Below are 53,131 nucleotides of genomic sequence, written 5' to 3' on the forward strand. Positions count from 1 at the left end.
TCGGGCGGGGATAAACCCCGCCCCTACAATCAAATTTAATTACGTTTTTACAAGAGTAAATATTACAAACTATTTTCCACAATCACTTCCGCCACACGTTTTGCGGCTAATGGTGTGGCTTTCGCTCTTGCTTTTATTGCCATTTCCGTCAGTTTTTGACGGTCGGCAATTAACGGCTCTAATGCTTTTAATAAACTTTCAGGGGTAAAATCCTGCTGTTCAATAATCACTGCTGCACCTGCTTGTGCAAGGTACTCTGCATTTAAAAATTGTTGGCGATCTTTATGTTGAAACGGCACAAAAATCGCAGGTAATCCTGCCGCAGCAATTTCACATACAGTTAAAGCACCAGAACGGCAAATCACCAAATCCGCCCATTCATAAGCGGCTTTCATATCGTCAATAAATTCGCTCGCCGTGCCATTGCCTGTGGCTTGATAAACTTCTTCCACGCCGGCTAATTTGCCTTTGCCAACTTGATGACTAATAAATACGTTTTGTCCTAAAACCTTCGCTACTTCCGGCACGGTTTTATTGATCACCAATGCTCCCTGACTTCCGCCCATCACTAAGATGTTGATCGGATAGCCTTTTTCGGCAAAACGTTGTTCAGGCGGTGCAATTTCAAACAGATCTTGGCGAACAGGATTTCCCACTACTTCCGCATTTGGAAACGCTGTTGGAAAGGCTTGTAAAGTACGGCGAGCAATTTTAGAAAGCCATACATTAGTTAAACCTGCCACCGCATTTTGTTCGTGCAAAATCACAGGCACACCACATAATTTTGCCGCAATACCGCCAGGCCCTGATACATAACCACCCATTCCAAGCACGGCATCAGGCTTATACGCTTTAATAATTTTTTTCGCTTGAAGCACTGCTCTTAAGATCGCAAAAGGGGCAGTAAGTAACGCTTTAATCCCCTTGCCCTTTAATCCTGAAATTTGAATAAACTCAATCGGAATGCCGTGCTTTGGCACAAGATCCGCTTCCATTCGATCTTTTGTTCCTAACCAACGGATCTCCCAACCTTGTTGTTGTAATTCTCTTGCTACAGCAATCGCAGGAAAAACGTGCCCACCCGTTCCGCCAGCCATTACCAATAATTTTTTTGCCATCTTCTTATAGATCCTTTGAGATAGAATACTTATGCACTTTTTATAAAGTAAAATTCTTTTTATTGTACAAGAAATTTACGCCTTTCGGGAAGCTAGAATGTATTTTTACGCAATTTTTCTGTATTTAATCTCAATTTAGGTGTTAATAAAACTTGACCACTTAAAGTTTTATTCTTCTTACATTCAACACTTGAATAAAGATTTAAATACGAGTATAATCAGCGACCTTTAATATAGTCTTTGGTCGGGTTTATACCTGACGAGGTAGTGAGTAAGCTGTGTTGAGTCAGTACTAGTACTCATCGCCCGAACCATATAAAACTTACTTAAGTAATTGGAGAATTAAAATGTCAAGAGTTTGCCAAGTAACCGGCAAGCGTCCAGCAGTTGGTAACAACCGCTCACACGCATTAAACGCGACTCGTCGTCGTTTTTTACCTAACCTTCACACTCACCGTTTCTGGGTAGAAAGTGAAAATCGTTTCGTAACTTTACGCTTAACAGCGAAAGGTATGCGTATTATTGATAAAAAAGGCATCGATGCAGTATTAGCTGAAATCCGTGCTCGTGGCGAAAAAATCTAAGGAGCTAACCAATGGCAGCTAAAGGTAATCGTGAGAAAATCAAATTAGTTTCAACTGCTGAAACTGGTCACTTCTACACAACAACAAAAAACAAACGTAATATGCCAGAAAAAATGGAAATCAAAAAATTTGATCCAGTTGTGCGTAAACACGTTGTTTATAAAGAAGCTAAAATCAAATAATTTTAGTTTAAAATTTGAAACCCGAGCATTGCTCGGGTTTTTTTGTTCATTATGCCTTTATGTTTACCTGAAAAATTTTTTAGGTTTAAATAAAAACGGCTCAAATGAGCCATCTATTTTAATGTTTTTCTAGCAACTGAATAATTTTACGTAACCCTTCTAACTCTTTTTCTTTCTGCGTTAATAATTCATCTTTATGGGTAAGTTGTAATTTTAGTTTTTCAATTTCAAATTGTAGGCTTTCATTATTGCCGTTGTAACTGGTATAAATATAGTCACTATTATCATTCATACAGAAAACTACACCTTTATCAGATTCAATTAAATCTGCAACACTAAGGTTAAAAATCTGAGCAATTTGCACCAATTTATCATATTGCAATTTGGTTTCACCACGTTCAATTTTCGCATAGCCACTTGGCGACATTGCCATTTTCTCTGCCATTTCTTCTTGAGACCATTGATGTAATTCTCTCATTATACGAATTTTGTCGTGCATTCCCATTTTTGCTTTCTTCCATTTAGCCTAATTGAGCAGAGTTTGCCGAAATTCGGTGGCAAATTGCTCAATCTGTTGCTGTTTTCAATTTGTAAATTTACCTAAAATTCTTACCGCTTACGCAAGCGTTTGCGTAATGTAACTGATGTTATTTTCACATATTTAGAGGTCTTAGGCTATGAAAAAATTAGGAAAATTATCTGCTTTAGTCGCAACAGCAGTGATGGCAACAGGTTGTGCTACTATTGTGAGCGATAGTAAATATAATGTAAGCATTCAGTCAAATCCAAGTGGTGCATCTTTTGTTATTAAAAATCGTGCAGGTAATATTGTTCAGACAGGTACTACACCGCAAAATGTGATTTTAGAAGCCGGAGCAGGTTATTTTAAAGGCGAAAAATATCAAATCACATTCACACCAAAAGGAAAAAATACTAAACCTCAGACTTTTGAATTAGATACAAAACTTGATGGCTGGTATTTAGGCGGAAATTTATTATTTGGTGGTTTAGTTGGATATTTAATCGTTGATCCATTATCAGGTGCAATGTATAAACTGCCTGAGTACTTCCTAGCCGATCTTGGTGGCGAAAAAACGGGGTTACATATTATTTCAACAGAGATGCTTACCGCTGAACAACGTTCAAAATTAGTACCAGTTAATCTGTAAAATTACTTTTTCTAAATTGAGGGAGATATATTCTCCCTCAATTTCTATATAGGATAAATTTATGAAACGAATTTCAATGATGGCTGCAGCAACATCCCTATTTTTAGCAACAACTTCATTTGCTAATACATTTACGGGTGGATATTTAGGTGGAACTATTACATCAGTAAAACAAGAATTTTCTGTACCTTATTCTGAATTGGGGTACCAAACCTATGAAGGCAAATATATCGCAGATGGCTCTCGTGGTACTCGCGTTGGTGTTACCGCAGGTTATGGCTTTGATATTGGATCTAATTTTGTTGGGCAATTGGAAGGAGAGCTTGCATTCTCTAATACGAAAACTACAAATAAATTAGGCGAAATTATTACAAAAGAACGGTTTGCAACAAATGCTTCTGCAATACTGGGATATAGAGTATTGGGGAATTTTCTACCGTACGTTAAAGCAAGTGTAAATGCAAGTTCATTTGATTTTAATGAAAGTGCTACAGGTTTTGAGCGAGTAGATTTTGAAAATTCTGCTGCCTTTGGATTTGGGTTTGGCGCTGGATTAAAATATGCTGTAACCGAAAAATTGGATTTAGGTGTTGAATACCAAAAAGTTACTTTAAAAGGAAATAATGATATTAAAATTAAGAGTAAACAAATTGGATTAAATATGGTTTATCACTTTTAATAATATTATTTAAATCAAGCGGTAAAATTCTCTCAACTTTTTACAAAAATTAGGAGAAATTTTGCCGCTTATTTTTTGTTTTTATTTCCTCGATTGCACGACCATATACTGACTTTGAACCACGTGTTTAAAATTCTCTGTTAGCAACGCCCAATCAACTATATCAACTTTCCAAGGTAAATCTGATTCCGAGAATGCATCGACCAAATCAGCGTGGGTTTGTAATGAAAGAGGTTCTTTAGTTATTACGGCTAAATCTAAATCGGAATAAGGCTTTGCGTTGCCTTTTACTCGAGAGCCAAATGCCCAAACTTCAAGATTTGGGATATGGGTTTGTAAAATCTGTTTAACGATGGCAAGTTCTTCGTTAGTAATGGTTAAAGCTCTCATTTTTCTAGCTGTTTTTGCAAAGATTGAACAAGAAAGGCGGCTTCAGCTAAAAAAGCGGGAATACCTGCTATCACTTGAAGCGCGGTTTCTTCATCATAAGTATGGCTAGTACGTGAACGCATATCCCGATAACGTCGCCAATCAGTCCAGTCGCCAAGTAACAAACCTTTTTCATTACCTGTGCGGATTAAGTCTTGAAACGTCATTGTATCAAATTCTTCAGGATTTGCTGCTGTGGCTTCTAAATAGCGTTTAAGCATTTTGTGGCTGAGTTCGTAAGTAAATTCAAAACGTTGAATTAAACCATCTCGAATTTGCAGATCTGTGATGTAGGATTGATAACGAGTAAGCCCTTCTTCAAGGCGAAAAAAGACGTTCTTGAGTGGGGTAATGTCGAGTTTAGTCATTTTAATTACGATTATACTCAATATTGTCAATAATCTGATTATAATCACAATTTAATTCATAGAATAGCGAAAAAGAATCCGATTACACTCATTTATTTAGCCATCAATAATTTGAATAGTAGCTTAACATCTCACCAATCTCCCACAAGCGGTAAAATTTACTTTAAATTTTGCAAAAAAAATGTACAATATGCCCTCTTCAAATGATCCCTTCATTTGGAGCTGTTTCCAACCTGCTCTTATCTACAAGCAGGGTAAAAACAAAAAAGCTGAAACGCTTTTTTTAATAAGTAGCGAGTCAAATGCCCCATGGCATCTTATCTCTCAGGATAAGAAAGCTTAGGCTTCCCGCAAGGCACCCGACTTATTTTTTTCACCTCATTTAGAAGGTTTTTTAAAATGACAATTAACACTCCTGTAAAAGCAATTCTCGCCTCAAATAAACATTTCTTAGATCGTCAAGATGCAATGGAATCTAACGTGCGTAGTTATCCGCGCAAACTTCCTTTTGCTTATGCAAAAGCACAAGGTTGTTGGGTAACGGACGTAGAAGGAAATGAATATCTCGACTTTTTGGCGGGTGCAGGAACATTAGCATTAGGTCATAACCACCCAGTGTTAATGCAATCAATCAAAGACGTTTTAGATAGTGGCTTACCGTTACATACTCTAGATTTAACCACGCCATTAAAAGACGCTTTTACCGAAGAACTTTTATCATTCTTCCCTAAAGATCAATACATTCTTCAATTTACCGGCCCTTCAGGTGCAGATGCTAACGAAGCGGCAATCAAATTAGCTAAAACCTATACCGGACGTGGCAATGTGATCGCTTTCTCCGGCGGCTTCCACGGAATGACTCACGGTGCGTTATCTTTAACAGGTAACTTAGGTGCGAAAAATCCGGTGCAAGGCTTAATGCCGGGTGTACAATTTATGCCATATCCGCACGAATACCGTTGCCCGTTTGGCATTGGTGGCGAAGCGGGTGCGAAAGCCGTTGAACGCTACTTTGAAAACTTCATTGAAGATGTCGAAAGCGGCGTAGTAAAACCGGCTGCGGTTATCTTAGAAGCAATCCAAGGCGAAGGTGGTGTTGTTCCGGCACCGATTTCATTCTTACAAAAAGTGCGTGAAGTGACCCAAAAACACGGTATTTTAATGATTGTTGATGAAGTTCAAGCAGGCTTCTGCCGTAGCGGTAAGATGTTTGCCTTTGAACATGCGGGTATTCAACCGGATATCGTGGTTATGTCAAAAGCAGTAGGCGGTTCATTACCGTTAGCGGTATTAGCTATTCGCAAAGAATTCGATGCGTGGCAACCGGCAGGACACACGGGGACATTCCGTGGTAACCAATTAGCGATGGCAACAGGTTACGCTTCACTCAAAATTATGCGTGAAGAAAATCTTGCGAAAAATGCGGAAGAACGTGGCGCATACTTAACCACTGCATTACGTGAATTAAGCAAAGAATTCCCTTGTATCGGTAACGTACGTGGTAAAGGCTTAATGATGGGTATCGACATTGTGGATGAACGCAAACCGGCAGATGCAACAGGTGCTTATCCACAAGATGGCGAATTAGCAGTTGCAATCCAAAAAGCCTGCTTTAACAACAAATTATTGTTAGAACGTGGCGGACGTGGCGGCAACGTGGTTCGTGTACTTTGTGCAGTAAATATCAACCAAGCAGAATGCGAAGAGTTCATTAAACGCTTCAAACAATCTGTCGCAGACGCATTAAAAGCGGTGCGTGGTTAATCATCAAAGTGCGGTTGATTTTATAGAAATTTATTATATTTCAATATATTAATCATGTAGGGGCGAAATATTTTTCGCCCTGATATTCCGTGATTGTTTTGGACGAAAAATATTTCGCCCCTACAAATAAATTGGAAAAACAATGTTAGATATTTCAAAACACAAACAATCCCTGTTCTGTAACGATCCACAATCTATTGCAGACTACGAAAACGCGATGCAAAACGCCGTGCAAGCGGTCAGTTCTTGGCTGAAAAATGAAAAAATGTACACCGGTGGTTCAATCAAACAAATGCGTGCCTTGGTTGATGGTTTTAAACCGACTAAAGAGGGCGTAGGTGTACAAAAATCCTTAGATCATTTAGTTGAGATCTTCTTAAATCCAAGTCTTAAAGTTCATCACCCCCACTCTTTAGCGCACTTACATTGTCCGACAATGGTCGCGAGCCAAATTGCGGAAGTGTTAATCAATGCCACTAACCAATCAATGGACTCGTGGGATCAAAGCCCTGCCGGTTCGATTATGGAAGAGCATTTGATTGACTGGCTACGCCAAAAAGCCGGCTACGGTGAAGGCACATCGGGCGTATTTACCTCAGGTGGTACACAATCTAACCTAATGGGTGTGCTACTTGCGCGTGATGCTTGCATTGCGAAGCATTGGAAAAATGCGGACGGTTCAGAATGGTCGGTACAACGTGATGGCATTCCGGCAGATGCAATGCAGAAAGTGAAAGTGATTTGCTCTGAAAATGCGCACTTCTCTGTGCAAAAAAATATGGCAATGATGGGAATGGGCTTCCAATCAGTGGTTACCGTGCCTTGCAACGAAAATGCCCAGATGGATCCGCACGCATTAGAAGCGACTTTAGCCAAACTTTATTTAGAAGGTAAAGTGGTTGCTTGTGTGGTCGCCACCGCAGGAACAACCGATGCAGGTGCCATCGATCCGTTAAAAACCATTCGTGCCATTACCAACAAATTTGGTGTTTGGTTACACGTGGATGCAGCTTGGGGCGGTGCGTTACTGCTTTCAAAAGACTTCCGCCATCTTTTAGACGGCATTGAATTAACCGACTCAATTACGTTGGATTTCCACAAACATTTCTTCCAAACAATTTCTTGCGGCGCATTTTTATTGAAAGATCCGCAAAATTACCGCTTCATTGATTACAAAGCGGATTATTTAAATTCAGAATACGATGAAGCACACGGCGTACCGAATTTAGTGGCAAAATCACTCCAAACTACACGTCGTTTTGATGCGTTAAAATTGTGGTTTACGGTGGAAGCCTTAGGCGAAGAGCTATACGCTTCAATGATCGACCACGGTGTTTACCTCACCAAACAAGTGGAACAATACATTCACGAAACAGAAGGCTTGGAAATGCTTGTTCCGGCACAATTTGCTTCGGTATTATTCCGTGTTGCACCGGCAGGCTATCCTACTGAATTTATCGATGCCTTAAACCAAAATGTGGCAGATGAACTCTTTGCCCGAGGCGAAGCAAACATTGGTGTCACCAGGGTGGGAGAGAAACAATCGTTGAAAATGACCACGTTAAGCCCAATCGCAACGCTCGAAAACGTTAAAGCGTTATTGGCTCAGGTGCTAAGCGAAGCAGATCGCATTAAAGATGCCATTGCAAATGGCACTTATGTACCACCGATTGATTAATTCGATATGACAAAAACGCCTTTTTACAAAGGCGTTTTTATTATCTCGGAAGCTTTTGACAATGTGGACAAAAATAGGTGTTTCGCTGCCCAATGATTTTAGTTTCAATAAACGAACCGCAATCATTACACGCTTCCCCTTTCCTTCCATAAACTTGTAAGACTTGAGCAAAATAACCTGGTTTACCATCTGGCTGAATAAAGTCTTTCAACGTTGTGCCACCTTGGATAATCGATTTTGTTAAAACCTCTTTAATCACTTTGACCAAGCGTTCACACTGCTTTTCAGTTAAATTTTGCGCCGCTAGTTCTGGGTGAATTCCTGCCATAAAGAGAGACTCACAGGCATAGATATTACCAACTCCAACCACAATTTCATTGTTCATAATGAAATTTTTAACGGCAACGGTTTTTTGGCGACTTTTCTCCCATAAACGACCGCTTGTGAATTCATTTGAAAGCGGTTCAGGGCCTAATTTTGCCAATAACTCGTGCTTTAATGCCTCTTTTGCCCATAACCAAGCACCAAATTTACGAGGATCGTTATAACGTAAAATCGTGCCGGTTTCTGTAATCAAATCAACATGATCATGTTTACCCACAGGTTGGTTATCACTTTCTTTTAAAATCCCCAAAGAGCCGGACATTCCGAGATGCACTAAAATATCGCCTTTCTCTGTATGTAAAATTAAATACTTCGCTCGACGAGATAAATCAATAATTTTCGCCCCTTGCATTTCGGTTAATGCCGTTGGGATGGGCCAACGTAACTTTTCTGTTCGGCAAATAATTTGTTTGATTTTTTCGCCTTTCAAATAAGGCTCAACACCTCGTAAACTCGTCTCAACTTCTGGTAATTCAGGCATACTTATCTCCCTAAAATAAAGCGGTCAAATTTACATATTATTTTGCAAAAATGACCGCTAAAATACTTATCGTTTCATCACTTTATGGACGAGATATCCAATCACTAACCCAATAATAGCAAATGGCAACCACTCCATTGAATAGGATTTCAACGGGAGCTGTTGGGTAAAATCAAATTTCGCAACCGATAAAATCGAGATAATGGTAACAAGCGCTAACGCTAAACGTTTTGCTACTAAGGGTAAACGGAATAACGCATTGATACCCAGTAATAAAATGACCGTCATCGCAATAGGATAAAGCACCAGTAATACAGGAATAGACTTCTGAATTACCGCTTTTAAGCCTAAATTCGCAATCATAAGGCTGATAAGGCAGAATAAAATAGCATAGTGGCGGTAAGAAATTTTCGGGAAGATTTCATTAAAATACTCACTGACTGAAACACATAAACCAACAGCCGTAGTGAGACAAGCTAATGAGACAATTATCCCCAATAGCATACGCCCATATTCACCAAACGCCTGTGCGGTAATACTGTTCAAAATATAAGTGCCGAGATCCTGATTTTTCTCCGCAAGTTGAGCAAGCGTTTCCGGGCTAATCGACATATTGTTACCAATCCAACCTAATGAGAAATAGATAACACCTAACGCTGTCGCTGCAACAATCCCTGCCATTATTGTTTGTTTAATTAATGCGGAAGGCGATACGCCTTTTGACTTAATTGCATTTAAGACGATAACGGAATATGCCAATGAAGCAAGGGCATCCATGGTTAAATAGCCTTCCACAACGCCTTTAAATAACCAAGAATGTTCATCTTCCGGCGGTGCTACCGCAGTGGTTGGTTCTAGAATAAAGAAGGCTCTGATAACCAAAGCAATGATCGTCAAAATCAGTACCGGTGTTAAAATTGCCCCTACACGATCTACCGCTTTAGACGGATTTAAACTTAACCAGAGAGTTAAAGCAAAATAGATCAAGGTAAAAGCAAATTGTGAAATCGGATCGGCTTCTCCTAAAAAAGGCACTAATGAAATTTCATAAGCCGTTGCACCGGTACGAGGTCCGGCAAAAAATGGGCCGATAGCAAGATAGATTGCCATCAAGAAAATCACTGAGAACCAAGGATGAATGCGATTGAGCGCTGCTTTATAACCGCCCTCATAACACGCACTAACAATAATACCTAAGAGCGGTAAGCCTACACCTGTTGTAATAAAGCCTAGAATTGCCGGTAAGAAATTCTCACCACTTTCAAATGCAAGTTTCGGCGGAAAGATCAGGTTGCCCGCCCCAAAGAAAATTGCAAACAGCATAAAGCCGACAATAAACGTATTTTTAGTCATAACACACACAAATAAATAAAAAAATAAAAAAGAATAAAACCGAATTTTGCGTTAAGTCTCGCAAAATTCGGTAAAAAATGAACCGCTTGTAAACGGTTAGTTCATATATAAACCGCCATTCACGTGAATGGTTTCGCCGTTGATATATGCCGCATCATCAGAGGCTAAAAATGCCACCGCTTTTGCAATATCTTGTGCCGAGCCAAGTTTACCTGCCGGGATCTGGCTTAAGATCGCATTTTTTTGATCTTCAGTAAGCTCGTCCGTCATATCCGTTGCGATAAAGCCCGGAGCCACCACGTTTACGGTTACGCCACGAGAAGCGACTTCTTTCGCTAACGATTTAGAGAAACCGACCAAACCTGCTTTCGCCGCACAGTAGTTAGTTTGACCTGGGTTACCCATTGATCCAACCACCGAACCAATAGAGATAATACGACCACCTTTTTTCATCATCGGACGTAAAACCGCTTTAGATAAACGGTAAATTGAGGTTAAGTTGGTTTGAATAATATCGAACCAGTCATCTTCTTTCATACGCATCAATAAACCGTCACGGGTGATCCCTGCGTTATTGACGAGAATATCAATGTCGCCAAACTGTTCTTTAATTTGTGCAAGTACTTGCTCGATAGATTCAGCGTCAGCCACATTTAACACTAAGCCCTTGCCTTTATCACCTAAGTAAGCTGAGATTGCCTCCGCCCCTTTTTCTGACGTTGCCGTGCCAATCACGAATGCACCTTTAAATACTAATTCTTCTGCGATTGCACGCCCAATACCACGAGTTGCTCCCGTGACTAATGCGATTTTATTTTGCATATATTAATCCTATGGAACTTCAATGTAGGGACACACTGCGTGTGTCCGTCTAAATTAAGTAGAAAGACATAGCGGACACACGCAGTGTGTCCCTACGTCTGGGGTTGTAATTAAAACACCACCGCTTCAAACGAAGCCACATCATTCACCGCTTTTGCCGATAACTCTTTCACAATACGGCTCGTTAAACCGGTTAAAACTTTATTTGGACCAATTTCATATAAGGTCGTTACACCCTCTTGAGCCATTTTTTCGACGGTTTCCGTCCAACGCACCGGGCTATAAAGCTGACGCACCAACGCATCACGGATCTTATCCGCATCAGTTTCAACAGCTACGTCCACGTTGTTAATTACCGGAACAAGCGGTGCATTTAACGAAATATTTTGCAATGCAGCCGCTAATTTTTCTGCCGCTGGTTTCATTAATGCACAGTGTGAAGGCACGCTTACCGCTAATGGTAACGCACGTTTTGCTCCTGCTTCTTTACATAATTCACCTGCACGCTCTGCCGCTGCTTTCGTGCCGGCAATCACCACTTGACCTGGTGAGTTAAAGTTTACCGCTGAAACCACTTCGCCCACTTCACTTGCCGCTTGTTCGCACGCTTTGATGATCGCTTCGTTATCTAAACCGATAATCGCAAACATCGCCCCAGTACCAGCTGGCACAGCACTTTGCATTGCTTGACCACGCAATTCGACTAATTTGATTGCATCTTGGAAGTCCAACACGCCAGCACAAACTAATGCTGAATATTCGCCCAAGCTGTGCCCTGCCATTACCGCAGGTTTTTGCTCAGGGAATTTTTCCTGCCAAATACGGTATAACGCAACAGAAGCCGCCAATAACGCAGGCTGGGTGCGTTCAGTTTTACCCAAATCTTCTGCCGTGCCGTTTTGAACTAAATCCCATAAATCATAACCAAGCACATCGCTTGCTTGTTTGAAAGTTTGTTCTACCACAGGGTAAACAGGTGCAAGATCAGCAAGCATACCAACTGCTTGTGAACCTTGTCCCGGAAATACCATTGCAAATTTAGACATTGTTTGTTCCTCTTTTAAATTTGTAAAAATTTATTGAAAATTAACTGCTTGATGATGGACACACGCAGTGTGTCCCTACTTTTTAATCGGGTGAATAATATAATTTCCCGATTTCAATACGTTGTCGCCCTGTTTCTAAACGCCATTTATTCGTGTCACGCAATGAATAAACGCAACCGCAATACTCTTGTTGGTAAAAACGCTCGCGTTTGCTGATTTCGATCATACGTTGTGAACCGCCACCTTTACGCCAGTTGTAATCCCAATAAACCACATCATCATAAGCGGCAGCCGCACGGTGTCCGCAACCATTGATTTGTTTCATATCTTTCCAACGGGAAATCCCTAAACAGCTCGTGAAAACAGGGTAGCCGTTTTCGTGGGCATATTTGGCGGTTTTCTCAAAACGCATATCAAAGCACATCGTGCAACGAATGCCACGCTCTGGCTCCCACTCCATACCTTCTGCTTTCTTAAACCACTCTTTGCGGTCGTTTTCATAATCGTCATCGACATCAATAAACGGAATACCGTGTTTTTCGGCAAAGCGAATATTCTCTTCTTTGCGGAGCAAGTATTCTTTGAGTGGGTGAATGTTTGGATTGTAGAAGTAGATCGCAAATTCGATCCCTGAAGCGTGGATTGCTTCCATCACTTCACCCGAACAAGGCGCACAGCAAGAGTGTAATAAGAGCTTGTTGTGTCCGTTTGGCAGTTCAAGTTTTTCACGCACAAAAGGGGCGTTTGGATCTTTGCCTTTACGGGTTAATTTGCGTTTTTGTTGTAACGCTTCTTTGTGTTCTTGAGGTTGGTGTTCTGTCATTGTTAATATATAAAACGTAGGGACACACTGCGTGTGTCCGTTGTAAAAATGGGATATGGTTTATTTTGCGGACACACTCAGTGTGTCCCTACAAAATTGTTTAATAAGAGCGATCTACCGACAAATACGCCAATGAGATCAACGCTTGTTTATATTCACTTTCTGGCAAAATGGCGAGTGCATCAACAGCTTTTTGTGCTTCTGCTTTCGCTTTTGACATTGTGTAATCCAAAGATTTATGTTCAGCCATAATCGCTAATACTTCATCAATGTTCTCACGATCTCCGCCTTGCTCAATGGCTTGGCGAATCATATTCGCTTGTGCTTCATTACCGTGGCGCATTGCGTGAAGAAGAGGCATTGTTGGTTTACCTTCCACAAAATCATCGCCAACATTTTTGCCTAACGCTTGTGCGTTAGCCGAATAATCCAAAATATCATCAACGAGTTGGAAAGCTGTACCTAAATAACAACCGTAATTTTTTAATGCGATTTCAATTTCTTTACTCGCATTTGCCACAATCGCCACACATTGCGTTGCCGCTTCAAATAAACGTGCGGTTTTGTTATAGATCACACGCATATAATTTTCTTCGGTAGTATTTGGATCATTCACATTCATTAATTGCTGCACTTCGCCTTCTGCCAAAGCATTGGTTGCCGCAGACATCACTTTTAAGACCTCAAGAGAATCTACAGATGTCATCATTTGGAAAGAACGTGTATAAATATAATCCCCAACTAATACGCTTGCCGCATTGCCAAAGGCGGCATTTGCCGTTTCACGTCCACGGCGCATATCCGACTCATCAACGACATCATCGTGTAATAATGTTGCGGTATGAACAAACTCAATAAAGGCTGCGGTGGTAATTTGTTTAGCACCTTGATAACCTAAAGCACGTGCAGCCAATACAGTAATCAAAGGGCGAATACGCTTACCGCCACCACTGATAATGTAAAAACCTAGTTGGTTAATTAAAGGCACTTCCGAATTAAGTTGTGCCAGAATTTCTGCATTTACCGCTTGCATATCTTCTGCGGCAAGGGCTTGAATTTGTTCCAATGTTAATAATTGAGTCATTTTATTTTTACTGTTCTAGAACCAAAATTAGTGGGATTTTACCCTACTTTCGCCAACCGTCAAAATTTTTACAGGAAGTAGGAGCAGTTCTATCATTGCCAAAAACAAATTTTTAGGATTTTCTGCAGAAATCTATCTTTTTTAAAATTTCTTCAATTTCGTTCTTGCTCTTTGTTTTCTTTTTGCGTAGAATTGCAACCCTATTTTATATGAATTTAAAAGTGCCAATCGCACAGCGTAAATGGCACAATTTAGCGGAGTAAATATGTACGCAGTTTTCCAAAGTGGCGGCAAACAACACCGAGTAAGCGAAGGTCAAGTTGTTCGTTTAGAAAAACTTGAAGTTGCAACTGGTGAGAAAGTTGAATTCGACTCAGTGTTAATGGTCGTTAATGGCGAAGATGTTAAAATTGGTACACCTGTAGTAGCAGGTAGCAAAGTAGTGGCTGAAGTTGTAGCACACGGTCGTGGCGAAAAAGTTCGCATCGTTAAATTCCGTCGTCGTAAACACAGCCGTAAACAACAAGGTCATCGTCAGTGGTTCACAGAAGTGAAAATCACTGGGATTCAAGCATAATTTCAGAGGAGATCAAGTAGATGGCAACTAAAAAAGCTGGTGGTTCAACTCGTAACGGTCGTGATTCTGAAGCTAAACGCCTTGGTGTTAAACGTTTCGGTGGCGAATCTGTTTTAGCAGGTAGCATCATTGTTCGTCAACGTGGTACAAAATTCCACGCAGGTACAAACGTAGGTATGGGTAAAGACCACACTTTATTTGCAACTGCAGACGGTAAAGTTAAATTTGAAGTGAAAGGCGAAAAAAATCGCAAATATGTAAGCATCGTTGCTGAGTAATGATCAACATATTCATTTCAAAATGAATAAAAAAGAACCTCACTTTCAGTGAGGTTTTTTTATATTCTAAAATTGGTAATATCCTATGAACAAACAACCTTTTCTTGGTTTTCTTTTTGCGCTTACTGCTGTAATTATGTGGGGAACGCTTCCTATTGCATTACAACCGGTTCTAAAAGAAATGAATGCCCAAACCATCGTTTGGTTTCGATTTGTTGCTGCAATGTGCGGCGTCTTCTTAATGCTACTCTTTGCAAAAAAATTACCAAAATCCACCGCTTTTACTCGCAAATATCGCTGGTTAATCTTACTTGGTGTTTTTGGACTATCTTGTAACTTTTTTCTCTTTAACGTAGCGCTGCGTTACATTCCTGCTATGGCAAGCCAAGTATTAAGCCCGATTTCTTCTTTTGCAATGATTGTATGCGGTGTCATCATTTTTAAAGAAACCATTGGACTTCATCAAAAAATCGGCTTTATAGTCGTCTTAATTGGATTAGGATTGTTCTTTCACAATCGCTTTGATGACTTCGCCCAAATGAATGACTATGCCTTCGGTATTTTATGTGGAATGGTTGCCAGTTTACTTTGGATCGGCTATGGCTTGGCACAAAAAATAATGCTTGAGCGCTTTAATTCAATGCAAATTCTGCTCGTGATGTATATTGGATGCAGCTTGGTTTTTACCCCCTTTGCCACATTCTCACAAACAGAGAATTTAAGCCCAATCGCCCTGATCTGTCTGATTTATTGCTGTTTAAATACGATTATTGCCTATGGCTCTTATGCTGAAGCCCTAAATCGCTGGGATGTATCTAAAGTTAGCATTATGATGCCACTTATTCCTATTCTTACACTGGGCTTTTCAGAGATCGCCTATTATTGGCTGCCTGATTACTTTGCTGAACCAGAACTCTCTGTTCTCAGCGTTATCGGTGCATTGTGTGTAGTGAGTGGTGCATTGTTATCTGCCGTAGGTCACCGCTTCTTAGGTACAAGGAAGAAAAAATGAAAAAGAACCCTATTTTAGGCTTTATTTTGGCTCTTACCGCAACCGCAATGTGGGGAACACTTCCTATTGCCGCTCAACAAGTACTGAGTGTAATGCAAGCACAAACATTGGTTTGGGCTCGTTTTTGGGTTGCCGGTATTGGTTTACTCATCATTTTAGCTTTTGCAAAAAAATTACCAAAATTAACCGCTTCTAACCGTAAACAGTTTGGTTTAATGCTGCTCGGTGTACTCGGTCTTTCGGGAAATTTCTTTCTTGTTGCCGAAGGACTACATTATATATCCCCCACAACAACGCAGGTATTATGGCAATTTGCGCCATTTTTAATGATTTTTCTGGGAGTACTTCTCTTTAAAGAGAGATTTACCTTTGCTCAAAAAATTGGTTTTGCCTTGCTGGTTATAGGGTTACTTGCTTTCTTTAATGATAAGTTCCACGAACTTTTCCAACTAAGTCATTATGCTTTAGGAGTGGTATTAAGCCTATGTGGGAGTTTAATTTGGGTATGTTACGGTACTGCGCAAAAGTTATTACTAAAACACTTTAGCTCACAACAAATTCTAATGATGATTTATTTAAGCTGTGGTGTGGCTTTTACACCTTTTGCTGAAATAGCTCAACTTGGAAAGATAGATAGCCCCTTTTTGTGGGGATGCTTTGTCTATTGCTGTTTAAATACCCTTATTGCCTATGGATCTTATGGCGAAGCGCTGAACCAATGGGAAACCTCAAAAGTGAGTGTAGTAACAACAATGATCCCTATCTTTACGATGATTTTCTCATTACTTGGGCACCACTTTTACCCGACAGTTTTTGCTTCTCCTGATATGAATTGGATCAGTTATCTCGGGGCATTTATCGTTGTAATTGGAGCAATGACAGCGGCTATCGGTGATAAACTCTTTTATCAGATCGGACGATCTCTAAGAAAAAGAGCATAAAAAAACTCCGCTATTCGCGGAGTTTTCAACTTAGAAACCAGCTTGTTTTTCTAACTCTTCTACAAACTGTTCATTTAATCCCAAAGCTTCAGCAAGATTGGCTAAGAAAATAATTTCTTTACGCTCTAAATCTTTACATACCATACGTGCAGCAAGATAGACTTGCGAAGCCAGCGCTTGATTACGACCTACTTGCTGAGCAATTTCAGCAACAGTTGCCGGTTGATTAATTTCTTGTTGTAACCATTGTTGTAATTCAGGATCATTACCCGCTTCCGCTGCAATTGCTTCGGCTTCATCTGAGGTAATAGCCCCATCAGCCGCAGCTGCTGCAATCATTGCTTGTAAAATAACTTTACTCACATCATCACTATTTTCAACTGCAAAAAGATTGGTATTTTCGACCGCTTGATTTTGTCTTGCTTGATAATTCTGATATGCCTGATAAGCAAGGCTACCAAGAGCCGCCAACGAACCTAATTTAGCGAGATTTGCTCCACCTCGTTTTCCTAAAATCATTGATAAAATACCAATTGCAGCAGCACCGCCACCAATTTTGGTTACTTTATCTGTTGTTGAATTACCGTTTGCTGTTTTGGTAAGTTGCTCTTTTGCTACACCAAGAACTTGATTAAGAAGATTGTTGAAATCCATTTTTTACTCCATTTGCTGTTTTTATCAATGATGTCTATTTAGATCCACTATTACTTAAAAAGTTCTACAAAAAACAAAACGATTAGACATAAATCTAATCGTTTTCAACCTACATAATGAACAAAATTTTACGACCATTACAAGGAATAGTCTTTCATATAGACTTACCCTTACGCAAAAAGTTCAAATATTTAAAAATATTTTACTAGAAATTTCGGTTGTGCTTTTTAGCACAACATTTAGGTGGCACAGGATCTTCCCCTCCTTCATTTAAAGGATTACAACGAAGAATACGTTTGAATGCAAGCCAACCGCCTTTAAAAGCGCCGTGTAGTTTAATCGCCTCAACCGCGTAAGTTGAACAAGTAGGATAAAAACGACAACGAGGTCCAATAAGCGGGCTAATCGCATATTGGTAAAAATAAATTGGAAGTAGAAGCAGCTTAGCGATTAAACCCGTTTTTACTTCTGAGCTTTTTACTTCTGAACAGGTGGAGCCGGATTTTTGCTCAGGCGAATGTGTCTTGCCCATAATTTTTCAAGCGTTTCGAAAAGCGTTGCGTTATCTAATTTACCGATACCTGCTTTTACCACAAATACAAAATCTGCACAAGGAAGCTCGTGTTGTTTTAAGCGGAAAGACTCTCGCACAATGCGTTTGATACGATTACGATCGTGAGCGCGTTTTAAATGCTTTTTAGCAACGGTTAAGCCTAAACGGGGAACTTCAGCATCATTTGCTTTAGCAAGTAAAGTCATTTGAGGGGTGCTGGCTCGTTGAGGATTTTCGAACACAGCTTTAAATTGAACGGGAGCTAACAAACGTAGCTCCCGAGAAAAGGTTAGCGTCTTCACTGTTGTGATTCGCCTACTTTAGCTGCAATTATGCAGATAAAGATTTACGACCTTTAGCACGACGACGTGCTAAAACTTGACGACCATTTTTAGTAGCCATACGAGCACGGAAACCGTGAGTACGAGCACGTTTTAATACAGAAGGTTGAAATGTACGTTTCATTGTTATCTACCTAATTTAATAATTTTGGCTTAATGCCAATTGAGGATCATAAAAAGAGGTCGTCATTTTAACGACAAAACAAACAAAAGGCAAGGCAAAAACAACGCTTTACTTTAATTGTTTGTAAATTTTCTTTGAATAAAGCAATCACAAAGCATTCTTTAACGTGATGATATGCAAATTCTATTTGTCATCTTATAAAAATTCAAGCAAACTACTTACCTATTTAAATTCCGAGATAATCAAATGAAAACGCAAAAAATAGGTATTTTACTTGCCAATTTAGGCACACCGGATGCGCCAACAACCTCCGCCGTAAAGCGTTATTTAAGACAGTTTCTAAGCGATCCTCGCGTGATTGATCTGCCGAAAACAAAATGGCAAACGATCCTTAATTTGTTTATTTTACCGAAACGATCTCCTCGTGTCGCAAAGCTCTATCAGTCTATCTGGACGGATCAAGGCTCGCCACTTTTAGCAATCTCTCGTCAACAACAAAAAGCACTACAAAGCTATTTTGATGCCAAAAATCAATCTATCATTGTTGAATTGGGTATGAGCTATGGCAATCCGAGCATAGAAAACGCTCTTGAAAAATTAACAGAACAACAAGTCGATAAGATTATTGTGCTACCGTTGTATCCACAATATAGCAGCACCACAACCGCCTCTGTTTTTGATGCCTTTGCCGATGCCCTAAAAAAACAGCGCCGCATCGTACCATTTGAATTTATCCATAGCTACCACGATGATCCGCTCTATATTCAAGCTCTCGCCAATACGATCCAACTTGCGGAAAATGAATTGCTATTATTTTCTTTTCACGGTATTCCGAAGCGTTATGAAACCGAGGGAGATTTTTATGCCGATCATTGCCGTGAAACGGCGGAACTTGTAGCAAAACAGCTTGGCTTATCCACAGAAAAATGGTGCCTAACCTTTCAATCTCGCTTTGGCGATGAAGAATGGTTACAACCTTATACCGATGAAACGCTTTCAGGCTTTCCTGCAAAAGGTATCAAAAAAGTCGCGGTCATCTGTGCCGGCTTTTCTGCCGACTGCCTAGAAACGCTGGAAGAAATTGCGGAAGAAAATAAAGAAAACTTTATGCATGCAGGTGGAGAAAGTTATCGCTATATTCCGGCACTTAATGCCTGTGGCGATCATATAAAAGCCTTAATTAAGTTAATTGAAGCGCGTATTTGAGAAATAACCTAGCACGAGCCGTGCTAGGTTCATTAAGCCCAGCCCCGCTGGGGCTGAAACAGATCCATTTTTAACGTCCATTTTCATTAAAGAAGAAGTACTACTACCATTTCATACCTAAATAGATGAATAAGGGAGGATTTACGCCTCGCTATTTTTTCAAATAATAAGCCCAATCTTATTTTTTCTTGATTTGGAGTTTATATCCCATGACAACAGCAACCGAATTTAACACTTTATTTGAACAATCGTTAAAAACCTATTGTGAAGAACGTTTTTTAACGGCAGAAAACCTTTCTGATACTCAATGGTATCAATTTATTGCACAAGTGAGCCAACAAGCGATTTTGCAAAATTATCCGAAAAATGCACCGCTTGTAAACACACGCAAAGTGAACTATCTTTCAATGGAATTCCTTATCGGTCGCCTATTAGGTAATAACTTATTAAGCCTTGGCGTTTACGATGAAGTTGCGCAACAATTAGCGAAATACGGCAAAAATTTATTCGATATTTTAGAAGAAGAACGCGATCCGTCTTTAGGTAACGGCGGTTTGGGTCGCTTAGCGGCTTGCTATTTAGACTCAATGGCAAGCCTTGCTCAGCCGGCTGTGGGCTATGGTTTACATTACCAATACGGCTTATTCAAACAAAGTTTTGGTTGGGCAGGTGAACAACGTGAAGAAGGTGATGCATGGAGCCGTGATTTCTATTTACAACAATATCACCGCCCAGACTTCCGTCAAACGGTTGGCTTTGGTGGCCAAGTATGGCACCGTGAAGGCGACAAATACGATTGGCAACCAGAATGGACCGTATATGGCGAAGCTTTCGATTTACCGGTCGTGGGCTACAAAGGCGTGCAACAACCATTACGCTTATGGCAAGGTTACAGCGAAACCGCTTTCGATTTAGCTAAATTTAACGATGGCGAATACCTCACTTCAGAAAGCAAAGTGGTTGATGCCTCTAAATTAACAAAAGTGCTTTACCCGAATGACAATCATCAAGAAGGGAAAGAACTGCGCTTAATGCAACAATACTTCCACTGTGCGTGTTCTGTGGCAGATATTTTGAAAAACCATTTAGCGCAAGGCAGAACCTTAGAGCAATTACCGGAATACGAAGTTATCCAGTTAAACGATACTCACCCTGCAATCGCTATTCCAGAGCTAATGCGTATTTTACTTGACCAATACAATTTAACTTGGGATCAGGCTTGGGCTATCTGTTCAAAAACATTTGCTTACACCAACCACACATTATTACCAGAAGCGTTGGAGCAATGGGATCAAAATCTTGTGGCAAAATTATTACCTCGCCATTTAATCATCATTGATCGCATTAACCACGAGCTTTATCAACAAGTGAAAGCGGAATTCAGCGAAGCAGAATTTGCTCAAGCGTGGGAAGAAACCGCCGTGTTAATGAATCACCGTGTTCGTATGGCGAATTTATCGGTTGTGGGTTCTTTTGCAGTAAACGGTGTGGCACAAATCCACTCTGATTTAGTTGTGAGCGATTTATTCCCGGCTTATGCACGTTTATTCAAAGGTCGTTTCCATAACGTTACAAACGGTATTACGCCACGCCGTTGGATCCGCCAAGCAAATCCACATTTAAGTGCGTTATTAGACAAACACGTAGAAGGCGACTGGACGAAAGATTTAGAGCTATTATCGCAAATCGAAAAATTTGCAAAAGATCCACAATTCCAAACCGCTTACCGTGATATTAAACGCCACAATAAACAGGTATTAGCGAAAGAAATTGAACAAACATTAGGCTTAAAAGTAAATTGCGATGCGATTTTTGATGTTCAAATTAAGCGTTTCCACGAATACAAACGCCAACATTTAAATCTCTTAAACATCATCGCGACTTACCAAGAGCTTAAAGCGAACCCAACGCAAGATTTCGTACCACGTGTCTTTATCTTTGCGGGTAAAGCAGCTCCGGGCTACTTTATGGCAAAACAGATCATTCAAGCGATCAACTCGGTGGCAAAAGTGATTAACAGCGATCCGGATATGCAAGGTAAATTACAAGTAGCATTCTTACCGGACTACCGTGTTAGCCTTGCAGAAAAAATTATCCCGGCAGCGGATGTTTCTGAGCAGATTTCATTAGCGGGAAAAGAAGCATCAGGTACAGGTAATATGAAACTTGCCTTAAACGGTGCAATCACACTCGGGACATTAGACGGTGCGAACGTTGAAATCGCTGAATTTGCAGGCAACGACAACGTAGTAATTTTTGGTCATACTGTTGATTCTGTCCGTGAATTGCGTGAAAAAGGCTATGTATCTCGCACTTACTATGAGCAAGATGCAGTATTAAAACAAGCGATTGACGCCTTAGCAGACGGCACATTCTCCGGCGGTAATAAAGATACCTTTGAGCCGTTAGTGTATGATATGTTAAATAAAGATTACTTCTGCGTATTAGCTGATTTTGCAAGCTATCGTGAAGCGCAAAAAGAAGTGGCAAAACGTTACCAAAATCAGACCGCTTGGTTAGAATCAACCATTCTAAACACCGCTCGTCTTGGTACATTTAGCTCAGACCGTTCAATCCGTGATTACCAAACACGTATTTGGAAAAAATAATCGCAGATTAAAAAGGTGTTTTTGTAGGGGCGAATCACATTCGCCCTGATTTTATACGGTGTAATAGACAAATTTGTTGCTAAAAAGTGGCTTAAAGCCTTATAGGACCAGTATTATGTAGCACTTGCACAAACATTAAATGTTTTCGTAGGGGTGGGTTTATCCCCGCCCCTACATAAATTTTCCTAAAATTGACTTTTGTGTAACTGCTACATAATACTGTATAGGACAAGGCTTTAAGCCCTCTTTTTGAAATATGAACAAAAAACTGCCCATTTTGTCAAAGTCAGAAAATAAAGAAACATGGTATACAAAATAATACTCAACGTTATTTTTGTAACGAATGTCATAAAACATTTTCCTTTAAGAATAAATTAGATCCAATTAAAATTTGGATAGATTGCACATCCGGAAAACAAACCTATCAACAACTTGCCGTTAAATAGATTAAGATAAAGCAAATGAAAAAAGGGTATTTTCCTTTTTAATATAAATAAATGCCACCCACCTAAAATGAAGAGACTTATTGTACTGACACCTGATTATAGAGTGCACTAATTTATCAGTTCTGTTAGAATATTAATATAGATGGTTTTTGTACAGACTTAGCTTTAAAAATAAAAATGGAGTGTAATCAGTGGTTTATTTCTTTGAATCTTTTCTAAAAAATCTCTCTACCGATGGAATAACAAATGCGTTCTTTTTTATTCTTATTATTGTTGCACTATTAGGCATAAGTGCTTTTTTAACATCTCGCTTTAAAAAATCAAAACGATTTACTAGTTTTGCAGAATATACGCCTGTTTTACTTACTTCATTAGGTATTCTCGGGACATTTACCGGAATAGTTTCCGGGTTATTAAACTTCGATATTGAACATATTGATACGAGTATTAGCTCTTTATTAGGCGGAATGAAAACGGCCTTCTTAAGTAGCGTATTTGGTGTTTTTTTATCTATTTTATTAAAAATAATCTATACCATTTTTTCTAAAAATAAAGAAAATAATGCACTAGATGCACAAGCAATTGTAGATAATTTTTACGAGCAAACAGAACAATTAAAAAAACAAAATCAATATACTGAATCATTAATTTCACATATTGAAAATCTTGTTAAAAGTTTAGGGAGTGATTCAGATAGCAGTGTTTTAGGGCAACTTAAATTGTTACGGGGAGATTTATCAGATCGTCAAACACAATTTAGACATTTAATTGAGCCTATGGCTACAAATTTATTATCTATCCAATCCTTAGTACAGGATAATCAACAAGTATTTGAACGTTTTGAAAATAAACTTTGGATTAAATTACAAGACTTTGCTGACATGATGTCTAGATCTGCAACGGAGGCTGTAATTGAAGCCCTAAAACAGGTAATCCAAGACTTCAATCATAATTTAACTGAGCAGTTTGGTGAAAACTTTAAAGAACTCAATAAAGCAGTAACTTTATTAGTTGAGTGGCAAGAAAATTACAAAAAACAGCTGAATGAAATGATCTCTCTTTATCATGCAGGTGTTCAAAGCCTCTCAACAACAGAAATGTCTGTTGCAAATATTGAAAATTCGACAAAATCGATCCCAACTACAATGGAACATTTAAGCAAAGTTATTTCAACAAACCAAAATCAAATTGATAATTTAGAAAATCATTTAAATACTTTTGCTCAAGTGCGTGATAAAGCTGTTGAAGCTTTACCAGAAATTCAAAAACAAATTTCGTTGATGTTAGAAAATACGGAAAAAGCCAATGTAGAACTAGTTGATGGCTTAAAACAAAGTGGAGAAAAATTAGCCTCTGATATTGTTTCTATTTCTAATGATTTTAAAGAAAAAACATTGGAAACCTCTAACAAACTAGCGAAATCATTTATTGAGAATGGCGAAATGTTTACCTCAAAACTAACACAAGCAACAGAGCCTTTAGTAGTATCAATTACGAAAAACCATAGCGCCCTTGTTGAAAGTGCAGCTGTTTTAGAAAAAACAGCAACAGCAATGAATGATGAGCAAAAAGCGTTTTTAGCACAACAAAATCAGATTTCAACGCAAATTACAGATTTTATTATGCGTTGGCAACAGCAATTTGAACAAAATACACAACAAATTCAGCAACAATTTACTCGCTCTTTAGAATCATTTATGCAGGAACATATGCAAGAAAGCCGTAAACTAATGGCTAAATTAGAAAAAGAAAGTGAAACAGCATTAAGTAGAACTGGCGAAAGTATTGATAAACAAATCAAAGCGCTTGATAGCGCTCTTGAAACTGAATTATCTCGTGTTATTGGTAATATGGGACAAGCATTAACCTCTATCAGTCGTCGATTTACAGATGATTATTCGGAACTAGTTGAGGCAATGAAACGAATTACAACGAAAGGTAGAAACTTCTAATGAACATTGATTTGTCTAAATTCATTGATAAAAAAAGTAATGGGGACGATTCCCAATGGTTACCTATGGCTGATTTAATGTCTGGGTTAATGATGCTTTTTTTATTTATTGCTGTAAGTTTTGTTTTAAACACCAAAAAAGTGGCTGAAAACTATCGAGATACCCAAAATGAAATTTACCAAGCCTTAAAAGATGAATTTGAGCCTAATTTAGAAACTTGGAAAGCAAGAATTGATAAAGATACTTTAACCTTTATTTTTACCGATCCCGAAGTACTATTTAAAACTGGTGATTCAACTCTTCAAGAACGTTTCAAAACTACATTAAATGAATTTTTCCCTCGTTATATGAGAGTGATCAATGATTATAAAGATTCTATCAATGAAGTAAGAGTTGAAGGACATACTAGCAGTGAGTGGAATTTAAATTCAGACGAAGATACTGCATATTTTGAAAATATGCGGTTATCTCAAGAACGGACAAGAGAAGTATTATATTATATTTATCATTTAAATACGGTAAAGGAATATCGCCAATGGATTAAGGCTAATATTTCTTCCGTTGGATTATCATCCTCTAAAGTTATACTGAATAATGGTATAGAAGATAAACAGGCATCAAAGCGCGTTACCTTTAGAATTATTACAAATGCTGAGGAGCAACTTCAGAAATTATCGGAGATGAAATAATGGAGATTAAAGCTGATTTTTCTGCGCTATTTTCGTCTATCCGAAAAATGGGGATCACAGAGCTAGTACCTTTTTCCATTGATTTTAATTCTAAACCAGTAGAAATTGTTGTCGAAGGGCTATCATCATCAAAAGGTATTGAAGTTCCTATTGCTGATGTTAAGCCTGATCCAGATAGTGGTGTTTTTACCTATCAAGGAGAACACGTTGTGTTATTTATACCAGATCATAGCTTTAAATATGATGAGGCGATCCTAGATCCTAAAAATAACGGAAATAAATATCATCTTACTGATTGTCGTACACTAGAGCAAATGAGAAAAAGTGGGCGATTTGAACGTTATCACGCAACAAATAATCGTAAAGGAATCTTTCACATTTCAGGAAGCTTAACTACACAAGAAGCTGAGGTTGAGCTATCTGTTTGTAAAAACTGTCTAGCCGCACTGAATTATCGGAACTATACCCTAAATCGCATCAGAGTATTCAATGAATTTAACCTAGAAGATTTTTTTAACCATTATGAGACTTTTTTTAGAAAAATTCCAAATGATAAAAAACCAAGCAAACCTGGCTATGTAGATGATTGGGAAGAAATATCAAAGCACTATCGAGAAAGCGTAAACTTTACCTGTGAAGAGTGTCATGTAAATTTAGAGCTATATCGATATTTACTGGATGTTCATCATAAAAATGGCGTTAAACAAGATAATAAAGAAGAAAATCTTAAAGCAATGTGTAAACTTTGTCACAGCCAAGAAGCCTTTCATAGCCATATGATTGTAAAGCAAGAAGATGAGTTGTTAATAAAAAAATTGAGACGGGAACAAGGTATTTTTTAGCAACTATTTTGTCTATTACACCCTGCCTACGGAGACTAGACGTCTCCTTCGGCTGTCTCTCTCCCACAAGGGGAGAGAGTTAAAGTGAGTAAACGATTTATATCGCTAGCTCCCCCAATCAACTATACCCCATCATTCTCAACAAACTACGTGTATATTCAATCGCTTCAGCACGGTTTGCCACACCGATTTTTTGATAAAGATTACGAATATGTGTTTTAATTGTGGTCATCGCTACCACTAATTCTTGCGAAATTTGCTCATTACTATAACCCGAATAAATCAGACCAAGCACCTGCCATTCACGTTGAGTTAGAGGGCTGATTTTCAACAACTCCGGCACTTGTGGATTCTCAAGCAAGTTTTTCACAAATTCTTCATCAAAATGTGCGGTTTTATGGCGATTATGCTGATTGATACTGCGTAAAATAAATTGTGCTTTATGCACTGAAAGCTCTTCCAACACATTAATTTGCAAAAGCTCACGAATTTGACGAGCCATTAAATCGCCCTCGATCACAAATGCGCTGATAAAGTTCGTCTGTTGGCTAAGATTTAACGCTTGAATAAGATCTCGCTGAGCCAGCTCTGGCTTGCCTTGTAAGCTATAAACCCGATTACGCAAAATCAAAGCCCGTTGAGAATCGCTGACTAAATTAAAAATAGCGGTGGTTTTCAATAAGCTATTTAAAATTTTTAACGCCTGTTCATAGTCGCCTTGCAATAAATAACAACGAGCAATATTCCGCCATTGACGCTGGGTAAAATGGTTATATTCCTGCGTTGGAATGTTTACTTGCGCCAACCAGCTTTCTAATTGCGAGGTATCATTACGCATTTGCCAGTAAATCAGCTGAACCTCATCTAACGCCGTAACCCAGTCTTTATGTGGCGAACAACGAGACATCAATAATTTCCCTTGTTCAATCAAACGCTCCGCATTATTCAGATCGCCTTTAGTCAGCGAAATTTTGGCAAGAATAATCAAACTTTGGATTTGTTCTTCCTCTTTCTCCAACACCTCTATCCCGGCATTTGCCATTGCTTCGGCTTGATCAAGATGATGCCATTCCCACAAAATTTGCCCTTTTAAACGCAACAAAAATTCATTCATCGGAATTTGATGAAAAGCATTCGTTTGCAAAGTGGTATCTTTCAATAAATCGTAGGCGGATTGCAAAAAGCCCTGCGCAGATAAAATCTCCGATTGTTGCAATCTCGACCACAGCCAATGATGATAAGCATGTTGCTCCGTTGCCATTTTCTCAACCTGCTGCATCAGCGAAAGCCCTTCTTTCAAATAACCTCGACAATGTTGTGCCTCACCAATCACAGAAGTCGCCACAATGAGCGCATAACCAAACTCATCCGATAAATTCTTCAAAGCTTGATTTGCTAATGAATAGGCTTGCTCTTCATCGCCTGCATTGATTGCGACTTGAGCTTTTAACGCATCAAAATGCCCTTGTAAACTATCGGTAAGCGGTTGTTTTGGTTGGAATTTTTGCAAGATCCCACTGACTTCTTGATGACGATGCTGGCTCTGCGCCAACCATGCTTTTAATAACACTAAATTTTCATCTTGCCAAAGTTGTTCTGCCGGCAAACAGCTTAAACTGGTTTCTAATAATTTCAGTTGTCCTTGGTGGAATAACGCCCAACCGTGATCTTGTAAAATCTGATAAAGCGTCTGCGGATCATTTAACATTTGCGCATGATATAACGCCTCTGATCCATAACCCAATTTAAGCCATGTTTTTGAAGCGACCTCATGTAACTGTTGCCACTCATTTGGCAATTCCAAACGGCAGCTTTGTGCTAAATAAGAGGCCAAAATCGGGTGAAACTTCCACCAGATTTCGCCATCTTCATGGAGTAAACGGCTAATAAATAAACCTGCTTTTTCTAATTCATCAAGATGTTTTACCCCATTTTCATCTTGTGTTAGCGCAACAACCAGTTTTTCATTCATCGAACGTAAAACAGCACAACGTTGCATAAACAACTTCATTTGCGGATCAACGTAATGAAAAACCTCTTCATTTAAATAATCCGCAATATGTTGTTGATTTAATTTATTAAACAGCTTTTCAGGACAATCAAGCAAATCCATATTTTGCTTGAGAGCAAAACTCATCAACTGAAGTGCAGTCGCCCATCCTTCCACTTTCTCACATAATGCAAATACCAATTCTTCATTTAAGGTCTTACTTAATTTTTGCTCAAAGAAAAGGCGGGTTTCTGCCGGAGAAAAGGCAAGCTGATGAACATCAATCTCTAATAATTGCTCGTGAATACGTAAATTCGTAATACTCAACGGTGGCGTTAAGCGAGAAAGCATCACAAGGCTCATCGTTTCCGGCTGATGTTTTAACCAAAAGCGTAACGCATCATGAATTTCATGATTATCGATCAGATGATAATCATCAATAATCAAATAAAAATGGCGGGGAGCTTCATTTAAGGCAATTAAAAGTTGTCCAAAATAATCTATGAGATCGTTTTTATAAACGATCTCCCCTAGGGGAAGCCCTGTCGCTTGCTCCAGCGCTGAGGCAAAATAACGGCTAAACTGCTCCGCATTGTTATCGCTTTCATCTAATGCAAACCACGAAACGGGCTCATTCTTTGCTAATAACTTTGCTTTCCATTGAGAAACTAAGGTCGTCTTACCATAACCTGCCGGCGCAATCACTAAAGTGAGCGGATAACTTTTAGCTAATGCCAATGTTCCCAATAATTTGGTACGCTCAATACTTTGATTTTGCGATTTATGTAACGCATTCGATTTATGAGAAATTAACTTTGTTGGAATGAGTTTTGTAACGACTTGCATTGTGTTTTTATTTTCTGCCTGTATAAAGTGCAAGGATTTTAGCAAATTTTATTGAAAAAAGGGAAAAAGCAAGCGGTCGTTTTTTTGATCTAATTTGTAAAATGCTCATAAAAAACGACCGCTTGATGATTTTTAAATTATTCCCCAGCCCAAACAACCATCACTTTATCCTGCCCGTCTTGGCGGGAGAATGCAAAATACTTGTTGGTTTCGAGAATTTTTTGTTCGCCATTGCCAATAGCGGTGTGATTTTGGCGGAATTTTGCGAGAGTTTGCCAATGTTTTAACAAGGCTTGATGATCGGCACTTTTTGTCAGATCTTGCCAGTTCATATCCGATCTCGTGCCTTGAATTGGATCAGAGCCTGTTGCACCAAATTTTCTGCCACTTTCATCGCCGTAATAAATTTGTACTGCACCCGGTGAGAGCAGCAATAAACTGCCTGCAGTTTTCTGTTTAGCAAGGTTATTTTCACTGTCGCTACTGAAAAATAAACGGGTATCATGCGAAGAAAGGTAGGTTAATACATTAAACTCTTTCAGTTTTTCGCTCATTTGTTGGTAGGTCGGCGAAATTTTGGCAAAACAACTTAGCGCCTCTTTTGCTTGATCTTGGAAGCTGAAATTGATCATTGCATCAAAGCCGTTTTTGTAATAATCGCTGGTGTGAACGCCGTGCCCCCACGCTTCTCCCGTCATCCAGAATTTATCGCTAAAGGATTGATTTGGGTGAGCTTTTTGCCATTTTTCCAAAGCTTTTTCTGCCGATTGTTTCAATTCCAACCAAGTGCTTTTTTCCACATGTTTAGCGGTATCGACACGGAAACCGTCCACGCCGTATTTTTCTACCCAGTCAGACAACCAGCCGATCAGATAATCCCGAACTTTAGCATTTTCACGGAATTTTGCCTGTGTATCGGGTTTATTTGCAAAAAATTCCGGTAATCCGACCGCTTGTTCGCTTTCGGTTTTCAGATCCGGTAAGGCTGAGAGCGACATGCGCAGATCATCAAATTTGGGGCTGTCGTAATCGCCAATATCGGAGCGAGCCCACGCTTTTCCCCACCATTTTTGCCAAGCCTCTTTATCACTAAAATTGATTAAATTGTTGAAAGAGTGCCAGTTCTGCCCCGTTTTCGGTGTCCAGTCCGTCCAATTTTTGCCAAGTGTTTTTTCCATTTCCTCGCCTTTGAGACGTAATGCGCCAAAGCCGTATTGCTGCATATCGGCAAGAGTGGCATAGCCGGTGTGGTTCATCACTATATCGAAAATAACACGAATGCCTCGTTTGTGTGCTTGGTCGATAAAGGTTTTCAGATCGTTCTCACTGCCCATATTGGCATCGACCTTCGTCCAATCTTGATGGTAGTAACCGTGATAAGCATAATGTGGGAAGTCGCCTTTTTCACCGCCACCAACCCAGCCGTGAATTTGCTCAAGTGGCGAACTGATCCAAATCGCATTTACGCCAAGTTGTTGTAGATAATCTAGTTTTTGCGTTAGTCCGTTCAAATCGCCGCCGTGGAAAGTACCAATTTCATCTTTACCGTCTTTTTTACGACCGTAGCTGTTGTCGTTGCTCGGATCGCCGTTATAAAAGCGGTCGGTTAAGACAAAATAAACCGTAGCGTTTTTCCAAGTAAAAATCGGCTCAGATTTAACCGCTTGCGCTGGTTCTAAGAGCAACAATCCGTTACTGCCTGCGGACGGTGTCATAATGACTTTGCCGTTTTGCACTTTCGCCGTGTTGCCTGAATAGAAATCTCGCACGCTTTCACCTTCTTTGAATACGCCTGAAACCTCAATTTCTAACGGTTTACCATCCCATTTTGGACAAACTTGTACTAATTCATTAGCGCTTTGGGTTGCTTCCACCGTCAATTTTGCCGTTGGCGTGCCACTGCGCATATCAATTTCGACACTGTATTTTCCGTCACGAAACAAGCGGGTCGATTCAACCGGATTTTTGCAAGGCACAAGGCTGACGACTTGATTTAATTTCAGTGCGGTTTGTGGTTGGTAGCATTGTTGATTAAGTGAGAATTGGAATGGGTAGTTGCCTTTTTTAAGTTGGGCGTGTGCTTGGTAAAGTAGTTTTTCGTTGGATTCAAATGTCGGGAAATGTTTACTCTGCCATTGGTTTGCCGAAAGGCTAGCAGACGCAAAAAGTGAAAGCCAAAGTAGTGATTTTTGCATTTGGGTTTCCTTGTGTGGTGAAATAGGGAATTATTCCCCTATTATTATCATTTGTAGGGGTGGGGTTTATCCCCACCCGTTAAATCTGATATTGTGTCGGGCAGGGATAAACCCCGCCCCTACGATAGATTCAGCCTCTCTGATTGACTAAAGATGAGAGAAATCACTTCGCCGAAACGTGTTTAATAAAAATCTGACGTGGTTGTTTTAAACCAAGTTGTTCCGCTTCGTTTACCAAGTTCATCGCTTTATTCACATCGTTATTTTTCAATGCTTTTAATACCGCTTGGTTGAAATAATCTTCCGTGCTTTGTTCTACCGGCTGTGTTGGTTTGGTTGCTGATTTTGTCGCCACAGCAGTTGTGCCAACTTGGGTTGGTGCAGGTGTTTTGGCTTCAAATAACGGACCGTTTAAACCGATAAACTGGCTGGATTGAATGCCGTCCACTTCTACATTGACTTTACCTTGATTGCTGTGTGCAACCGTAATATCCGCAATCGCAGGCGGTTGGTTGCCTTTTGCTTTTGCCAGCAGTTTGGCAGGGTGTGTCATTGTTGTTTTACCCTGTAAATCTTGTTCAGTGGTATAAACAAGCAAGTAGATAAAATCTTGATTTGCCGTTGGTGTAAGACTGAGTTCGGCTTGATATTGTGCTGGGTTTAAACCACGTTCTTCGCTGAATTTAAATTGAGAAGAAGGGTAGCTCATTGCTGGGTTAAATTGTGCATCTAAAATCAATGCGTTTGGCACAAATACGGTGTTGTCTTTTTGCACCGGACTTGTGATGTTTAATTTGATCGTCCCTTGATTAGCCGGGATTTTATAAGCCACCACTGAACCACTTGCACCGGCTAATTTATTTACGAGCGTTGCAACTTGGGTTTCATTTTTTTGTGAGAGTGCAACATCTTGCCATTGAATTTTTGCCAATTCCGCTTTTGTTGGTTGTAATGGTGCGGCTGAAAGTTGAGAGACAAGAAATAGACTTGAAAGGAAAAGGGCAATTTTGGTTTTCATAAATCCTCCGAGAGAGCAAACAAGCGGTAAGCAATTAGACATTTTTTACAATGTGATTAAATAAGGACGCCAAGCGTGGCGTCCCTACAAAAGACTTTAGGCATTTATGGTAGGGACACGACGCTTCGTGTCCCATTCAAATAAATTACCACCAAGCTTCAAATTGAACACCGCCGATAAATTCGCCGTCTTTTGCTTTATAACCAGCATCTGTGCGGTTTGCAGTGTTAAATTTGTCGTTCCAGTGTGCATAAGTACCAAATACACGGATTGCAGGGCGCGCCCAAATGCTTGAACCTGCTTGCCATTGTTGTGCAAGGGTATATTTCACAAGGTTATTTTTCTTACCTGTTGCTTGATCTTTGATCACATCATAGCCCACTTCAGCAAGTGTACTCATTGTATCAGTCCATTTATACATTGGGCGGATACCTGCTGAGTACCAAGTTTTGCCTTGTTTGTTGTCTAAGTCTGTTTTTTCATAGATTAACGCATACATTACTTCAACTTTGTCGCTGGCTTGAACAACGCCTTGGTTAATTAAGCGAAGCATATGACCACGGTTATCAGCTTTTGAACCTTGTGCGTGACCATTATTCCAAGATGTCATAGAGTCTTTTGCATATTGTGCAGTAAATTTATTGAAACCACCGAAGAAGTTACCTTGGGTATATTCAGCCGTTGCCATATAACCATTTTTGGTTGCATCACTGTTTACATAAGCAGAATCATCTTTTTTATGTGCATTAGCATAATCAAAGCCAAGTTCTAAAGAACCATCTTTCCAAAGCTCAATACCCGCTAAACGCACATCGAAAATATCGTTGTAAACATCTTTTTGGGTTGAACGATCGCTCTTATAGCTTTTGGTTGCATAGTCATAGTAGTAAGAGAATGCACCACCTTTTTCAGTATCGCGAGTTACCGCAACAGAAAGTTTACCAAAACCTAAGTCAATGTTTTCAACCCCTGCACCCGGACCTGAAATATCCCAGTAGTAGAAGTCATTCATATGAACATCATGACGTTGGTAGAAACGTTTACCTGCCCATAAAGTTGCACCCGGTAAGCTGTCTGCAAAGTTTTTAAATTGTACGTTTAATTCACGTAATGCCGGGCTTGTTTCTGTCCAGTCATTATTGTGTAACGTACCGCCATAAGCCACATTAGTATCGAAATAAATTGATTTTTCGCCCGATTTAAATAGCTCTTGACCAAGTTTTAACTCTGCGTAAGTATCTGATTCATTACCTAAACGGTATTTTGAACCACCACCATTTACAGTAAATGCAGATTGTTCGCCACCGCCTGATGTCCAGCCGATACCTGAACGAGCATAACCATGGAAATCTACTGCTAAAGCAGATGTTGATAATAATGCACCTGAAATAAGGGTTGCTAGCAAGCTTTTATTGATGTTCATAGAGAACTCCTTTAATTTTTTTAATATAGGGACGCCTGATAACTCATTTGTCCCTCGGTTTACATTATGAAAAAAATCGTTAAACACCTAATTCCTTAAATAAGCGTCTGCAAGCTGTGCCATCTTCTTTAAATAGATGACAACGGTTTGGATTGAGGCCGACTGACATTTCATCGCCTTCTTCAACTAACACAATATCATTTTGGCGATAAACTAAACTTTGTTTGATAGGCGGCATTTCTACGTGGACTTGAGTTTCATTCCCCAACTGCTCTACGACTTTTACCGTTCCTTTGATACACACTTCACTTTGTTCGCAAGGAAGTAAATGTTCTGGGCGGATACCTAAAGAAAGGTTGTCGCCAACGTTCACACCTGTACTATCAACAGGAACCCAGAAGTTAAGATGCGTTGAATCCGGTAGTTCTACTTTTACGCCATCTTCTTTTATATCAATCACTTTGACAGGTAAGAAATTCATTTTAGGCGAGCCAATAAAACCGGCTACAAAGCGGTTTGCCGGGTAGTGATAAAGTTCTAACGGTTTACCCACTTGCGCTACGTTGGTCGTAATTTGAGGGTTATTACCTAGCGGTTGTAATACCACGATTTTATCGGCAAGGGTCATCGCTTCTACTTGGTCGTGGGTTACATAAATCATGGTTCTGCCTAGTTTTTTATGTAACTTTGAAATTTCTACACGCATTTGCACACGTAATGCGGCATCAAGGTTAGAGAGCGGTTCGTCTAATAAGAACACTTCAGGTTGAGAAACGAGCGTACGACCAATCGCAACACGCTGACGCTGACCACCTGAAAGTTCTTTTGGCTTACGTTGTAATAAATGCGCCAACTGTAAAATTTCCGCCACGTGGTTCACACGTTGTTCAATATCTTCTTTACTTGCTCCTGCGAGTTTTAAACCAAATGACATGTTTTCTGCCACGTTTAAATGCGGATAGAGAGCATAAGATTGGAACACCATGCCGATATTACGTTTTGCAGGTGGCACATCGTTCATACGGGTTTCCCCGATGAACAAATCACCCGTGGAAATCTCTTCCAGCCCTGCAATCATGCGTAATACGGTAGATTTACCACAACCGGAAGGACCAACGAATACGACGAATTCGCCTTCTTGAATATCAAGGTTAATATCACGAGAAATATGCACATCGCCGTAGGATTTACCTACTTTAGTGAGTTTTACATTTGCCATTTACGTTGTCCTTCTTAAGTTACTGCTTTATTTGGCGCTTAGTCTATTCCCTCACCCTTAAATTGAAATCATACTTTTGCAAAAAAATTTTCTGTGAAGAAAAAATTTTTTTTGCGCTAAAAAACAGATTTATTGTGATTTAGATCACATTTTGAACACAATTTTTTGTGATCTATTTCTCATTTTTTGTTAAAAAGAGAAAAAATGTGAACAAGATCACATAATTTAAAAAGGGGGAGGATATGGGGGTATGATGAAGTCAAAAATCAAATCATTCACTATTCCACTGCAAAAATCCATTTCACTATCTATGAGGAAAATGTTATGAAAAAATTAACCAAAGCAGCATTAGCCGTATTCGCTGGATTATGTATGGCACAAGGCGTACAAGCTAAATTAGTTGAAGGTCAATTAAACATTTGGATTAACGCTGATAAAGGCTATAACGGCTTAGCGGAAGTCGGTAAAAAATTCGAAGCAGAAACGGGTGTAAAAGTTGTTGTAGAACACCCAAGTAAATTAGAAGAATTATTCCCACAAGTAGCATCAACCGGTGATGGTCCGGATATTATTATCTTTGCTCACGACCGTATGGGTGGCTATGCACAATCAGGCTTATTAGCAGAAGTGCATCCAAGTGCAGATTTCAAAGCAAAATTATCTGACATTGGCTGGGAAGCAACCAAATATAACGGTAAACAAATTGCTTACCCAATCGCCGTTGAATCACTTTCTCTAATCTATAACAAAGACTTATTACCAAACCCACCAAAAACATGGGAAGAAGTTGAGAAGTTAGATAAAGAACTTAAAGCGAAAGGTAAACACGCAATTATGTGGAACCTTGCTGAACCGTATTTCACATGGCCAATCATCTCTTCTCAAGGGGCTTATGCATTTAAAGCAACCGCTAACGGTTACGATGTGAAAGATGTAGGCGTAAACAATGAAGCAGCACAAAAAGGTTTACAATTTGTCGTTGATCTTGTGAAAAACAAAGTGATTAACGCAGACACTGACTACTCTGTGGCTGAAGCTTCTTTCAATAAAGGCGAAACGGCGATGACTATCAATGGTCCGTGGTCTTGGGCAAACATTGAGAAAAGTGGTATTAACTATGGCGTAGCGGTATTACCAACCTTAAACGGTAAAGCAGGTAAACCATTCGTTGGCGTATTAAGTGCAGCGGTAAATGCTTCAAGCCCGAACCAAGACTTAGCGAAAGAGTTCTTAGAAAACCACTTATTAACGGATGCCGGTTTAGAAACCGTGAACAAAGATACGCCGTTAGGTGCAGTAGCACTTAAGAGCTACCAAGCAAAATTAGCGGCTGATCCACGTATTGCAGCAACAATGGCGAATGCGGAACATGGTGAAATTATGCCAAACATTCCTCAAATGAGTCGCTTCTGGTATTCAGAAAAAGCAGCGATTGACAGTGCGGTAAATGGTCGCCAATCTGTTAAAGCCGCATTAGATGAAGCACAAGCGAAGATTGAAAAAGAGTAATTTTTTAATCGTAGGGGTGGGGTTTATCCCCACCCGTTAAAATATTTATATCGTTTCGGGCGGGGATAAACCCCGCCCCTACGAATAGTTAAACTAGCGGTCTTATTCTTTTTATTCTTTGCAATTTCCTCTTAGCAGCACAAAAACAAGGAAAATTAAAATGCTAACCTCTACTCATTCTACCATTTCACCAGTTCAACTTTGGGGCAAGAGAGCACTTGTTGGCTTCCTTTACCTCCTTGCGTTTTACTTGGTTTTTACGATCTATTTGCAGGGCGAAATTCTTTTTGCATTACTAACCCTCGTTGTTGTTACCTCGGGTATTTTTGTTTTTAGTTCAGAACGAGCATACCGTTGGCGCTATCTTTTCCCTGGTGTTTCCGCAATTGGTATCTTTGTGGTTTTCCCTCTCGTTTGTACTGTCGTTATCGCCTTTACTAATTACAGTGGTTCAAACCAACTCGCCTTTGAACGTGTGGTTAATCAATTGCAAAGCCAGCGCTATTTTTCAGGGGAACGTTATGATTTTAAATTGCTTGAAACAGCGGATAATCAATATCAGCTTGCCCTTGAAAATAAAAATGTGCAAAAAGCTTACCTTTCTACACCGCTTGCATTAAATAATTTAAAAGGCGATGTGAAAATGGAAGAAGTGGCGGCTTTACCTGAAAGCAAAGTTGCACCACTTAAAGTCATTACGCAAAATCGCCAACAGTTACAAAGTATCAATGCGATTTTACCAAGCGAAGAAATGCTCACGATGAGTTCACTTCGCCAATTCTCACAACAAAAAGTCCGCTTTAGTTATGATGAAGCCAATCAAGTTTTAACGAACAACGAGACGGGCGAACGTTTCAAACCAAATGATGATGTCGGTTTCTTTGAGCAAATTGATGAGCAAGGTAACTTTACGGGTAAACGTGTTGAACCAGGTTATACCGTAGCAATTGGTTGGCAAAACTTCGTGAAAATCTTAACGGACGAAGGTGTACAAAAACCCTTTATTCAAATCTTTATTTGGACAGTTACCTTTGCATTCTTAACTGTCGTGTTTACCACATTACTCGGTATGATTTTCGCCTCTCTAGTACAATGGGAAGCGTTAAAAGGTAAAGCGGTTTATCGTTTACTGTTAATCCTGCCTTATGCGGTACCGGGCTTTATCTCTATCCTTGTATTTAAAGGTTTATTTAACCAAAGTTTCGGCGAGATCAACTTAATTTTAAATAACTTATTCGGTATTCGCCCAGAGTGGTTTAATGACCCATTCTTAGCCAAAACAATGTTGTTAATTGTGAATACTTGGTTGGGTTATCCTTATATGATGATTGTTTGTATGGGTTTACTCAAAGCGATCCCAACAGACTTATATGAAGCCTCAGCGATTGATGGTGCATCGGTATGGCAAAACTTCACCAAAATCACAATGCCGTTGTTAATTAAGCCGTTAATGCCATTGATGATTGCGAGTTTTGCCTTCAACTTCAATAACTTCGTGTTAATCCAATTATTAACTCAAGGTCGTCCGTCAATGATCGGAACCAGCACACCGGCAGGACATACCGACTTGTTAGTAAGCTATACCTACCGTATCGCCTTTGAAGGTAGCGGTACGCAAGACTTCGGTTTAGCAGCGGCAATCGCAGTAATCATCTTCTTACTCGTCAGCGGATTAGCGTTGTTCCAAATTCGTTTGACTAAATTACAACAGGATTAAGGGGGATAAAATGGCTATCGTTCAACCTAAATCAATGAAAGCTCGCTTATTTGCAACGCATTTCTTTCTTATTGTGTTCTGTGCGTTGATTATGTTCCCTTTACTGATGATTTTAGGGATCTCTCTTCGCCCGGGTAACTTGGCACTGGGGGAAATTATCCCAAGCCAAATTTCCCTTGAACACTGGAAACTGGCACTCGGTTTTAGCGTCACCAATGCGGACGGCACTGTTACCCCGCCGCCATTCCCTGTACTACTTTGGTTATGGAACTCGGTGAAAGTCGCAGGTGTTACGGCAATTATTACCCTAGCACTTTCCACTACGGCAGCTTACGCTTTCGCACGTTTACGCTTTGCAGGGAAATCAATGCTGTTACAAAGTATGTTGATTTTCCAAATGTTCCCAGCGGTACTTTCACTTGTGGCGTTATATGCATTATTTGACCGCTTAGGAACTTATGTACCGTTCTTGGGCTTAAATACCCACGGCGGCGTGATCTTCGCTTACCTTGGCGGTATCGCAATGCACGTTTGGACGATCAAAGGCTATTTTGAAACCATTGATAAATCGCTCGAAGAAGCTGCAGCACTTGACGGTGCAACCCCGTGGCAGACATTCCGTTTGATTTTATTACCATTGTCAGTGCCAATTTTAGCGGTGGTTTTCATTCTTGCCTTTATCTCTGCAATTATCGAAGTGCCTGTGGCTTCTCTCTTATTGCGTGATGTGGAAAACTACACCCTTGCGGTCGGAATGCAACAATATCTACACCCACAAAACTACCTATGGGGAGATTTCGCAGCGGCAGCAATTTTATCCGCTATTCCAATTACTTTAGTCTTTATCATCGCACAGCGTTGGTTAGTCGGCGGATTAACGGCAGGTGGGGTGAAAGGGTAAACATAATGGGACACGAAGCGTCGTGTCCCTACAATCACTTCGTAGATATTTAAGTAGGGACGCCACGCTTGGCGTCCGTAAATAAATTACCATTCGGGAAACAATAACAATGAAACAAAATCACCCATTTTTAAATCGTTACTTCGTGGATGAACACGGTCGCCGTGTTTATGCCCAACCGTCCGTTTATGGCAAAGTGGCAAAATTGCTCGGTTTGCAAAAAAGTCGCAAAATCCTACCGCTTGTCAAAGTTGTCAAACAGGGCGAGCAAGTTTTTATTCCGCTTTTTGTAGCGGACAAAACCCAAACCGTTCACGCAAACTGGACGCTGACCCTTGAAAGCGGTGAGATTTTAACAGGAAAATGCAAACGCAATAGCATTGACCTGCCTCGTGATTTACCCCTTGGTTATCATCAATTAAGCCTGAACGGTACAACCGCAGAATGTCGTATTATCGTTACGCCTGAACGTGCTTACCAACCGCAAGAGTTGGCAGAGCATAAAAAATTATGGGGAGCAATTTTACAGCTTTACACCCTACGTTCAGAGCAAAACTGGGGGATCGGCGATTTCGGCGATTTAGCGGAGTTTTTAACGAAATTAGCGGAAAAAGGCGGTGATTTTGTCGGTTTAAACCCAATTCATTCATTATTCCCAGCTAATCCTGAAGGGGCAAGCCCTTACAGCCCGTCTTCTCGTTTATGGCAAAACATTGCTTACATCAACGTTGGGGCGATTGACGCTTTCCAACAAAGCCGTGAAGCACAAGCGTGGTTTAATTCGGCGGATATTCAACGCCAATTACACGAAGCTCGCCAAAAAGATTATGTCGATTATTCACAAGTGATGTGGCTGAAATTGCAAGGCTTACGCTTAGCCTACGAACAATTTAAACAACAAGATCAAACCGCTTTCGAACAATTTATTGCTGAAAATGGCGAAGCATTGAAAGTGCAAGGTACTTTTGACGCTCTACATCAATGGCTTTCTTCTCAGTTCAGCGAACAATGGGGCTGGAACTGCTGGGACGCAAAATATCAAGATTATCACACCGCTTCCGTGCAACAATTCCAACAAGAACAGAGCGATTTAGTCCGTTTCTATATGTGGTTGCAATTTGTGGCACAACAACAGCTTAAAGCCTGTAACGAACTGGCAAAACAGCTCGGTATGCCAATTGGTTTCTACCGTGATTTAGCCGTTGGCGTGGCAGACAACGGAGCAGAAACCTGGGCGGATAAAGATCTGTTCGTGTTAGGTGCATCTGTGGGCGCACCACCGGATATTATGGCACCGCAAGGGCAAAACTGGGGCTTGTCGCCAATGCACCCTGAAGTATTGCAAGAGCGTGGCTATCAGCCGTTTATCGACCTACTGCGTGCCAATATGAAAGATTGTGGGGCGTTGCGTATCGACCATATTCTCGGCTTTGCCCGTTTATGGTGGGTGTCGAAAGGCGACTCGGCGAAAAACGGCGCTTATGTGAAATATCCGTTGGAAGATTTGCTTTCAATCTTAGCCCTTGAAAGCCAACGCCACCAATGCTTAATCATCGCAGAAGCCTTAGGCACTGTGCCGAAAGGAATGTTGGAAACCCTTGAAAGCAAAGGTATTTTAGCCTACAACATTTTCTATTTTGAGTATGATCATCAAGGTAGCAAACCGTTGGCAAACTATCCGTATCAAGCAATGACCACCTTAAGTACTCACGATTTACCAACGGTACAAGGCTACTGGAAAGGCTATGATTTCGAGTTAGGGCAAAAATATGGCGTTTACCCGAATGAGAAAGTGCTGAACATTTTAAGAAATGCTCGCCACTCAAATAAAGAAGCGATCCGCCGTGCCGTTGAAGCGGTACAACCGCTAGAAGCGGATAGTGCTGGCGTTACACAAACCTTCAACCATCAGTTACAAAGCTATGTGGCAGATACCAACAGCGTATTATTCGGTTCACAACCGGAAGACTGGCTGAATATGCTAGAGCCTGTGAATATCCCAGGAACCAGCACCGAATATCCAAACTGGCGCAGAAAATTGAGCAAAACCACACAAGAGATTTTTGCGGATAGCTCCATTTCTCAATTACTGAATACGATTGAAGCAAAACGAAATCGTTAAAAAAAGTGGGCAAAAACGCCCACTTTTTATTTAAATTCTTTTCCATTCAAGGAAAGATTTAAGTTATTCTCTTCTTGTGTACAAAAATAAATTAACTCTTTAATATCTTTCTCTTTCATTCCCAATTCATAAAAACACATCTCTTGCCCATCTAGCTGCTTCATCACATCAAGAACATAATTCACAGAAAATCTATTTGTACAGAAATAGTCTAGTTTTAAATCAAGAATCTTCTGATATACATTGTAATCATTATGTTTACCGCTAAACCAATGATGGCTTAATAAGACCGCAATATTTCTTTTAAAGGCATAACAATTTGTATCAATAAATTTCCGATTTAATGTCTTATCAATGTAATAATTCTTTTGATTAAAAATAAAATTTACTCGGAGAGGATAGCTAACTCTATTCTCATAATAACCAATCGATTCGGTAAAATCTTTACAAATAAAATGACCTTCGGGTGTATAGAAATTTCTTAAGGCATATACGACATCTGAACGCTTACTTTCAAAAGTAGCAACGCAATTCTCTATATGATCAGCCTCAAACCAATTATCATCATCTAAATAACAAATAATATCTTCTTTAACTAGAAAAGGGGCTATTGCATTAATACTACTATTTGTCCAACCACCCGCTCCTGTATTCATTGGTAAATAAGTTACTATCACATTAGGATAATCCTTCAAAATCGCTTTAGCTTGTTCTTCAAATTGTTTGCCATCAACAAAGATATAATGGGTACAAGGATAGGTTTGCGCTTGCACGCTCCGAACTGCTCTCACTAATTCAAAACGCCCAATCGTTGAAGTAATAACTGCAACTGTTTGTTTGTTTGTTTGTTTGTTTGTTTGTTTGCATAATTATCAATACCATAGAATGACTATGAAAGCCTTATTTTACAAAAACAATCATTTAAATGATCATCAACCAATCCCATTGATTGCATAAACGCATAGCAAGTTGTCTCGCCTACAAAAGCAAATCCTTTCTTTTTCAATGCCTTCGACATTGCCGTAGAAATCGCGGTTTTAGCAGGAACAACCGTTAAATCCGGTACGTTATTAATTTGCGGTTTTCCCCCTACAAACGCCCAAATAAACTGACTAAAATCTTCGCCATTTTGTTGCATTTGGAGATAAGCCCTACATTTTGCATTAAGCGATCAATATCCGCTTCTTGCATTTGCGCAATTTTCTCTGGATCAAACCGGAAGAAAGCTTCACGATAGGCTTCTCGTTTCTTTAGCACTGTAATCCAAGAAAGCCCGGCTTGCTGACCTTCCAGACAAATTTTTTCAAATAGCTTTAGGCTGTTATATTCGGGTTTACCCCATTCTTGATCGTGATAGCGTTGATAAATTTCACTCCCATTTGCCCAGCTACAACGTGTTATTTGTGAGTTTTCCATTATTTTTATCCTTTAAACCAAGCCGCAACTGCCAATACCACAATAAAAATCAGCAACCAGACGAGTTGGATTTTACTGCTTTGGCGGTTAAGCTCTTGATTATGTAAACGACGTGCTTCAAGTTTTTGTTTATAAGCCTCTAAATCTGCCGCTTTAAATGAAAAACCGCAATGAGGGCAAACTTCTGCACTCTCGCTGATTTTTTTACGACATTCCGGGCAACGGTGTAGAGCCATTTTTTATTTCCATAAATATGATTCAAGCGGTTTAATTTCTTTCATAATTTGTAAAATGATCAATATGATGTGACTATTACAAAAAATACCTCGTAGGGGCTAATTACATTTGCCTCAGACCGTTGACAAACCCTATACGAGCCGTATAGGGTTACTTAATCTGAGCCGCTCTGCGGCTCTTCCTTTTTCAGCCCCAGCGGGGCTGGGCTTAATGAACCTAGCACGGCTCGTGCTAGGTTATTGCTCAAATATAACCTTTGTTAGCAATCTGGGGAGAATATAATTCGCCCCTACCATAAAACAAATAGGCGTTAGATTTTGTGCAACAACCACATAATACCGAAAATTATTATGAAACTTTACGACCATTTATTTTCTACCAAATTTTAATCTGCTCTGCTGAACTTCGGTACATTTTATCACCCTGTTTGGTGCTAAATGCACGGTGGAAGCCTTGAATATTCAAAACAGGCGCAAAGGCACGGAATTGCCCTGGTGCGTGAGGATCGCTTTTAACTTGGTGCGTTAAGGCTTCAACGGTCGCTTTATAGCGCCAAGAACGTGTCCAGCTCATAAAGAAACGTTGATCCGAGGTTAAATCTTCTAACGTTGGGCTTTGTCCGTGCTCTTGCTCATAGAGTTTTAACGCATCGTAGGCAATACTTAAACCGCCTAAATCCGCAATATTTTCGCCTAAGGTAAAGCGACCATTTACGTGAACTTTCGGTGCGACTTCAAACTGATTAAATTGGGCAACCAACTTATCTGCTAATGCTTCAAATTTTTTGCGATCATCGGCAGTCCACCAGTCGGTTAAGTTACCCTCTCCATCAAATTTTGAACCGCTATCATCAAAACCGTGCGTAATTTCATGCCCGATAATTGCGCCAATGGCACCAAAATTAACAGCCGGATCTGCGTGAATATCGTAAAGCGGTGCTTGTAAAATACCAGCAGGGAAAACAATGCGGTTCATCAATGGGCTATAAGAAGCATTGACCACCTGTGGCAACATTCCCCACTCATTTAAATCCACCGGTTTACCCACTTTATTCAAATTGTAGTGATATTGCCATTTTGACACTTCTCGCATATTGGCATAAAGCGTGCCACCTTCCGCAACATTTTTAACCTTCATCGCCGAATAATCACGCCATTTGTTTGGATAACCTACCTCAACAATAAATTTATCTAACTTCGCTTTCGCCTTTTGCTTTGTTTGTGCCGACATCCAATCTAACTTATCGATGCGTTGATGATAGGCTTTCACAAGATATTTCGCCATCGTTAAAAGGTTTTCTTTCGCCGATTGTGGGAAGAATTTTTCCACATAGAACTGAGCAAAATCTTGTCCAATCCAACTATTCACCGTAGATAACGCACGTTTTTCTAAAGCGCGTTGTTGTTTTTGCCCGGTTAATTTTGTGCCGTAAAATGCAAAACGTAAATCGTCCATTTGCTTATTCAAATAAGGCGCCGCATCTGAAAGCAATCGGAAAGTCAGGTAATCCTTAATCACACCAATCTGTTTTTCATCAATCAAGCTATCTAGGGCTTGGAAATAACGAGGCTCCCATAAAATAACTTCATCGGTCGTTACCCCTACCGCCTTTAAATAATCAGCAAGATTGAGATTTTTGCTTAATTTCGCCAGTTCTGCGATCGATACGGGATTATAGCGTTTTTGCATATCTCGCTCTTCTTCATTGGTAAAGAGCGTTTTCGCTACCCCTTTTTCATATTCTACAATCGCTTTAGCTCGTGCTTCCGGCTTATCCAATTTCGCTATTTTTAGCACTTGCGTGATGTAATCTTGATACATTGCGAGGGTTTTACGGTTCTCCGGTGTATCTTTTTGGAAATAGTCGTTACTTAGCCCTAAGTCTTCATTGGCTAAATAAACCGCATTCTGGCGAGAGTTTTTCAGGTGCGCAAAGACCGCCCAACCAAACAACATTGTGCTACCTTGCTTTGCTTCATTGATAATATATTGATTGAGATCCGCCACGCTTTGAATTTGGGCAATACGGTTTAGATCTTGCTGAATAGGCGATAAACCCGCCTTTTCTCGCGCATTTAAATCCGTATAGGTTTCATAAACGGCTTTTAAACGCTGAGCTCGCCCATCGTTGGTAAATTTCGGATCAGAAATGACCGCTTGTAATAATTCAAGCGAACGTTTTTCGTTTAATTCATTCAGTTCCGCTAGCGTTCCCCAAGAGGTGCGATCTTGTGGGATAACGGCAGTTTCAAGCCATTTGCCATTAACGTAGCGGTAAAAATCTTGTTGCGGCGCAACTTGTTTATCAACACCTTGCGTTAAAGTACTTTGGTAAGTTTGCGCAACGCTATTCACACTCAATAAAAGGGCAAATACGCCCGCTAAATATGTTTTTTTCATTATTTTTTCTCTTTTGGCGATATTATAAGTAGGGTGGGCATCCTTGCCCACCAAACACTTTAACTACGAAAATTAACCAAGCGGTTAGATTTTAACAAAATTTTGCAAAAAATTTTATGTTTACCCTTGAAGCCGCTATTTTTGCCCCTATTTATGGCTTCGTCTGAGTGAAGAACGCAAGTTCTTCCATTTCGTTAGAACAAAAACCGACAAGAAAATTTCAAAATGAAACTTGAAAATTAGCGAATCATCGCCATCTTGTCAGTAACGTTACAAAACGTAATAAACAAATTTTAAAGAGGAATCAAAATTATGGGTAAAATTATTGGTATTGACTTAGGTACAACAAACTCTTGTGTAGCGGTAATGGACGGCGATTCTGCTCGTGTTATTGAAAATACGGAAGGCGCACGTACAACCCCGTCAATCATTGCATATACAGATAACGAAACATTAGTAGGTCAGCCGGCAAAACGTCAGGCAATCACAAACCCGAAAAATACATTATTTGCAATCAAACGTCTAATCGGTCGCCGTTTTGACAGCGAAGAAGTACAACGTGATATTAAAATCATGCCTTTCGAAATCACGAAAGCGGATAACGGTGATGCGTGGGTAAATGTAAAAGGCGATAAATTAGCGCCACCACAAATCTCTGCTGAAGTATTGAAAAAAATGAAGAAAACAGCAGAAGATTTCTTAGGCGAACCGGTTACTGAAGCGGTTATTACTGTACCGGCGTACTTTAACGATGCACAACGTCAAGCAACAATCGATGCAGGTCGTATCGCAGGTTTAGATGTTAAACGTATCATCAACGAACCAACTGCTGCAGCACTTGCATTCGGTTTAGGTTCTAGCAAAGAAAACCAAGTGATCGCAGTTTACGACTTAGGTGGTGGTACATTCGATATTTCTATCATCGAAATCGACAACTTTGATGGCGAACAAACCTTTGAAGTATTAGCAACCGGTGGTAACACTCACTTAGGTGGTGAAGACTTTGATAACCGTGTTATCGACTACATCATTGATGAGTTCAAAAAAGAGCAAGGCGTAGATTTACGTAACGACCCAATGGCGTTACAACGAGTGAAAGAAGCGGCAGAAAAAGCGAAAATCGAACTTTCATCAGCACAATCTACAGAAGTAAATCTTCCATACATTACCGCAGATGCGACAGGTCCTAAACACTTAGCGATCAACGTAACACGTGCGAAATTAGAAGCGTTAGTTGAAGATTTAGTAAACAGCTCAATCGACTCATTAAGAGAAGTATTAAAAGAAGCAGGTAAAAGCGTAAATGACATCAACGACATCATTCTTGTTGGTGGTCAAACACGTATGCCGTTAGTACAGAAAAAAGTCGCAGACTTCTTCGGTAAAGAAGCACGTAAAGACGTGAACCCGGATGAAGCGGTTGCGATTGGTGCGGCTGTTCAAGGTGGTGTATTAAAAGGCGATGTAAAAGACGTTCTTTTATTAGACGTAACCCCATTATCACTCGGTATCGAAACAATGGGCGGCGTGATGACAACCTTAATTGAGAAAAACACAACGATCCCAACGAAAAAATCGCAAGTGTTCTCAACAGCAGAAGACAACCAATCTGCGGTAACCATCCACGTATTACAAGGTGAACGTAAACGTGCAGCGGATAACAAATCTTTAGGTCAATTCAACCTAGAAGGTATTAACCCAGCACCACGTGGTATGCCACAAATTGAAGTAACTTTTGATATTGACGCGAACGGTGTTATCAACGTATCTGCAAAAGATAAAAATACCGGTAAAGAGCAACAAATCAAAATTCAAGCGTCTTCAGGTTTAAGCGAAGAAGAGATCCAACAAATGGTACGTGATGCGGAAGCAAATGCAGATGCAGACCGTAAATTTGAAGAGTTAGTTCAAGCTCGCAACCAAGCAGATGGCATTGCACACGCAACACGTAAACAAATTACCGAAGCCGGCGATGCATTAAGTGCAGACGACAAAGCGAAAATTGAAGCGGCAGTCGCTGAATTAGAAACCGCAGCAAAAGGCGAAGATAAAGCAGAGATCGAAGCGAAAATTGAAGCAGTTATCAAAGCATCAGAGCCTTTAATGCAAGCAGCGCAAGCGAAAGCACAAAACGCTGAAGGTCAAGCACAATCTTCTGCCAAAGATGACGGCGTAGTGGATGCTGAATTTGAAGAAGTGAAGGATAATAAGTAACCTAACTGGTAGGGACACACTGCGTGTGTCCACGGACGCAGGCACTGCGTCCCTACAAAGGGCGTGGAAACACGCCCTTTTGGTGTATTTATTAGTTCTATATAACATCTCTTCTATAATTAAGCGTTCATCTTTGATGAAAATAGTAAAAATGGGATATTTTTCCTCTACTAGGAGGCAATAATGAGCCGATATTTAATCACTTTTGATATGGATACTAATTGTTTGAAAGATAATTATCACGACAATACTTTCAATAATGCTTACTATGATGTGCGAAATGTTTTGGCAAAGCACGGGTTTGAACATTTACAAGGTAGTATTTATCTTGGAAAAGAAGGTATCAGTGAAGCTCACGGCACGATTGCCATTCAAGATCTTACAGCAAAATTTGATTGGTTTTATCCTTGTGTATCCAATATTAAGTTTTATCGTATCGAAAGTGATTTAAATGCTGACTTTATTGCCTATAACGTTCACCAAGCAAAAGAAGCCTTTAAAAAGCAACTCAAAACTTTAGAATTAACGCTCATTGAATCAGGTTTAGACAGAGCTAAAATTGATGAAATTCTAAAGAAACAACAATTTTCTCTTGAAGAACGCTAACAAGCGGTCAAATTCCTTCAAAAATTTGCAAAATCAAATGGAATCATTATGGCAAAAAAAGATTACTACGAAGTCCTTGGCTTGAAAAAAGGGGCAAGTGAGCAAGATATTAAACGTGCTTATAAACGTTTAGCCTCCAAACATCACCCGGATAAAAACCAAGGCAGCAAAGAAGCAGAAGAAAAATTCAAAGAAATTCAAGAAGCCTATGAAGTGTTAGGCGACAGCGAAAAACGCGCGATGTACGACCAATACGGTCATCAAGCCTTTGAACAAGGTGGATTTGGTGGTGCCGGTGGTGGCTTCGGCGGATTTGGCGGTGGCGGTTTCGGTGGCTTCGAAGATATTTTTAGCGAAATGTTCGGCGGCGGTTTCGGTGGTGGCAGTGGTCGCCGTCAGCGTGTGGTACGTGGCGATGACTTACGTTACGACATTGAAATTACCCTTGAAGAAGCCGTTAAAGGCGTGAAAAAAGATATTCGCATTCAAACACTGGCAGAATGTGATACTTGCCACGGCTCAGGTGCTGAAAAAGGTAGCAAGTTAGAAACCTGTCCACACTGCCACGGTTCGGGACGTATTCGCCGTCAGCAAGGTTTCTTTGTTACAGAAGCGGCTTGTCCACACTGCCACGGTACAGGTAAGAAAATTGAAAAACCTTGCCACACTTGCCACGGCGATGGACGTGTTCATAAAACCAAAAACCTTTCTGTTACCATTCCGGCAGGCGTGGATACCGGTAACCAGTTACGTTTATCCGGCGAAGGTGCCGCAGGCGAAAACGGTGCTCCGGCAGGCGATTTATATGTAGTTATTCACGTGCGTGAACACGAGATTTTTGAGCGTGATGGCTCAAATCTTTATTGTGAAGTGCCAATTAGCTTTACGATGGCAGCGCTCGGTGGCGAAATTGAAGTGCCAACTTTAGACGGTAAACTCAAACTGAAAATCCCAGCTGAAACGCAAACGGGTAAACTTTTCCGAGTGCGTGGTAAAGGTGTAGTCAGTGCGAGAGGCGGTTATGCCGGCGACTTAATCTGCCGTGTTGTGATTGAAACACCTGTTTCACTCAATGACGAACAAAAAGCGCTACTTCGCCAACTTGAAGAAAGCTTGGAAGGTAAAAGCCATCATCGCCCACAGCAAGAAGGCTTTTTAGATAGCGTGAAAAAATTCTTTAGCAATTTAGGCAAATAAATTTGCATTTTTATGCATTTCATCTCCCTTGCCCCAGCCTCTTGAGGTTGGGGCTTGTTACTTTTTATCCAAATAGAAATAAATTTTATCTAGATCATACTTTCCCATGATTTTATGTTGTGTTTATGAGAGAAAACAATATGATGTCTGCCGATTTGGCGGTTTAACATTTTGTTTGCATTGTTCTTTCTAAATCTCCGAATCATTGACAATAATAATTTTATCTATGGAGATCAAAATGAATCATTATTCATCTAAACGCTTCGCCCTCACTTGGGTACTCAGTTTATTTGGGACGGCAGTGGGTGCCGGTGTGCTTTTCTTACCGATCAACGCCGGTATGGGCGGATTCCTTCCTCTTGTTGTGATGACATTGCTAGTCGGCCCAATGACTTATTTAGCTCATCGTGGGCTTGCGCGTTTCGTGCTTTCTTCTCAAACACCGGGAAGTGATATTACCAGCGTTGTGCGTGAACATTTCGGCGAAACCGCAGGGAAGCTTATTACCCTACTCTACTTCTTAGCCATTTTCCCTATTCTTCTGATTTACGGCGTAGGTATTACCAATACCGTTGCCTCTTTCCTTGAAAATCAGCTTCATATTGCCGCCCCCCCTCGCATTGTGCTTTCTTTTATTTTAATTGCGATTATGATCGGCATTATGTTACTCAACGAAGAAGTGATGCTAAAAATTACCACCTATCTCGTTTATCCTCTCGTTGCGATTCTATTTGGTCTTTCTGTTTATCTTATCCCGGAATGGAATGGTGCAGCATTAAGCCAAGTGCCACAAACAAGCGATTTCCTCACAACACTTTGGCTAACAATTCCGGTCTTAGTCTTTGCGTTTAACCATTCCCCCGCGATTTCTGCTTTTGCGCTTTCACAACAAAAGTTCTACCAAGATCGTCAAGAAACAGATAAACAAGCGAGCAAAGTTTTATTCTCTACTGCAGGTATTTTGGTGCTTTTCGTGATGTTCTTTGTTTTCAGCTGCGTATTAACGCTCACGCCAGAAGAATTATTACAAGCTAAGGCACAAAACATCTCCATTCTTTCTTATCTTGCGAATAAATTTGATAATCCGATTATTTCTTACTTTGGTCCGCTTGTGGCTTTCTTAGCGATCGGCAGCTCGTTCTTTGGACACTATTTAGGCGCACGTGAAGGTTTGGAAGGTCTTGTCAATCAAATACGTAGCGAACCGATTAAACCGGCAAAATTCAAAAAAATTACGGCAGTTGTCTTCTTCATCATTTTATGGATTGTCGCGACATTAAACCCAAGTATTCTTGGTTTTATCGAAAGTTTGGGTGGCCCGGTTATTGCGATGATTTTATTTATTATGCCAATGTACGCTATTAGAACCGTTCCGGCTTTGCAACAATTCAAAGGCAAACTTAGCAACATTTTTGTTGTGATTATGGGCCTAATCGCTATCTCTGCGATTGTTTATGGTTTGTTCTAAAAGCATATTTATTCATAAACCTCCTTTCAAAAAATCCCTGTTCTGTTGAACAGGGCCTTTTTTTCATTCCTTACCAAACCTTAAAAAATTGACAAAAATCAGCAAAATAAATCAAATTATAATCTTTTTTGCTAATTTGCGAGCAATATCACAGAAATTTATCGCCGGGGGGGGGTAAACTATACTAAAAAAAATGTCAAGGGAATTATGCTCATTTTTTAAGTATAAATTCACTATTGATGATAAATAATACAAAGGAGAATATTTTATGAATACGATTTTCAAAGTTTTATGGAATCGAACTACACAAACGTTTGTGGTTACCTCTGAATTAGCTAAATCTAAGGGGAAATCCTCTACTAAAGCAAAGACAGACAAGCGTTCCTCTCTCATTAAACTTGCTAATATCGTACTTTTATCAACATACCCACTTTTTAGTGGGCAAGCCTTAGCCGCTGAAAAAACACAAACTACCATGTCATTTTGCGTGCAAGGACGAGATACGGGAAATAACCGCTCCTGTGCGGAAGTCACCGCACCACTCAAAGACACAAAATATAATAGCGAAGTACATCTTGCTACACCTGATTCTGCCGTTGAAATAGGGAAAGAATCGAATACCGGACGAAAAAGCGGAGCGATAGCCATCGGGCAATCTGCAAATGGTGCTGCATGGGGCGGAGTTGCTATTGGCTGGCAAGCTCAACTCAATGCAGCAACTACAACAAATGGTAGCGTAAATCCAGATGAAAGTGTTGCTGTAGGCTATAAAGCAACCGTAACCGGTCGAGATGGCACCGCACTTGGTGGGCAAGCTAAAGCCGTTGAGAAATCGGTTGCCATTGGTAGTAACGCTCAAGCCACAGCGAAGCATGCTCTTGCATTAGGGCGAGATAGTTTATCTTCTCATGAAGGCGCAATTGCACTGGGAACCGGTGCAAGAACAACAGCACCAACCTCTACGAGTAGCGCCAACATTGATGGCATACAATATAACAACTTTGCCGGTTCAACCGCCCATTCTACCTTGAGCATTGGTAGTGATTCTATTAAGCGAACCTTGACAAATCTTGCTGCCGGTCGCATTGCGCCAGACTCTACCGATGCGATAAACGGTTCACAAATGTTCTCTATCGCCAAAAAACTTCAAGATGATAAAGCCAATAAAAGCCAAGCCTATACCTTCACCATTCAAAATCAAGCCTCCTCTCTTAACAACAATCAAGGTAATGCAGATCGTTGGACGCTAGCCGCAGATGATAGTTTGAGTTTTGGCGCAACCACCGCTTTATCGGTGACCACCGATGGTGCCGGCAAAATTGTGTATGATTTAAGTAATGAAACCAAACAAAATATCACCAAAGCCAAAACCACGGTTCAATCCGGTAAAAATACCACTGTTACAAGCAAAACTAATCAAAATGGCTCAACAAACTACATTATTAACGCAGAATCGCCTTTTGAATATGTAACCGAAAATGGCGATAAATTAGTTTTAGTTGATGGGCAACTTTATCCTGAAGATCAATTAAACACCGATGGTTCTCTCAAAACGAATGCTAGAGCCTATACAGGAAAAACGAAAATCCATGCGCGCAATAACGTCAATGCTAAACAGGTCGTGAGTAATCTTGCAAGCGGTCGAATTTTAAATGAATCTGACGATGCGGTAACAGGAAATCAACTTTTCAATTATGTCAATGTAAATGGAACAGCTGCCACAACAAATGGCAAAGTCAACTTTGTTAACGGCACCAACACCATTGTTACCAATGAAAATGGCAACATTTCGTATAAAGTTGCCAATACAACCTTAGGTGTAACGAACATTGGTGCATTGACCTTAGGCAATTCCGCACAAGGCAACTATTTTGTAACGGCAAATGACATGATACAAGCGATCAATAATTCGGGTTAGCGTATCAAAGCCAGTGCCGATGGTGGCAGTTCAAGTGGCGGGAAAGAACATCTTGTTAAACCTTCAGGTCTGGTTGAACTGGTTGCAGGAAACAATATCGATATTACCCAAGCAGATGGAAAATTTACTATTTCGACTACCGCACCTAAGAATGGCAAAGACGGTGTAACACTGACAAGCATCGACAAACAGGATGGTGTGACAACTATTCGATTCTCTGATGGCAAATCCTTTGAAGTTCGTGATGGCGCCAAAGGCGACAAGGGCGATCCCGGCGTTGCTGGTGCTAAAGGCGATAAAGGTGATCCGGGAGCCAAGGGAGAACGAGGTGAAAGAGGACTTCAGGGCGAAACCGGTGCAAAAGGTGAACGTGGAGAAAAAGGTGCTGATGGTAAAAACGGCGACAGCGTTAAAGCTACCGTACAAAATGATGGCTCTGTCAAATACGAAATCATCGATGGCACAGATAATAGCGTGAAAAACACCCAAGTCGTGAAAAACGGCGAGAAAGGCGAGCGCGGCGAACAAGGTCTTCAAGGCTTAAAAG

48 protein-coding genes and 1 pseudogene are annotated in these 53,131 nt (G+C 40.1%); 26 read left to right on the forward strand and 23 right to left on the reverse strand.

What is annotated here, in order from left to right:
- Positions 1-62: 62 nt before the first annotated feature.
- On the reverse strand, positions 63-1,118 hold the full coding sequence (gene murG / locus AM305_RS10650; protein WP_005825954.1) for an undecaprenyldiphospho-muramoylpentapeptide beta-N-acetylglucosaminyltransferase: 1,056 nt from the start codon (positions 1,116-1,118) through the stop codon (positions 63-65).
- 347 nt (positions 1,119-1,465) lie between these two features.
- On the opposite strand from murG, the gene rpmB reads away from it, so the two are divergent.
- Both rpmB and rpmG read left to right on the forward strand, forming a co-directional pair.
- On the forward strand, positions 1,466-1,702 hold the full coding sequence (gene rpmB / locus AM305_RS10655) for a 50S ribosomal protein L28 (RefSeq protein WP_005599762.1): 237 nt from the start codon (positions 1,466-1,468) through the stop codon (positions 1,700-1,702).
- Between the two features lie 11 nt (positions 1,703-1,713).
- Positions 1,714-1,884: a 50S ribosomal protein L33 gene (gene rpmG, locus AM305_RS10660; RefSeq protein WP_005624479.1), complete on the forward strand. Its 171-nt coding sequence runs from the start codon at positions 1,714-1,716 to the stop codon at positions 1,882-1,884.
- Positions 1,885-2,002: 118 nt separating this feature from the next.
- On the opposite strand, the gene AM305_RS10665 is transcribed toward rpmG, so the two are convergent.
- The gene (locus AM305_RS10665; RefSeq protein WP_005825956.1) at positions 2,003-2,389 is read right to left on the reverse strand and encodes a helix-turn-helix domain-containing protein; all 387 of its coding nucleotides are present in this window, start codon (positions 2,387-2,389) and stop codon (positions 2,003-2,005) included.
- A gap of 172 nt (positions 2,390-2,561) precedes the next feature.
- On the opposite strand from AM305_RS10665, the gene AM305_RS10670 reads away from it, so the two are divergent.
- Positions 2,562-3,053, forward strand: a complete 492-nt coding sequence (locus AM305_RS10670) for a hypothetical protein (RefSeq protein WP_005825958.1) — start codon at positions 2,562-2,564, stop codon at positions 3,051-3,053.
- Positions 3,054-3,114: 61 nt separating this feature from the next.
- Entirely contained in the window at positions 3,115-3,732 is a 618-nt protein-coding gene (locus AM305_RS10675) for an outer membrane protein (protein ID WP_005825960.1), read from the forward strand.
- 81 nt (positions 3,733-3,813) lie between these two features.
- Here AM305_RS10675 and AM305_RS10680 read toward each other — a convergent pair whose 3' ends face one another.
- Positions 3,814-4,122, reverse strand: a complete 309-nt coding sequence (locus tag AM305_RS10680; RefSeq protein WP_005825962.1) for a nucleotidyltransferase family protein — start codon at positions 4,120-4,122, stop codon at positions 3,814-3,816.
- Complete coding sequence (locus AM305_RS10685; protein ID WP_005825964.1) at positions 4,119-4,529, reverse strand: nucleotidyltransferase substrate binding protein; 411 nt, start codon at positions 4,527-4,529, stop codon at positions 4,119-4,121. The genes AM305_RS10680 and AM305_RS10685 overlap by 4 nt, the downstream gene beginning before the upstream one ends.
- 399 nt (positions 4,530-4,928) lie before the next feature.
- On the opposite strand from AM305_RS10685, the gene AM305_RS10690 reads away from it, so the two are divergent.
- Together AM305_RS10690 and ddc are read left to right on the forward strand one after the other, a co-directional pair.
- Positions 4,929-6,293 (forward strand): diaminobutyrate--2-oxoglutarate transaminase, encoded by a 1,365-nt coding sequence (locus AM305_RS10690; RefSeq protein ID WP_005825965.1) that lies wholly within the window; start codon positions 4,929-4,931, stop codon positions 6,291-6,293.
- Positions 6,294-6,435: 142 nt separating this feature from the next.
- Positions 6,436-7,971 (forward strand): L-2,4-diaminobutyrate decarboxylase, encoded by a 1,536-nt coding sequence (gene ddc / locus AM305_RS10695; protein ID WP_005825967.1) that lies wholly within the window; start codon positions 6,436-6,438, stop codon positions 7,969-7,971.
- A 40-nt stretch (positions 7,972-8,011) separates the two neighbouring features.
- Here the strand turns inward: ddc and mutM are convergent, their stop codons facing one another.
- The 6 genes from mutM to ispB all read right to left on the reverse strand — a co-directional run bounded on the left by mutM (position 8,012) and on the right by ispB (position 13,964).
- A complete protein-coding gene (mutM, locus tag AM305_RS10700; RefSeq protein ID WP_005825969.1) occupies positions 8,012-8,836 on the reverse strand; it encodes a bifunctional DNA-formamidopyrimidine glycosylase/DNA-(apurinic or apyrimidinic site) lyase in 825 nt (274 codons plus the stop codon).
- A gap of 66 nt (positions 8,837-8,902) precedes the next feature.
- Positions 8,903-10,189 (reverse strand): branched-chain amino acid transport system II carrier protein, encoded by a 1,287-nt coding sequence (gene brnQ, locus AM305_RS10705; RefSeq protein ID WP_005825972.1) that lies wholly within the window; start codon positions 10,187-10,189, stop codon positions 8,903-8,905.
- Between the two features lie 96 nt (positions 10,190-10,285).
- Entirely contained in the window at positions 10,286-11,011 is a 726-nt protein-coding gene (gene fabG, locus AM305_RS10710) for a 3-oxoacyl-ACP reductase FabG (RefSeq protein WP_005825974.1), read from the reverse strand.
- Between the two features lie 110 nt (positions 11,012-11,121).
- Entirely contained in the window at positions 11,122-12,057 is a 936-nt protein-coding gene (gene fabD, locus AM305_RS10715) for an ACP S-malonyltransferase (protein ID WP_005825976.1), read from the reverse strand.
- Between the two features lie 82 nt (positions 12,058-12,139).
- Entirely contained in the window at positions 12,140-12,880 is a 741-nt protein-coding gene (locus AM305_RS10720; protein WP_005825978.1) for an epoxyqueuosine reductase QueH, read from the reverse strand.
- Between the two features lie 100 nt (positions 12,881-12,980).
- Entirely contained in the window at positions 12,981-13,964 is a 984-nt protein-coding gene (gene ispB, locus AM305_RS10725; protein ID WP_005825979.1) for an octaprenyl diphosphate synthase, read from the reverse strand.
- A 265-nt stretch (positions 13,965-14,229) separates the two neighbouring features.
- Between ispB and rplU the strand changes: the two genes are divergently transcribed.
- The 4 genes from rplU (at position 14,230) to AM305_RS10745 (ending at position 16,772) form a co-directional block, all read left to right on the forward strand.
- The gene (gene rplU / locus AM305_RS10730) at positions 14,230-14,541 is read left to right on the forward strand and encodes a 50S ribosomal protein L21 (RefSeq protein ID WP_005820536.1); all 312 of its coding nucleotides are present in this window, start codon (positions 14,230-14,232) and stop codon (positions 14,539-14,541) included.
- Between the two features lie 20 nt (positions 14,542-14,561).
- Positions 14,562-14,819 (forward strand): 50S ribosomal protein L27, encoded by a 258-nt coding sequence (gene rpmA, locus AM305_RS10735; protein ID WP_005820534.1) that lies wholly within the window; start codon positions 14,562-14,564, stop codon positions 14,817-14,819.
- Between the two features lie 85 nt (positions 14,820-14,904).
- Positions 14,905-15,831 (forward strand): DMT family transporter, encoded by a 927-nt coding sequence (locus tag AM305_RS10740; protein ID WP_005825981.1) that lies wholly within the window; start codon positions 14,905-14,907, stop codon positions 15,829-15,831.
- Positions 15,828-16,772 carry a DMT family transporter gene (locus AM305_RS10745; RefSeq protein ID WP_005825983.1) on the forward strand — a complete coding sequence of 315 codons (945 nt, stop codon included), beginning with the start codon at positions 15,828-15,830 and terminating at the stop codon, positions 16,770-16,772. Before AM305_RS10740 ends, AM305_RS10745 begins: the two co-directional genes overlap by 4 nt.
- A 30-nt stretch (positions 16,773-16,802) precedes the next feature.
- Here AM305_RS10745 and AM305_RS10750 read toward each other — a convergent pair whose 3' ends face one another.
- The 4 genes from AM305_RS10750 to rpmH form a co-directional block, all read right to left on the reverse strand.
- Positions 16,803-17,426 carry a tellurite resistance TerB family protein gene (locus AM305_RS10750; protein WP_005825985.1) on the reverse strand — a complete coding sequence of 208 codons (624 nt, stop codon included), beginning with the start codon at positions 17,424-17,426 and terminating at the stop codon, positions 16,803-16,805.
- Between the two features lie 205 nt (positions 17,427-17,631).
- The gene (gene yidD, locus AM305_RS10755) at positions 17,632-17,958 is read right to left on the reverse strand and encodes a membrane protein insertion efficiency factor YidD (RefSeq protein WP_005825987.1); all 327 of its coding nucleotides are present in this window, start codon (positions 17,956-17,958) and stop codon (positions 17,632-17,634) included.
- A complete protein-coding gene (gene rnpA, locus AM305_RS10760; RefSeq protein ID WP_081453556.1) occupies positions 17,904-18,281 on the reverse strand; it encodes a ribonuclease P protein component in 378 nt (125 codons plus the stop codon). The genes yidD and rnpA overlap by 55 nt, the downstream gene beginning before the upstream one ends.
- A 28-nt stretch (positions 18,282-18,309) precedes the next feature.
- Positions 18,310-18,444, reverse strand: coding sequence for a 50S ribosomal protein L34 (rpmH, locus tag AM305_RS10765; RefSeq protein ID WP_005599701.1), 135 nt, complete (start codon positions 18,442-18,444; stop codon positions 18,310-18,312).
- Between the two features lie 246 nt (positions 18,445-18,690).
- On the opposite strand from rpmH, the gene hemH reads away from it, so the two are divergent.
- The 6 genes from hemH (at position 18,691) to AM305_RS10795 (ending at position 26,188) form a co-directional block, all read left to right on the forward strand.
- Entirely contained in the window at positions 18,691-19,650 is a 960-nt protein-coding gene (gene hemH / locus AM305_RS10770; RefSeq protein WP_005825991.1) for a ferrochelatase, read from the forward strand.
- A gap of 209 nt (positions 19,651-19,859) precedes the next feature.
- The gene (gene glgP / locus AM305_RS10775) at positions 19,860-22,259 is read left to right on the forward strand and encodes a glycogen/starch/alpha-glucan family phosphorylase (RefSeq protein ID WP_005825992.1); all 2,400 of its coding nucleotides are present in this window, start codon (positions 19,860-19,862) and stop codon (positions 22,257-22,259) included.
- A 308-nt stretch (positions 22,260-22,567) separates the two neighbouring features.
- On the forward strand, positions 22,568-22,705 hold the full coding sequence (locus tag AM305_RS12985; RefSeq protein WP_420196313.1) for a hypothetical protein: 138 nt from the start codon (positions 22,568-22,570) through the stop codon (positions 22,703-22,705).
- Between the two features lie 191 nt (positions 22,706-22,896).
- On the forward strand, positions 22,897-24,657 hold the full coding sequence (locus AM305_RS10785) for a MotA/TolQ/ExbB proton channel family protein (RefSeq protein ID WP_005825996.1): 1,761 nt from the start codon (positions 22,897-22,899) through the stop codon (positions 24,655-24,657).
- A complete protein-coding gene (locus tag AM305_RS10790; RefSeq protein WP_005825998.1) occupies positions 24,657-25,346 on the forward strand; it encodes an OmpA family protein in 690 nt (229 codons plus the stop codon). Before AM305_RS10785 ends, AM305_RS10790 begins: the two co-directional genes overlap by 1 nt.
- Positions 25,346-26,188 carry a hypothetical protein gene (locus AM305_RS10795; RefSeq protein ID WP_005826000.1) on the forward strand — a complete coding sequence of 281 codons (843 nt, stop codon included), beginning with the start codon at positions 25,346-25,348 and terminating at the stop codon, positions 26,186-26,188. Before AM305_RS10790 ends, AM305_RS10795 begins: the two co-directional genes overlap by 1 nt.
- 118 nt (positions 26,189-26,306) lie before the next feature.
- Here AM305_RS10795 and malT read toward each other — a convergent pair whose 3' ends face one another.
- From malT to malK, 5 genes are all read right to left on the reverse strand, one after another.
- The gene (malT, locus tag AM305_RS10800) at positions 26,307-29,024 is read right to left on the reverse strand and encodes an HTH-type transcriptional regulator MalT (RefSeq protein ID WP_005826003.1); all 2,718 of its coding nucleotides are present in this window, start codon (positions 29,022-29,024) and stop codon (positions 26,307-26,309) included.
- Positions 29,025-29,161: 137 nt separating this feature from the next.
- A complete protein-coding gene (locus AM305_RS10805) occupies positions 29,162-31,219 on the reverse strand; it encodes an alpha-amylase (RefSeq protein WP_005826004.1) in 2,058 nt (685 codons plus the stop codon).
- 163 nt (positions 31,220-31,382) lie between these two features.
- Positions 31,383-32,237, reverse strand: coding sequence for a maltose operon protein MalM (malM, locus tag AM305_RS10810; protein WP_005826006.1), 855 nt, complete (start codon positions 32,235-32,237; stop codon positions 31,383-31,385).
- Between the two features lie 145 nt (positions 32,238-32,382).
- On the reverse strand, positions 32,383-33,660 hold the full coding sequence (locus AM305_RS10815) for a maltoporin (RefSeq protein WP_005826008.1): 1,278 nt from the start codon (positions 33,658-33,660) through the stop codon (positions 32,383-32,385).
- 79 nt (positions 33,661-33,739) lie between these two features.
- Complete coding sequence (malK, locus tag AM305_RS10820) at positions 33,740-34,879, reverse strand: maltose/maltodextrin ABC transporter ATP-binding protein MalK (protein WP_005826010.1); 1,140 nt, start codon at positions 34,877-34,879, stop codon at positions 33,740-33,742.
- A gap of 324 nt (positions 34,880-35,203) precedes the next feature.
- On the opposite strand from malK, the gene malE reads away from it, so the two are divergent.
- From malE to malQ, 4 genes are all read left to right on the forward strand, one after another.
- A complete protein-coding gene (gene malE / locus AM305_RS10825; RefSeq protein ID WP_005826012.1) occupies positions 35,204-36,388 on the forward strand; it encodes a maltose/maltodextrin ABC transporter substrate-binding protein MalE in 1,185 nt (394 codons plus the stop codon).
- Positions 36,389-36,548: 160 nt separating this feature from the next.
- Positions 36,549-38,105, forward strand: a complete 1,557-nt coding sequence (malF, locus tag AM305_RS10830; RefSeq protein ID WP_005826014.1) for a maltose ABC transporter permease MalF — start codon at positions 36,549-36,551, stop codon at positions 38,103-38,105.
- Positions 38,106-38,115: 10 nt separating this feature from the next.
- Complete coding sequence (gene malG / locus AM305_RS10835) at positions 38,116-39,006, forward strand: maltose ABC transporter permease MalG (RefSeq protein ID WP_005826016.1); 891 nt, start codon at positions 38,116-38,118, stop codon at positions 39,004-39,006.
- A 109-nt stretch (positions 39,007-39,115) separates the two neighbouring features.
- Complete coding sequence (malQ, locus tag AM305_RS10840; protein ID WP_005826018.1) at positions 39,116-41,128, forward strand: 4-alpha-glucanotransferase; 2,013 nt, start codon at positions 39,116-39,118, stop codon at positions 41,126-41,128.
- 26 nt (positions 41,129-41,154) lie between these two features.
- On the opposite strand, the gene AM305_RS10845 is transcribed toward malQ, so the two are convergent.
- The 4 genes and pseudogenes from AM305_RS10845 to AM305_RS10860 all read right to left on the reverse strand — a co-directional run bounded on the left by AM305_RS10845 (position 41,155) and on the right by AM305_RS10860 (position 45,181).
- A complete protein-coding gene (locus AM305_RS10845) occupies positions 41,155-41,919 on the reverse strand; it encodes a glycosyltransferase family 2 protein (protein WP_081453557.1) in 765 nt (254 codons plus the stop codon).
- Positions 41,920-42,095: 176 nt separating this feature from the next.
- Positions 42,096-42,544, reverse strand: a pseudogene (locus tag AM305_RS10850) (DNA-3-methyladenine glycosylase I); the annotation flags it as partial.
- A 5-nt stretch (positions 42,545-42,549) separates the two neighbouring features.
- Positions 42,550-42,780, reverse strand: a complete 231-nt coding sequence (locus AM305_RS10855) for a zinc ribbon domain-containing protein (RefSeq protein WP_005826022.1) — start codon at positions 42,778-42,780, stop codon at positions 42,550-42,552.
- Between the two features lie 376 nt (positions 42,781-43,156).
- Positions 43,157-45,181 carry a M13 family metallopeptidase gene (locus AM305_RS10860; protein ID WP_005826024.1) on the reverse strand — a complete coding sequence of 675 codons (2,025 nt, stop codon included), beginning with the start codon at positions 45,179-45,181 and terminating at the stop codon, positions 43,157-43,159.
- A gap of 312 nt (positions 45,182-45,493) precedes the next feature.
- Here AM305_RS10860 and dnaK point away from each other — a divergent pair, with 312 nt between their 5' ends.
- The 6 genes from dnaK to AM305_RS10890 form a co-directional block, all read left to right on the forward strand.
- Positions 45,494-47,395, forward strand: coding sequence for a molecular chaperone DnaK (gene dnaK / locus AM305_RS10865; RefSeq protein ID WP_005826026.1), 1,902 nt, complete (start codon positions 45,494-45,496; stop codon positions 47,393-47,395).
- A 183-nt stretch (positions 47,396-47,578) separates the two neighbouring features.
- On the forward strand, positions 47,579-48,001 hold the full coding sequence (locus tag AM305_RS10870; protein WP_005826028.1) for a virulence-associated protein VapD: 423 nt from the start codon (positions 47,579-47,581) through the stop codon (positions 47,999-48,001).
- Positions 48,002-48,049: 48 nt separating this feature from the next.
- The gene (gene dnaJ, locus AM305_RS10875) at positions 48,050-49,198 is read left to right on the forward strand and encodes a molecular chaperone DnaJ (RefSeq protein ID WP_005826030.1); all 1,149 of its coding nucleotides are present in this window, start codon (positions 48,050-48,052) and stop codon (positions 49,196-49,198) included.
- A 238-nt stretch (positions 49,199-49,436) separates the two neighbouring features.
- Positions 49,437-50,666 (forward strand): serine/threonine transporter, encoded by a 1,230-nt coding sequence (locus tag AM305_RS10880; RefSeq protein ID WP_005826032.1) that lies wholly within the window; start codon positions 49,437-49,439, stop codon positions 50,664-50,666.
- 268 nt (positions 50,667-50,934) lie between these two features.
- Positions 50,935-52,584, forward strand: coding sequence for an ESPR-type extended signal peptide-containing protein (locus AM305_RS10885; protein WP_005826039.1), 1,650 nt, complete (start codon positions 50,935-50,937; stop codon positions 52,582-52,584).
- 198 nt (positions 52,585-52,782) lie between these two features.
- Positions 52,783-53,131, forward strand: a 349-nt coding sequence (locus tag AM305_RS10890; protein WP_005826040.1) for a collagen-like triple helix repeat-containing protein, incomplete at its 3' end; no start/stop codon positions are given.

The organism is Actinobacillus minor NM305, assembly GCF_000175195.1.
Taxonomy (GTDB): domain Bacteria; phylum Pseudomonadota; class Gammaproteobacteria; order Enterobacterales; family Pasteurellaceae; genus Haemophilus_A; species Haemophilus_A minor.

Bases quoted from the DNA above. Each gene is read 5' to 3' on its own strand.
- murG (WP_005825954.1), bottom strand. From the start codon at position 1,118: ATGGCAAAAAAATTATTGGTAATGGCTGGCGGAACGGGTGGGCACGTT.
- rpmB (WP_005599762.1), top strand. From the start codon at position 1,466: ATGTCAAGAGTTTGCCAAGTAACCGGCAAGCGTCCAGCAGTTGGTAAC.
- rpmG (WP_005624479.1), top strand. From the start codon at position 1,714: ATGGCAGCTAAAGGTAATCGTGAGAAAATCAAATTAGTTTCAACTGCT.
- AM305_RS10665 (WP_005825956.1), bottom strand. From the start codon at position 2,389: ATGGGAATGCACGACAAAATTCGTATAATGAGAGAATTACATCAATGG.
- AM305_RS10670 (WP_005825958.1), top strand. From the start codon at position 2,562: ATGAAAAAATTAGGAAAATTATCTGCTTTAGTCGCAACAGCAGTGATG.
- AM305_RS10675 (WP_005825960.1), top strand. From the start codon at position 3,115: ATGAAACGAATTTCAATGATGGCTGCAGCAACATCCCTATTTTTAGCA.
- AM305_RS10680 (WP_005825962.1), bottom strand. From the start codon at position 4,122: ATGAGAGCTTTAACCATTACTAACGAAGAACTTGCCATCGTTAAACAG.
- AM305_RS10685 (WP_005825964.1), bottom strand. From the start codon at position 4,529: ATGACTAAACTCGACATTACCCCACTCAAGAACGTCTTTTTTCGCCTT.
- AM305_RS10690 (WP_005825965.1), top strand. From the start codon at position 4,929: ATGACAATTAACACTCCTGTAAAAGCAATTCTCGCCTCAAATAAACAT.
- ddc (WP_005825967.1), top strand. From the start codon at position 6,436: ATGTTAGATATTTCAAAACACAAACAATCCCTGTTCTGTAACGATCCA.
- mutM (WP_005825969.1), bottom strand. From the start codon at position 8,836: ATGCCTGAATTACCAGAAGTTGAGACGAGTTTACGAGGTGTTGAGCCT.
- brnQ (WP_005825972.1), bottom strand. From the start codon at position 10,189: ATGACTAAAAATACGTTTATTGTCGGCTTTATGCTGTTTGCAATTTTC.
- fabG (WP_005825974.1), bottom strand. From the start codon at position 11,011: ATGCAAAATAAAATCGCATTAGTCACGGGAGCAACTCGTGGTATTGGG.
- fabD (WP_005825976.1), bottom strand. From the start codon at position 12,057: ATGTCTAAATTTGCAATGGTATTTCCGGGACAAGGTTCACAAGCAGTT.
- AM305_RS10720 (WP_005825978.1), bottom strand. From the start codon at position 12,880: ATGACAGAACACCAACCTCAAGAACACAAAGAAGCGTTACAACAAAAA.
- ispB (WP_005825979.1), bottom strand. From the start codon at position 13,964: ATGACTCAATTATTAACATTGGAACAAATTCAAGCCCTTGCCGCAGAA.
- rplU (WP_005820536.1), top strand. From the start codon at position 14,230: ATGTACGCAGTTTTCCAAAGTGGCGGCAAACAACACCGAGTAAGCGAA.
- rpmA (WP_005820534.1), top strand. From the start codon at position 14,562: ATGGCAACTAAAAAAGCTGGTGGTTCAACTCGTAACGGTCGTGATTCT.
- AM305_RS10740 (WP_005825981.1), top strand. From the start codon at position 14,905: ATGAACAAACAACCTTTTCTTGGTTTTCTTTTTGCGCTTACTGCTGTA.
- AM305_RS10745 (WP_005825983.1), top strand. From the start codon at position 15,828: ATGAAAAAGAACCCTATTTTAGGCTTTATTTTGGCTCTTACCGCAACC.
- AM305_RS10750 (WP_005825985.1), bottom strand. From the start codon at position 17,426: ATGGATTTCAACAATCTTCTTAATCAAGTTCTTGGTGTAGCAAAAGAG.
- yidD (WP_005825987.1), bottom strand. From the start codon at position 17,958: ATGGGCAAGACACATTCGCCTGAGCAAAAATCCGGCTCCACCTGTTCA.
- rpmH (WP_005599701.1), bottom strand. From the start codon at position 18,444: ATGAAACGTACATTTCAACCTTCTGTATTAAAACGTGCTCGTACTCAC.
- hemH (WP_005825991.1), top strand. From the start codon at position 18,691: ATGAAAACGCAAAAAATAGGTATTTTACTTGCCAATTTAGGCACACCG.
- glgP (WP_005825992.1), top strand. From the start codon at position 19,860: ATGACAACAGCAACCGAATTTAACACTTTATTTGAACAATCGTTAAAA.
- AM305_RS10790 (WP_005825998.1), top strand. From the start codon at position 24,657: ATGAACATTGATTTGTCTAAATTCATTGATAAAAAAAGTAATGGGGAC.
- AM305_RS10795 (WP_005826000.1), top strand. From the start codon at position 25,346: ATGGAGATTAAAGCTGATTTTTCTGCGCTATTTTCGTCTATCCGAAAA.
- malT (WP_005826003.1), bottom strand. From the start codon at position 29,024: ATGCAAGTCGTTACAAAACTCATTCCAACAAAGTTAATTTCTCATAAA.
- AM305_RS10805 (WP_005826004.1), bottom strand. From the start codon at position 31,219: ATGCAAAAATCACTACTTTGGCTTTCACTTTTTGCGTCTGCTAGCCTT.
- malM (WP_005826006.1), bottom strand. From the start codon at position 32,237: ATGAAAACCAAAATTGCCCTTTTCCTTTCAAGTCTATTTCTTGTCTCT.
- AM305_RS10815 (WP_005826008.1), bottom strand. From the start codon at position 33,660: ATGAACATCAATAAAAGCTTGCTAGCAACCCTTATTTCAGGTGCATTA.
- malK (WP_005826010.1), bottom strand. From the start codon at position 34,879: ATGGCAAATGTAAAACTCACTAAAGTAGGTAAATCCTACGGCGATGTG.
- malE (WP_005826012.1), top strand. From the start codon at position 35,204: ATGAAAAAATTAACCAAAGCAGCATTAGCCGTATTCGCTGGATTATGT.
- malF (WP_005826014.1), top strand. From the start codon at position 36,549: ATGCTAACCTCTACTCATTCTACCATTTCACCAGTTCAACTTTGGGGC.
- malG (WP_005826016.1), top strand. From the start codon at position 38,116: ATGGCTATCGTTCAACCTAAATCAATGAAAGCTCGCTTATTTGCAACG.
- malQ (WP_005826018.1), top strand. From the start codon at position 39,116: ATGAAACAAAATCACCCATTTTTAAATCGTTACTTCGTGGATGAACAC.
- AM305_RS10855 (WP_005826022.1), bottom strand. From the start codon at position 42,780: ATGGCTCTACACCGTTGCCCGGAATGTCGTAAAAAAATCAGCGAGAGT.
- AM305_RS10860 (WP_005826024.1), bottom strand. From the start codon at position 45,181: ATGAAAAAAACATATTTAGCGGGCGTATTTGCCCTTTTATTGAGTGTG.
- dnaK (WP_005826026.1), top strand. From the start codon at position 45,494: ATGGGTAAAATTATTGGTATTGACTTAGGTACAACAAACTCTTGTGTA.
- AM305_RS10870 (WP_005826028.1), top strand. From the start codon at position 47,579: ATGAGCCGATATTTAATCACTTTTGATATGGATACTAATTGTTTGAAA.
- dnaJ (WP_005826030.1), top strand. From the start codon at position 48,050: ATGGCAAAAAAAGATTACTACGAAGTCCTTGGCTTGAAAAAAGGGGCA.
- AM305_RS10880 (WP_005826032.1), top strand. From the start codon at position 49,437: ATGAATCATTATTCATCTAAACGCTTCGCCCTCACTTGGGTACTCAGT.
- AM305_RS10885 (WP_005826039.1), top strand. From the start codon at position 50,935: ATGAATACGATTTTCAAAGTTTTATGGAATCGAACTACACAAACGTTT.